The organism is Pseudoalteromonas sp. AS71 (assembly GCF_038900275.1).
Lineage (GTDB): Bacteria > Pseudomonadota > Gammaproteobacteria > Enterobacterales > Alteromonadaceae > Pseudoalteromonas.
Genome location: NZ_JBBMQZ010000001.1, coordinates 228811 through 286481 on the forward strand (window position 1 = coordinate 228811; position 57671 = coordinate 286481).

At 39.5% G+C, this 57671-nt stretch carries 49 protein-coding genes and 1 tRNA gene (1 of these 50 running past the window's edge); 34 read left to right on the forward strand and 16 right to left on the reverse strand.

Annotated elements, in window-relative coordinates:
• Positions 1–5 precede the first annotated feature (5 nt).
• The gene (locus WNY98_RS01175) at positions 6–1256 is read left to right on the forward strand and encodes a multifunctional CCA addition/repair protein (protein WP_342876900.1); all 1251 of its coding nucleotides are present in this window, start codon (positions 6–8) and stop codon (positions 1254–1256) included.
• Between the two features lie 5 nt (positions 1257–1261).
• On the opposite strand, the gene WNY98_RS01180 is transcribed toward WNY98_RS01175, so the two are convergent.
• The 3 genes from WNY98_RS01180 to pdsR all read right to left on the reverse strand — a co-directional run bounded on the left by WNY98_RS01180 (position 1262) and on the right by pdsR (position 4535).
• Positions 1262–1426, reverse strand: a complete 165-nt coding sequence (locus WNY98_RS01180; RefSeq protein ID WP_164487638.1) for a hypothetical protein — start codon at positions 1424–1426, stop codon at positions 1262–1264.
• 281 nt (positions 1427–1707) lie between these two features.
• Positions 1708–3846 carry a proteobacterial dedicated sortase system histidine kinase gene (gene pdsS, locus WNY98_RS01185; RefSeq protein ID WP_342876901.1) on the reverse strand — a complete coding sequence of 713 codons (2139 nt, stop codon included), beginning with the start codon at positions 3844–3846 and terminating at the stop codon, positions 1708–1710.
• Positions 3846–4535, reverse strand: coding sequence for a proteobacterial dedicated sortase system response regulator (pdsR, locus tag WNY98_RS01190; protein WP_342876902.1), 690 nt, complete (start codon positions 4533–4535; stop codon positions 3846–3848). The genes pdsS and pdsR overlap by 1 nt, the downstream gene beginning before the upstream one ends.
• 204 nt (positions 4536–4739) lie before the next feature.
• On the opposite strand from pdsR, the gene pdsO reads away from it, so the two are divergent.
• The 3 genes from pdsO to WNY98_RS01205 are packed head-to-tail and all read left to right on the forward strand — an operon-like array spanning position 4740 to position 8138.
• Positions 4740–5471, forward strand: a complete 732-nt coding sequence (gene pdsO / locus WNY98_RS01195; protein WP_024597605.1) for a sortase-associated OmpA-like protein PdsO — start codon at positions 4740–4742, stop codon at positions 5469–5471.
• A gap of 46 nt (positions 5472–5517) precedes the next feature.
• Positions 5518–7536 carry a marine proteobacterial sortase target protein gene (locus WNY98_RS01200; protein WP_342876903.1) on the forward strand — a complete coding sequence of 673 codons (2019 nt, stop codon included), beginning with the start codon at positions 5518–5520 and terminating at the stop codon, positions 7534–7536.
• Complete coding sequence (locus WNY98_RS01205) at positions 7533–8138, forward strand: class GN sortase (RefSeq protein WP_342876904.1); 606 nt, start codon at positions 7533–7535, stop codon at positions 8136–8138. Before WNY98_RS01200 ends, WNY98_RS01205 begins: the two co-directional genes overlap by 4 nt.
• Here the strand turns inward: WNY98_RS01205 and WNY98_RS01210 are convergent.
• The gene (locus WNY98_RS01210; protein WP_342876977.1) at positions 8033–8992 is read right to left on the reverse strand and encodes a DMT family transporter; all 960 of its coding nucleotides are present in this window, start codon (positions 8990–8992) and stop codon (positions 8033–8035) included. The genes WNY98_RS01205 and WNY98_RS01210 overlap by 106 nt on opposite strands.
• A 119-nt stretch (positions 8993–9111) precedes the next feature.
• Here WNY98_RS01210 and proB point away from each other — a divergent pair, with 119 nt between their 5' ends.
• From proB to WNY98_RS01230, 4 genes are all read left to right on the forward strand, one after another.
• On the forward strand, positions 9112–10215 hold the full coding sequence (gene proB, locus WNY98_RS01215) for a glutamate 5-kinase (RefSeq protein ID WP_076923776.1): 1104 nt from the start codon (positions 9112–9114) through the stop codon (positions 10213–10215).
• Positions 10216–10331: 116 nt separating this feature from the next.
• On the forward strand, positions 10332–10691 hold the full coding sequence (locus WNY98_RS01220) for a glutaredoxin domain-containing protein (RefSeq protein WP_007581591.1): 360 nt from the start codon (positions 10332–10334) through the stop codon (positions 10689–10691).
• A gap of 39 nt (positions 10692–10730) precedes the next feature.
• Positions 10731–12215: a glutamate--tRNA ligase gene (gene gltX, locus WNY98_RS01225; protein WP_007581594.1), complete on the forward strand. Its 1485-nt coding sequence runs from the start codon at positions 10731–10733 to the stop codon at positions 12213–12215.
• Between the two features lie 181 nt (positions 12216–12396).
• Positions 12397–12696, forward strand: coding sequence for a 2OG-Fe(II) oxygenase (locus tag WNY98_RS01230; RefSeq protein ID WP_197110864.1), 300 nt, complete (start codon positions 12397–12399; stop codon positions 12694–12696).
• Positions 12697–12700: 4 nt separating this feature from the next.
• Here WNY98_RS01230 and WNY98_RS01235 read toward each other — a convergent pair whose 3' ends face one another.
• Together WNY98_RS01235 and WNY98_RS01240 are read right to left on the reverse strand one after the other, a co-directional pair.
• On the reverse strand, positions 12701–13093 hold the full coding sequence (locus tag WNY98_RS01235) for a hypothetical protein (RefSeq protein WP_170071765.1): 393 nt from the start codon (positions 13091–13093) through the stop codon (positions 12701–12703).
• Positions 13094–13194: 101 nt separating this feature from the next.
• A complete protein-coding gene (locus WNY98_RS01240; RefSeq protein WP_342876905.1) occupies positions 13195–13974 on the reverse strand; it encodes a CPBP family intramembrane glutamic endopeptidase in 780 nt (259 codons plus the stop codon).
• Positions 13975–14176: 202 nt separating this feature from the next.
• Between WNY98_RS01240 and WNY98_RS01245 the strand changes: the two genes are divergently transcribed.
• From WNY98_RS01245 to WNY98_RS01255, 3 genes are all read left to right on the forward strand, one after another.
• The gene (locus WNY98_RS01245; RefSeq protein ID WP_024598641.1) at positions 14177–14878 is read left to right on the forward strand and encodes a DUF3581 domain-containing protein; all 702 of its coding nucleotides are present in this window, start codon (positions 14177–14179) and stop codon (positions 14876–14878) included.
• A gap of 188 nt (positions 14879–15066) precedes the next feature.
• Complete coding sequence (locus WNY98_RS01250; protein WP_007581604.1) at positions 15067–16314, forward strand: DEAD/DEAH box helicase; 1248 nt, start codon at positions 15067–15069, stop codon at positions 16312–16314.
• A 58-nt stretch (positions 16315–16372) separates the two neighbouring features.
• Entirely contained in the window at positions 16373–17353 is a 981-nt protein-coding gene (locus WNY98_RS01255; RefSeq protein WP_342875744.1) for a sensor domain-containing diguanylate cyclase, read from the forward strand.
• A gap of 330 nt (positions 17354–17683) precedes the next feature.
• Here WNY98_RS01255 and WNY98_RS01260 read toward each other — a convergent pair whose 3' ends face one another.
• The gene (locus WNY98_RS01260) at positions 17684–18640 is read right to left on the reverse strand and encodes a methylenetetrahydrofolate reductase (RefSeq protein ID WP_182737246.1); all 957 of its coding nucleotides are present in this window, start codon (positions 18638–18640) and stop codon (positions 17684–17686) included.
• Positions 18641–18891: 251 nt separating this feature from the next.
• On the opposite strand from WNY98_RS01260, the gene WNY98_RS01265 reads away from it, so the two are divergent.
• The gene (locus tag WNY98_RS01265; protein WP_342876906.1) at positions 18892–21774 is read left to right on the forward strand and encodes an insulinase family protein; all 2883 of its coding nucleotides are present in this window, start codon (positions 18892–18894) and stop codon (positions 21772–21774) included.
• 191 nt (positions 21775–21965) lie between these two features.
• Here the strand turns inward: WNY98_RS01265 and WNY98_RS01270 are convergent, their stop codons facing one another.
• Positions 21966–22286 carry a helix-turn-helix transcriptional regulator gene (locus WNY98_RS01270; protein ID WP_024598636.1) on the reverse strand — a complete coding sequence of 107 codons (321 nt, stop codon included), beginning with the start codon at positions 22284–22286 and terminating at the stop codon, positions 21966–21968.
• A 1-nt stretch (position 22287) separates the two neighbouring features.
• Positions 22288–22692, reverse strand: coding sequence for a hypothetical protein (locus WNY98_RS01275; protein ID WP_304183431.1), 405 nt, complete (start codon positions 22690–22692; stop codon positions 22288–22290).
• A 610-nt stretch (positions 22693–23302) separates the two neighbouring features.
• Between WNY98_RS01275 and cysE the strand changes: the two genes are divergently transcribed.
• Both cysE and WNY98_RS01285 read left to right on the forward strand, forming a co-directional pair.
• Positions 23303–24121 (forward strand): serine O-acetyltransferase, encoded by an 819-nt coding sequence (cysE, locus tag WNY98_RS01280; protein WP_002958786.1) that lies wholly within the window; start codon positions 23303–23305, stop codon positions 24119–24121.
• Between the two features lie 35 nt (positions 24122–24156).
• Complete coding sequence (locus WNY98_RS01285; RefSeq protein WP_076923612.1) at positions 24157–24837, forward strand: hypothetical protein; 681 nt, start codon at positions 24157–24159, stop codon at positions 24835–24837.
• On the opposite strand, the gene xseA is transcribed toward WNY98_RS01285, so the two are convergent.
• Positions 24834–26165 carry an exodeoxyribonuclease VII large subunit gene (gene xseA / locus WNY98_RS01290; protein WP_342876907.1) on the reverse strand — a complete coding sequence of 444 codons (1332 nt, stop codon included), beginning with the start codon at positions 26163–26165 and terminating at the stop codon, positions 24834–24836. The genes WNY98_RS01285 and xseA overlap by 4 nt on opposite strands.
• Positions 26166–26300: 135 nt before the next feature.
• Here xseA and guaB point away from each other — a divergent pair, with 135 nt between their 5' ends.
• Entirely contained in the window at positions 26301–27770 is a 1470-nt protein-coding gene (gene guaB, locus WNY98_RS01295) for an IMP dehydrogenase (protein ID WP_342876908.1), read from the forward strand.
• A gap of 265 nt (positions 27771–28035) precedes the next feature.
• Complete coding sequence (gene guaA, locus WNY98_RS01300) at positions 28036–29613, forward strand: glutamine-hydrolyzing GMP synthase (protein WP_024598632.1); 1578 nt, start codon at positions 28036–28038, stop codon at positions 29611–29613.
• A gap of 119 nt (positions 29614–29732) precedes the next feature.
• Here guaA and WNY98_RS01305 read toward each other — a convergent pair whose 3' ends face one another.
• Positions 29733–31316 carry a BCCT family transporter gene (locus tag WNY98_RS01305; protein ID WP_076923610.1) on the reverse strand — a complete coding sequence of 528 codons (1584 nt, stop codon included), beginning with the start codon at positions 31314–31316 and terminating at the stop codon, positions 29733–29735.
• A gap of 476 nt (positions 31317–31792) precedes the next feature.
• Between WNY98_RS01305 and WNY98_RS01310 the strand changes: the two genes are divergently transcribed.
• From WNY98_RS01310 to rimI, 3 genes are all read left to right on the forward strand, one after another.
• Positions 31793–31869 (forward strand) — tRNA-Trp (locus tag WNY98_RS01310).
• 64 nt (positions 31870–31933) lie between these two features.
• On the forward strand, positions 31934–32239 hold the full coding sequence (locus tag WNY98_RS01315) for a hypothetical protein (RefSeq protein WP_342876909.1): 306 nt from the start codon (positions 31934–31936) through the stop codon (positions 32237–32239).
• Positions 32226–32693 (forward strand): ribosomal protein S18-alanine N-acetyltransferase, encoded by a 468-nt coding sequence (gene rimI, locus WNY98_RS01320; RefSeq protein ID WP_024598630.1) that lies wholly within the window; start codon positions 32226–32228, stop codon positions 32691–32693. Before WNY98_RS01315 ends, rimI begins: the two co-directional genes overlap by 14 nt.
• A 65-nt stretch (positions 32694–32758) precedes the next feature.
• Here the strand turns inward: rimI and WNY98_RS01325 are convergent, their stop codons facing one another.
• Together WNY98_RS01325 and WNY98_RS01330 are read right to left on the reverse strand one after the other, a co-directional pair.
• Positions 32759–35425, reverse strand: a complete 2667-nt coding sequence (locus WNY98_RS01325) for a sensor histidine kinase (protein WP_170071775.1) — start codon at positions 35423–35425, stop codon at positions 32759–32761.
• 280 nt (positions 35426–35705) lie between these two features.
• Positions 35706–36593: a LysR family transcriptional regulator gene (locus WNY98_RS01330; RefSeq protein ID WP_024598628.1), complete on the reverse strand. Its 888-nt coding sequence runs from the start codon at positions 36591–36593 to the stop codon at positions 35706–35708.
• A gap of 102 nt (positions 36594–36695) precedes the next feature.
• Between WNY98_RS01330 and WNY98_RS01335 the strand changes: the two genes are divergently transcribed.
• From WNY98_RS01335 to WNY98_RS01355, 5 genes are all read left to right on the forward strand, one after another.
• On the forward strand, positions 36696–37070 hold the full coding sequence (locus WNY98_RS01335) for an isochorismatase (protein ID WP_170071777.1): 375 nt from the start codon (positions 36696–36698) through the stop codon (positions 37068–37070).
• A 415-nt stretch (positions 37071–37485) separates the two neighbouring features.
• Complete coding sequence (gene prfC / locus WNY98_RS01340; RefSeq protein WP_024598626.1) at positions 37486–39075, forward strand: peptide chain release factor 3; 1590 nt, start codon at positions 37486–37488, stop codon at positions 39073–39075.
• A gap of 62 nt (positions 39076–39137) precedes the next feature.
• A complete protein-coding gene (gene argS / locus WNY98_RS01345) occupies positions 39138–40880 on the forward strand; it encodes an arginine--tRNA ligase (RefSeq protein ID WP_342876910.1) in 1743 nt (580 codons plus the stop codon).
• Positions 40881–41260: 380 nt separating this feature from the next.
• On the forward strand, positions 41261–41899 hold the full coding sequence (pdxH, locus tag WNY98_RS01350; RefSeq protein WP_342876911.1) for a pyridoxamine 5'-phosphate oxidase: 639 nt from the start codon (positions 41261–41263) through the stop codon (positions 41897–41899).
• A gap of 21 nt (positions 41900–41920) precedes the next feature.
• Positions 41921–42688, forward strand: a complete 768-nt coding sequence (locus WNY98_RS01355; RefSeq protein ID WP_342876912.1) for a TatD family hydrolase — start codon at positions 41921–41923, stop codon at positions 42686–42688.
• Here WNY98_RS01355 and WNY98_RS01360 read toward each other — a convergent pair.
• Complete coding sequence (locus WNY98_RS01360; protein WP_007581635.1) at positions 42655–43275, reverse strand: AhpA/YtjB family protein; 621 nt, start codon at positions 43273–43275, stop codon at positions 42655–42657. The genes WNY98_RS01355 and WNY98_RS01360 overlap by 34 nt on opposite strands.
• 152 nt (positions 43276–43427) lie before the next feature.
• Here WNY98_RS01360 and serB point away from each other — a divergent pair, with 152 nt between their 5' ends.
• Positions 43428–44456 carry a phosphoserine phosphatase SerB gene (gene serB / locus WNY98_RS01365; protein ID WP_342876913.1) on the forward strand — a complete coding sequence of 343 codons (1029 nt, stop codon included), beginning with the start codon at positions 43428–43430 and terminating at the stop codon, positions 44454–44456.
• A gap of 20 nt (positions 44457–44476) precedes the next feature.
• On the opposite strand, the gene WNY98_RS01370 is transcribed toward serB, so the two are convergent.
• Positions 44477–46954, reverse strand: a complete 2478-nt coding sequence (locus WNY98_RS01370; protein WP_342876914.1) for a PilZ domain-containing protein — start codon at positions 46952–46954, stop codon at positions 44477–44479.
• Between the two features lie 363 nt (positions 46955–47317).
• Between WNY98_RS01370 and radA the strand changes: the two genes are divergently transcribed.
• On the forward strand, positions 47318–48703 hold the full coding sequence (radA, locus tag WNY98_RS01375; protein ID WP_197184675.1) for a DNA repair protein RadA: 1386 nt from the start codon (positions 47318–47320) through the stop codon (positions 48701–48703).
• Between the two features lie 75 nt (positions 48704–48778).
• A complete protein-coding gene (locus WNY98_RS01380; RefSeq protein WP_024598619.1) occupies positions 48779–49711 on the forward strand; it encodes a hypothetical protein in 933 nt (310 codons plus the stop codon).
• Positions 49712–49942: 231 nt separating this feature from the next.
• Here the strand turns inward: WNY98_RS01380 and argE are convergent, their stop codons facing one another.
• Positions 49943–51103 carry an acetylornithine deacetylase gene (argE, locus tag WNY98_RS01385; protein WP_342876915.1) on the reverse strand — a complete coding sequence of 387 codons (1161 nt, stop codon included), beginning with the start codon at positions 51101–51103 and terminating at the stop codon, positions 49943–49945.
• Positions 51104–51327: 224 nt separating this feature from the next.
• On the opposite strand from argE, the gene argC reads away from it, so the two are divergent.
• The 7 genes from argC to WNY98_RS01420 form a co-directional block, all read left to right on the forward strand.
• A complete protein-coding gene (gene argC, locus WNY98_RS01390; RefSeq protein WP_024598617.1) occupies positions 51328–52338 on the forward strand; it encodes an N-acetyl-gamma-glutamyl-phosphate reductase in 1011 nt (336 codons plus the stop codon).
• Positions 52339–53106 (forward strand): acetylglutamate kinase, encoded by a 768-nt coding sequence (gene argB / locus WNY98_RS01395; RefSeq protein WP_024598616.1) that lies wholly within the window; start codon positions 52339–52341, stop codon positions 53104–53106. It abuts the gene before it with no gap.
• Between the two features lie 7 nt (positions 53107–53113).
• Positions 53114–54046, forward strand: coding sequence for an ornithine carbamoyltransferase (locus tag WNY98_RS01400; protein WP_024598615.1), 933 nt, complete (start codon positions 53114–53116; stop codon positions 54044–54046).
• Positions 54043–55245, forward strand: a complete 1203-nt coding sequence (locus WNY98_RS01405) for an argininosuccinate synthase (RefSeq protein WP_007581653.1) — start codon at positions 54043–54045, stop codon at positions 55243–55245. The genes WNY98_RS01400 and WNY98_RS01405 overlap by 4 nt, the downstream gene beginning before the upstream one ends.
• A gap of 51 nt (positions 55246–55296) precedes the next feature.
• The gene (argH, locus tag WNY98_RS01410) at positions 55297–57162 is read left to right on the forward strand and encodes an argininosuccinate lyase (RefSeq protein ID WP_342876916.1); all 1866 of its coding nucleotides are present in this window, start codon (positions 55297–55299) and stop codon (positions 57160–57162) included.
• A 265-nt stretch (positions 57163–57427) separates the two neighbouring features.
• A complete protein-coding gene (locus tag WNY98_RS01415) occupies positions 57428–57637 on the forward strand; it encodes a hypothetical protein (protein ID WP_342876917.1) in 210 nt (69 codons plus the stop codon).
• A 16-nt stretch (positions 57638–57653) separates the two neighbouring features.
• Positions 57654–57671: the 5' portion of a hypothetical protein gene (locus tag WNY98_RS01420; protein WP_342876918.1), read on the forward strand. 516 nt of this gene lie beyond the right edge of the window; only the first 18 of its 534 coding nucleotides appear in the window; its start codon is at positions 57654–57656; its stop codon lies beyond the right edge, outside the window.

The following is a 57671-nucleotide window of genomic DNA, read 5'->3' on the forward strand; positions in this document are numbered from 1 at the left end:
ATAAAGTGAAAAGTAACTTAAAACAAGTTTACCTCGTTGGCGGTGCAGTGCGCGACAAACTGCTAAATATAAAATCAAAAGATAACGACTATGTAGTGATTGGGGAAACACCAAAAACGATGGAATCGCTTGGTTTTGTGCCAATAGGTAGTGACTTTCCGGTTTACTTACACCCAAAAACAAAAGAAGAATATGCACTAGGGCGCACAGAGCGTAAAAGTGGCAAAGGCTATACTGGCTTTGTGGTTGATGCCAGCCCAACCGTAACGCTCGAAGAAGATTTAGCAAGGCGTGATTTAACCATAAATTCAATGGCGCTTGATGAACACGGTAATATTATTGACCCGTTTAATGGCCAAACTGACTTACAAAATAAAACACTGCGCCACACCACTGAGGCATTTGTAGAAGACCCTGTTCGAGTACTGCGTATTGCCCGTTTTTTAGCGCGCTATGGCAGCGATTGGCGTATTCACCCAAGTACGTATGCGTTAATGCGCGAGCTTAAAAATAAAGGTGAGCTAAATCATTTAGTACCTGAGCGCGTGTGGCTTGAAACTGAAAAAGCACTGGGTGAAAAGCACCCTGAGCTTTATTTTGAAGCATTGCAAGACTTGGGTATTTTCCCAGAACTTGAGCGCATGGTTAATGTACCGCAGCCAGCAAACCATCATCCTGAAGGGGATGTATTTGTGCATACTATGTTGGTACTTAGACGCGCCGCAGATTTAAATTTTAACTTAGAAACTCGTTTTGCAGCGCTGACTCATGACTTTGGTAAGGCGCTTAGTTTTAAAAAGTATGGAAATTTACGTGGGCACGAACGCGAAGGTGTTGCAATTATTGAGGCGTTTTGTGAGCGCTTAAAAGTGCCTAATCGCTTTCGCGATGTTGGTGTACTCACCAGTGATAATCACACCCTTTGCCATACAATTGATCAGTTAAGGCCGCAAACCATTCACAAGCTAATAGTGACTAACTTAAATGCTTTGGTACACCCAGAACGTTTTATAGCGTTTACCCAAGCATGCCAATGTGATGCACAAGGGCGTGGTGAAACACTGGTAGATAAGCCATACCCGCAAGCAGCTAAACTGCGAGCAATTCATACTGAACTGCAAAAAATGGATAAGAAACAAGTAGTGCAAGATGCACTTAAAAATGGCAAAAAAGGCCCTGAAATAGGCGAAGAAGTAAAACTTGCAGAAATAAACTGCATTAAAGCATTTTTAGAACATGAGAAGTCCCAAGCGTAATAAAATCAGACTAAGTAGTGCGATACGCCTTGGTTTTTAGTCGCGTCGTGCTTTCTTAGCTCTTTGTAATTGGTGCTTTTTGGTTTTATCTCTTCAGGCTCAGGTTTTTTAGAGGGTCTGTATAAGTCAAAAATAAAGTCTAGTTCTTCACGCTCTAGTGATGGTTTCATGAGTATTCCTTCAATTTAATACTTTAATATGATGTAGGGTATGGTCATTCGACTGAATAAAAAGTGAATAGTTACATTTGAAGTTGTACTAAATTGTAACCGGCGGGTTTTAAGGGATGAGAGGGGTTTATTTGTTAATTTATATGGAGTTAAGGTGAATTTTGATAACTCTTTTTAACTAAAAATATACAGCTGAATTTAATTTATTGCGTACTTACTATTTGCATATAATGCTGTGGCTATAAATATAACGGTACAAATATAACGGTATAAATACAGCCCTAACCATTAACTAACGGCAGTGTTACGGTAAATACTACACCATCACCTTGTTCGTTGTTTTGCGCGGTTACACTGCCTTTATGGTAGTCGCACACCAGCCTTACAATATAAAGCCCTAATCCCAAATGTGGCTGTTGCTGCATTTGCTGGCTACGTACCGACACCATTGAATCAAAAATATGCTCAGTTAACCCTTCAGGTAAAGCGGGACCAGTATTACTCACAGTTAATGTTGCTTTATTTTCGCTCTGCTTAAGGCCTACATTAATAGCCGTATTGGCTTCACTGAACTCCAGCGCGTTATTAATAAGTTTATCAAGCAGCTGAGCTATAAACTCCGGAGCACCTTGCATAGGTAATTTGTTTTGGCATACATCAAGCGTAAATAACTGGTTTGGGTAAGTAAGCTGATAGCCTTGCATGCAGCCATTTATTACTTTTTGTAAATCAAAAGGTTCAGGTTCGTTGCTTTGAATGCTTTGCTCAAGGCGAGTGGCTTCGCTCATGGTGGTTATTATTTTACCTAAGCGTTCAACGCCTTCACTGGCGCGGTCAAGGTATTTTTGACTCAGCTCGTTTTGTGGCAAGCTTTGTAAGTTCTCGAGTGACGAGCGCACTACGGCAACCGGCGTGCGCAGCTCATGCGATAACCGCGACGACATATTTTCTAAGTAATCGGTATAGCCACCAAGTCGGCTCACAATGTTTGAAAAACTACGAGACAGATCCCCAATTTCATCGTTAGCATCGCTGTAATTAATACTGCCGGTAACACGCCCTTGTGCATCAATTGCTTGTTCAGCTGTATCGCGCAGTCGCCTAATTCGGTTCGATATACGTGAGGCAAAAAAGAACAAGGTGACAGTACCAATTAGCATCACAGCTAAAATAACGTTAAAGAGTTTTTCGAGCGATTTGTTACGCAGCGTACGTACGCCGTTTGTGGTTTCCTCTGCTATTACCGCGCCAATTACTTGGTCTTGAATCCAAATAGGGTAAGCGGCCGATAAAATAACGGCTTTACTGTCGGGTGTTAATCGCCAAGACGATGCAGGTTGTCCTTTTAATGCTTTCGCTAAATGTGTGCCCTGCATAGAAGCTACATCGTGCAGGGTATCTAAAAACTCATTTTCGGGGCGCGTTAATATTTTATAGTAAATTGGGTGTAAGTAATTTTGCTCAAAGCGCTGCCACCAAGTTTCAGGTGCTTTGTTAGCAAGTCCATCAGCCCATACGCCATCTGCATTTTGAATAGTACCCGATTGCGCAAGTACACGATGATGGTTATCAACCACCCAAATGCGGCTACCACTGTGGCCCATACCTTTTAAAATACGGCTAATTTCTGGGGAAGGGACTAATACCGAGCCCAAATCGTTTGGGTTATTTAAGTTTGAGGTTGACATTATTTTAGGCTCTAGCAATGCCTCTTTACTATCAATGTCAACAATAGCAAAGCCAAGTTTGTTGCCCAGCATGCTAATAGGAAAGCGCAGCTCTACGTTATAACCTGATTCGGTACTTTCAAAATAGCCCTGAATTTTAGTAAAAGGGGCTTTGGTATTTGCATCAAACGCATTAATCCAGCCGTCTTGGCGCGGCGCAATAATGTAAGTATTAAACTGGCCGTCAGGCGTTTTTAAACCAATTTGTAAATAATCGTTATTGGTAATACTTAAGCTATTTTTAGCGCGATAAATAAGAGTATTGTCGGTGACTTTAAATACAGCGTATAAGTAGTTATCAAACTTGCCAACCATATGATCAAACGATAAGTCACTGGCTTGATGTTTGTTATCTGTTTTTTGTAAGTAGCGCTTGTCGTAATGCCAAAATAGCGGTTGATAGCTGTCCCAATCGTTAAGTTTACCGTCGAGCTGAATAGGGTTTTTAAGATTATAAGCGTATAAATCACGACCTTTTACAACTTGGTCTAAAAAGTTGGTTTGCTCGTCAAATAATGCAGGGCGCTCATGTAATGCGGTAGCAAGTGCGCGAGTGGTGCCTACGAGGGTTTTTTCTTGGCCTTGGCGTAAAAACTTTTCCATTTCCCATACGTACTCGTAGCCAAGCCACGGTAGCAAAAACAAAAAACATGAAAGTAATATAAATTTACTGCGTAGACCAAATCGTAGCATTAGTATTGTTCCCACCTGTAGCCCATGCCATACACGGTATCTATGCAATCAAAGGTGCTGTCGAGTGCTATAAACTTTTTACGAATACGTTTTACGTGTGAAGTAATAGTGCTGTCGTCTACATAAATTTTTGCATCGCTCATTAAATCGTTACGGCTTTTAACATGGCCTGGTCGCTGGGCGAGTGAATGCAGCATCCAAAATTCGGTTACGGTTAAATCAACTAATTGTTGCTGCCAAAATACCTGCATACGTTGCGTGTCGAGCGTTAACTGCCCGCGTGTTATGAGTGCATTTGCATCAGCGGGTTGTTCAAGTGCTTCCATTCGGCGAAATAGCGCACCAATACGTGCAGCCAAGTGAGCCAAGCTTATGTCTTTTGTTAGGTAGTCGTCGGCGCCCATGCGTAGGCCGCATACGGTATCTATTTCGCTATCGCGGGCGGTTAAAAAAATAATAGGCAGTGTTTTAGAAAGCGAACGCAATGTTTGGCACAGTAAAAAACCACCATCTATTTCATGGCCTAGGCCAATATCAACAATGGCTAAATCGGGCAGGGCATTTTTAAATTCAGCTTCAGCGCTAGCGCGATCGGCAAAGCCACTTACTTGGTAGCCCTGTGCACTCAACATTTCTATGTAGTTTTCGCGGATTGCGGGTTCATCTTCAACGATGGCTATTTTTTTCATCTTAATCATTATCCTATCGGCTCTGTTGTGCACTATATCGAAGTTTTTAAGCTAAGTACGCTTAAAAAGGCAATTGCCATTTTTTTGCCACAATTGCTCAGCAGTTTGCCATTTTTGATCCCCTTTGTTGCCACTTGAGCTTGTTTTAATAGGTCCATCAAAACAAAACATCACAAATTAAAAAGTAAGTTTAAGGATCAAATCATGAAGAAGACATTAATTGCGTTAACACTCGTTGCTATTTTTTGTACTCCAGCAATTGCCTCAACATCTAACACGCCATCAAAAGAAGCCCATAAAGAAACGGCTATTGGTTTAGGTGCAGGCGCTATTATTGGCGGCGTAGTAGGCGGGCCAATAGGTGCGTTTATTGGGGCATTTGCCGGTGGTTTAATAGGTGATTCAAAAGTAGCTGATAACAAAATTGCAGAGCAAGAGCGTGCAATTACGGTTATGAAAGAAAAAACCAGCGATTACCAACACGTGCTTAACCACAATAATATGTTAGAGCAACAGCTAGAAGTGCTTGCCAATCAAAATGAGCAGTTAACTCAAGTTCAAATTAATAACTTATTGGCGATGACGGTGCAATTTAAAACAGGTTCAAGTGTTATTGCCCCGCATTTTGCGCTGCAGTTAGACCAACTGGTTACCTTGTTAAACAACCAACCACAGCTTGCGCTTGATTTAAGTGGCTTTGCCGATCAACGCGGCGATGAGCAAGCCAACCTTTTACTTTCCAAAGCACGTGTAAATGCCGTGCAAAGCTATTTAATAAAACACGGCGTGAGCCATAAACGCTTAAGCACGCAGGCATTTGGCGAGCAGCAAACATTGGCTAACAGTAACACGGTGGAAGATAACTTTTTTGATAGACGCGTAACGCTTACCACTCGCTCAATGAACTCAGTAAATGGCCAAACGGCGAGTAACTAAATCTAACTGAATCTAAGTAAAACAAAGCGTTCGATGGAGTGATTTTATGTTGAGTAAACCAACCAAAATGCTTACTAAAGTAAGCATTTTTATATTCATAGCGATTGTGCTGTTAGCGAGCTTCAAAAGCCATGCGCAATCACCCAAGTTAGAGCTTTTTGATAGCAATGGTGCGCCAGCAGGCCCTGCAATAATATTAAAAAGCGACGCCAATATGACCTTAACTGGCCTGATTAATCATGTTGTAGTCACGCAAACCTATCAAAACGAAAACCCGTTTGCGGTTAATGCGCGCTACGTTTTTCCATTGCCTGATGAAAGCGCCGTACATGCCATGACTATGCGTATAGGTGAGCGAGTCATTAAAGGCCAAATTGATAAAAAGGTAGAGGCCGAAAAAAAATACGAGGAGGCTAAAAAAGCAGGTAAGCAAGCGGCCCTTGTACGCCAGCAACGCGCCAATATGTTTATTACGAATGTGGCAAATATTGGCCCTGGTGAGCAAGTAATTATTGAGCTTGAGTATCAAGAAATAATTGATTACAGCAGCGGCACATTTGCTATTAGGTTTCCTACTACCATTACACCGCGTTATCACGCGATTAGTGGTGAAGTTGAGGTTAATACTCAGAACCAAACGCACGTTAACTCACTCCCAACGGGATGGTTAAGCCCTGTTTACAGTATTAAAAGCAGTAATCAAAATGATAACGTACCAAGCAGCCAATTTAGCTTAAACATAGATATAGACGTAGGTTTAGAGCTGGTGGATATCAGTTCTAAATTTCACAATGTTGATGTGCAAAACACTGCGTTTGGACAATATAAAATAGCGTTAAATGAGACAAATACAGTTAATCGCGACTTTGTACTTGAGTTTAAACCGCTGCAAAAAGAGCAAGCTCAAGCTGCATTTTTTACTCAGCAGTTTGAAAATGGTGACCGATACGGGCTTGCTATGCTAATGCCACCAGGGGATCATTTCACACAAACACAGCGCTTACCTCGTGAAATGGTATTTGTAGTTGATACGTCAGGCTCTATGCATGGGCAATCTATGGAGCAAGCTAAAAAAGCCTTGTTTTATGCACTTTCATTACTTGATAGCGACGACAGCTTTAACATTATTGGTTTTGACAACATAGTAACTCCAATGAGCGATAAACCACTTATAGCCAGTGACTTTAATTTACGCCGTGCAGAGCGATTTATTTATAGCCTAGAGGCCGACGGTGGCACTGAAATACAAGGTGCGCTTAATGCCGTACTTGATGGTAGCGAGTTTGATGGTTTTGTGCGCCAAGTTGTATTTTTAACTGATGGCAGCGTAAGTAATGAAGATGCATTATTTAAAAATATTCAAAGTAAGTTAGGTGATAGCCGCTTATTTACAGTGGGTATTGGCAGCGCACCGAATAGCTTTTTTATGCGCCGAGCGGCAGATATAGGTAAAGGCTCATTTACGTTTATAGGCAGCACAAGCGAGGTGCAACCTAAAATGCAGCAGTTGTTTGATAAGCTTGCACATCCGGCTATTACTAATTTGGCGCTAAGCGATGAAAGCGGTAACAGCTTAGATTTTTGGCCGTCACCACTACCTGATTTATATTTTGGTGAGCCTATCATGGTCGCCATAAAACTTAATAATGCTAAAAATGTGGTACTTGCTGGGCAAACAGCACAAGGTCCTTTAAGTATTAAATTAAGTACACAAAATAGCTCAAGCGCTCAAGGTATAGCAAAACTGTGGGCGCGCCAAAAAATCAAGTCATTACTTTTATACAACGAGCAAAATACAGTTAAAGATGAAGTACAGGAGCTTGCGCTTACTCATCAATTACTTAGCCCGTTTACTGCTTTTATAGCGATTGAACAAACTCAAATAAAAGAAGTGGCAGAGCAAACGGCGCAAGCTACTAATGCAGTACCACAAGGTATGGCAATGCGTTTACCGCAAACCGATGGGCAAAGCAGGTTACATATATTACTAGGCTGTATTTTATTATTGGGATTTAGCGCCCTTAAAATAAACCGATCATTTAAATTAAGCAGGGCACGTAAATGAAAAAGTGGCTAAGCGCGGGTTTACTAATAGCTGGGCTTGGATTATTTGGTCACGGCGCTTATATGCAGGCAAAAGCGTGGCTTGCTCAAGTATTAATTGAGCAAGCATGGCAAGAGGCGCTTAAATCACCCGGCATTAAAGTAAAACCGTGGTATTACGCCGACAGCTACGTGACTGCAAAGCTTGATTGGCCAAGCCATAATAAAACATTAAGTGTATTAGCTGGAGCGAGTGGTCGCAATTTAGCGTTTGCGCCTAGCCAATTTTTACCCGCAGGGGAGCTGGGCGGAAAAGAGTTTGGAAACGAAAAAGGCGCGCTAATAGCAGGGCATAACGACACCCACTTTGCATTTTTACAACACGCCAAAGTGGGAGAGGCGTTTACTTTGCAACTGCAAAGTGGGGTGATTCAAAATTATAAGGTAACGGGGATTGAGGTTATTCATCAATCCCAAAACTCATTTTTACAAACACCTGGGCTGTATTTGCTTACCTGTTACCCTTTTGATTCGCTTGTCTCAGGTACTGATTTGAGATTGCTTGTATCTGCGCAAATATCTTCACCCGATTCACTAAGAGGTATATCAACTACAAGTTCTTGATGGCGCTGGCTTACCATTACACCAATAAATACCACAAATATGCTCAGCCATTGCCACACGTTGAGCACTTCGCCCAAAATAATAGCTGACAAAATAAGTGTAAAAATAGGAATTAAATTAGAGTACGCAGCCGCGGTTAATACCGATACTTTGCTAATAGCATAATTGTACATGCCGTAGCCGCCAAGGGTTACACACGAACCTAAGTATAAAATACTCATAAGTGCGGTTAAGTCGTGTTGGTTTTCGCTTGGTAGGTCGATAAAAAATAAAAACGGCGCAAAAAACAAGCTGCCGCTAATACCTTGAAGTGCAATTAAAGTCAGGGGCGAGTAGCGATTAGCCAAATGTTTAATACTTACAGTATAAAATGCAGCGCACACCATCGCCATAAGCTCTAAAAAGTTACCCAGTAATGGATTAGGTGCTTGATCGGTACTTGGTGAAAGAAGCGTAAGTAAAATACTGCCGCCAATACACAGCGTAAAGCCAACAACAATGGCTTTGCTTATGTATTCTTTAAGTAATAAAAAGGCAAGCAGCGCAATAATTATAGGCAAGCACGACACAATAACACCCGCCTGCGAGGCTGATGTATATTCCATTGCGTGACCTTCAAATAAAAAGTACAAGCAAGGCTCAGCAAGCGACATACCCACTAAATACTTCCAATCACCTTTTAAATACTCAAATCGAATAACGTAGCGCCATAAGCAAAGCGATAAAACTAACGTGGTGAGCATGCGTAAAAATATTACCAAGGCAGGGTCGTAAATGGCAATGGCATATTTAAGCGCTATAAAAGAGCTGCCCCATAAAAAGGTGGCAATAATTAAACACAAACTGGCAGGCATAGAGAGTAATTTATATAATTTAATAAAATCAGATCCTAGCATGAATATTTTTAACTTGTTCAAAAATACCGAGCTGGTATAAATTAATTCATCTTTAATTAATGATTAGTAAAAAGCACATGCAAAGGGAACAGGTAATAGTTGTAAAGCTTGGTACAAGCGTACTTACTGGCGGCACCGATAAACTAGATAAAGCGCACATGGTTGAATTAGTACGCCAATGCTGCGAGCTTAAAAAGCTGGGGCATCACGTTATTTTAGTATCGAGCGGCGCGGTAGCTGCTGGGCGTGAACAGCTATTAAAACCCTGTGGCAGAAGCTTAATTGATAAACAAATGCTTGCTGCAATTGGACAAGGTCAACTTATTCATATTTGGCAGAGCTTGTTTGGTTTATATGGGATAAATGTAGGACAAATGCTACTTACTCGCGCTGATGTAGACGACAGAGAGCGTTACCTTAATGCACGCGATACGCTCAATGCGTTATTAAATTACGACGTTGTACCCATCATTAACGAAAATGACGCAGTCGCTACCAGTGAAATAAAAGTAGGCGACAACGATAATTTATCGGCGCTTGTCGCTATTTTGGCTAATGCTAATAAATTATTGCTACTTACCGATCAAGAAGGCTTATTTACCAGCGATCCGCGCACAAACGCCGATGCCACCCTCATTGGCGAGGTAACACATATAAACGATGAACTGCGCCAACTTGCTGGTGGCAGTGGCACAAATTTAGGCACCGGCGGTATGGCAACTAAACTGCAAGCCGCCGATATTGCAAGGCGCGCAGGCGTTGAAGTTATTATTGCTAAAGGTGCAGGTAAAAACGTTATTTTAAAATGTATGAGTGACGAGTTACCAGGCACGCGTTTTTTAAAACTCACCGCCCCAAAAGATGGCCGTAAAAAATGGTTACTAGCCGGGCCTAAAAGTACCGGTCAAATTGTTATTGATACAGGTGCTATTGGCGCCCTTCAAAATAAAGGCGCAAGTTTACTCGCTAAAGGCGTTACTAATGCATTTGGACGTTTTGAACGCGGTGATTTAATTGATTTAATAGATGCAAAAAATCAAGTGATTGCACGGGGCTTAACGCGATTTAGTAGCGTTGAGGTAAATAAAATAAAGGGTGCGCACTCTAGTCAAATAGGCCAATTACTCGATTACGATAGTGGCGCAGAAGTACTTCATAGGGATGATATGGTATTGCTATAGAAGCACTTTTAGTAAATTAAATTACTTGAGTGTAATTCTCGGAGTATTACACTTTTTTGATTGCAAATTTGTGCTAAAATCTGGCTCCTTAAATTGTTGTAAGCAGAGCACAGAACATGAAATTAGTTCGTTGGTTTTTAGGTTGTATAATCTTATTCTTTAATTTTGTATTTACTCCTCGCAGTAAAAAGCGTGCAAGCGACGAGCAAGCACAGCTTGATCAGCAAACCTCACAATTTAAACTGTATCAATTTAAAGCATGCCCGTTTTGTGTAAAAGTACGTCGCGCCATTAAACGTGAAGGCTTAAACATAGAAACACGCGATGCAAAAGACAATGAGCAATATCGTCAAGAGCTACTAGAGCAAGGTGGCAAAGTTAAAGTACCTTGCCTACGTATAGAGCAAAATGGCCAAGTACAATGGCTGTATGAATCAAACGATATTATTGCTTACTTAAACAAAGTAGCTGCATAAACCACTTTTATTATCTCACTTATTTAAAGAGAATATACCATGACAATTCGCACCCGTGTTGCCCCGTCGCCAACTGGTGACCCGCATCTTGGCACCGCTTATATCGCCTTATTTAACTACTGTTTTGCTAAACAACAAGGCGGTGAATTTGTACTTCGTATAGAAGATACAGACCAAGTACGTAGCACGCCAGAGTCTGAACTTGCGATTATGGATAGCCTACGTTGGTTAGGGCTTGAGTGGGATCATGGTCCTGATGTGGGTGGCGAATTTGGTCCTTACCGTCAATCTGAGCGTAGCGATTTATATAAAAAGTACGCGCATCAGTTAGTTGACGATGGTAAAGCGTTTTACTGCTTTGCAACAAGCGAAGAGCTTGATCAAATGCGTGAAGAGCAAATGGCAGAAGGCTTACGCCCTAAATACGACGGCCGTGGTTTAAACCATACAGATGAAGAAATTAAAGCAAACTTAGCTGAAGGCAAACCTTACGTTATACGTATGAAAATCCCAAGCGAAGGCACATTTAAGTTTAACGACTACCTACGTGATGAAATTGAGATCCCGTGGGAAAACGTAGACATGCAAGTACTTTTAAAAGCTGATGGTTTCCCAACGTACTTTTTAGCGAACGTAGTTGACGACCACCACATGGAAATTAGTCATATTTTCCGTGGTGAAGAGTGGATTAACTCAGCACCTAAGTTATTAAAATTGTATGAAGATTTTGGTTGGGAAGCACCAGTACTTGGTCACTTACCATTACTACGTAACCCAGATAAATCAAAGCTGTCTAAGCGTAAAAACCCAACGTCTATTAATTACTATAAAGAAATGGGTTACCTGCCAGAAGCCGTACTTAACTACTTAGGTCGTATGGGTTGGTCAATGCCAGATGAGCGTGAAAAATTCACACTTAATGAAATGATTGAAAACTTTGACATGAAGCGTGTATCGCTTGGTGGTCCGGTATTTGACGTAGATAAACTAAGCTGGTTAAACGGCATGTGGATCCGCGAAAACCTAACCGACGAACAGTTAATTCAGCGCTTTGTTGATTGGAAGTTTAACGGCGAAATGCTCGCTAAAATATTACCAGAAGTTAAAACACGTATTAATACACTGTCGGATATGGTTGAACTAGCAGGGCACTTTGTAGGCGGAATTCCAACTTACGATCCTGCGTTATTAACAGCCGGCAAAGCAGACGAAAACGTAATTCGCCAAGCGCTACAATTTTTTGTATGGCAGCTTGAAGGTTTGCGTAGCTTTGAAAAACCCGCTATTTTTGCAATCGCAAAAGAAGTTGCAACATTCCATGAGTTAAAAATTAAAGACTTTTTAGAGCCAATATTTGTCGCAATTACTGGCAAAACATCAAGTACGTCAGTGCTTGATGCAATGGAAATTTTAGGCTCTGACCTATCACGCGCCCGTTTACGTGTAGCACTTGCTCATTTAGGTATTTCTAAAAAGCAGGCTAAAAATATAGAACGTGCGTACCGCGAATACCCAAGCGCATAGTATTTAATAATAACGGCTCAATAGTTAGTTGTTAGAAGTATTAAAAGCCGAGCTTTATTAAGCTCGGCTTTTTTGTTTCAGGCTGTTTAGCTATATGACATCGTATTTTGATATTGTTTAGCCTAAGCATTCATAATTTACTAAATGCTACAATGCGGCATATAAACTCATAGGAGGCAGTATGATTGCAACCGTTAAAAACAAAGCTATTTTTAGCAGTAATACATTTTCGATAAACCTTGTTACTTACCCAACTAATCACAGCGTAATGAACCATATTGACCCTGTGCAGCAAGGGCGCTATTACAAGCTCAACTTTGTATTAGAAAAACCTAAAACTGGTGGGGTATTTAAATGTTCAAAATGCATTATAAATTTATTTAATCGCGTGTATTTATTCAGACCCGATAAGTACGAACACAGCGTATCTAAAATCGAGTCTGGAAAGCGTGTGCTACTGAGCTTTGCGCTTAATATATAAGTTATTAATAATCGTAGGCCTGTCCGGTGCATAAAACAGATAGGTCGCAGTACGATACAGAGGTTTCACTACAAGAATTGATAGTAAAAGCATTCCCACCTCTGCGCATGGCATCAGCTTTAAGTAAATCAATCGCGTTTGATTTAGAGCGATTGTAGCTTACATTATTTTTACCTCTACCGTCGCCATCACAGCTTTCAGCTTCTATTCGGCCTAAAAGTGTTGCGCCACTTTCGTGAGCTTCTTGATCGCTATAAAATTGCTGTAAATCTCTTTTATTAACGTAGGTGCCAATTTCTTGAGATAAAACGCCGTTGTCTATATCTGTATGATAAGTCATGCTTGAACAACCAGTTATTGTGGCGAGCACAGTTATTGTTGCTATAAAACGTAGCATATTCATTAATCCTTTAATTTATTTAAAGTAGTAAATTACTAACAAAATCAAATGCTGGCAATGTTTACTGCTGAGTAAATTGTTAGCATTTGTAAATGTATTTAGATTTTACTGAGCATAGGGTAAGTAAACAAAAAGAAGTGACAAACATTAACCAACCAATGGCATAAAATAGCCCACTCTAAGCGCCGCGTTTTATAAAAAGCATAGCCATATCCTAAGCCTGCAATAAACGAAACCAATACATAGTTAAACCCTCCTGCAAAATGTGCCAAAGCAAAAATGCCTGCAGTAATTACAGGGGCAAGTATTGCTAAACGGGTCGGTGTAATTATTTTGCTAAGCTTAGTTTGTAGTAAACCTCGAAATAAAGCTTCTTCGGCTACACAGGTAAATAAAAGATTAATAGCAATAAAGGCTAACCAAAAGTTGGGTACTTTTGGGTTAAAGCTTACAAGTCCAAGCATTAAAGCCGCAGTGAGCGAAGCTAAAACAGTAGCAATAATTATAAAAATGGGTTGTTTAACGTTTAATGGGCCCGCTTTATTAGAGTCTGCTTTTAAAGCTTGTTTATTCGAATAAAAGTAAGCACAAAGAAATAACCCAGCCATAGCTTTATCAAAATTAGCATAAAGGGTAAAAGTAATCGCATCGCTTGTAATACGCTCGTCTATAACAATAGGGAGGTTACTAAAACCAGGCACCCAATGAAGCGCTAATGCCAATGAGGAAACTATAAAAACAGTACTTAAAGTAGCGCGTATTATTACCCGCTTTGTATTTAGCACACAGTAGTATAAAACAACGTAAAGCCCAGTACTGAGCAGTGCATATAAATTTATATAACCTTGAAAATACGCACTTGTAACACTTAAAGCCATTAAGTAGTGCCAAAGGGGTTGTCGCATTATTGATATTTTGCAGTACGGAAAAACACATATAATTGATAGTGCTAATAAATAAAAGGTCATTGTTTTTTATTGCTCTGTTTTATTTAGCAACTAATCTAACAGATTCGACCTCTCAATATTTTTTTTCTGGTAATATAGATAGGTTATAAGCAGTTTAAGCAGTGAACAAACTATGTTAAGTCCTTTTTTTCAGCAGCACGCTGATTATGTTTCTATCTCTCGTGAGCAAGGTTGTCGATTCGCTAAATGCGTTGCTGACGATTACAATCCACTTCACGACAAAGATGCCAAAAAGTTTTGCGCGCCAGGAGACTTACTTTTTTCATTGGTACTAGACCGCTACGGTATTAGTGAACAAATGGAATTTACTTTTGCTGGTATGGTTGATGAAAACACCAAACTTAATTTCCCTGAAGGAGCCGATGAGTTTGATGTTACCAATGGCGAAAAAGTAATTTTAAAGGTAAAGCGCAGCGGTAAAACCAGCCAATGCCCAGCATTAACTAATAGTCTTATAAAAAATTATGTTGAGTTTTCTGGTACTACTTTTCCGCATGTAATTATTCCATTAATGGGCAAGCAAGAGGTAATGATAAACCCTGCTCGTCCGATGGTGATTTACGAATCAATGCTTATCAATCTTGATAATCTTGATATTACAGAACCAGAACTTGAGTTTGCAGAGCCTAGTTTTGAGTATGCCGGTAAGCGCGGAAAAATCACACTACGTTTTAACCTGTTGGAAAACGGCGTTAAAGTGGGTAGTGGTGAAAAGCATATGGTGGTTTCGGGTATTCGCGAATACTGCCAAGCAACAGTTGATGATTTAATAGCGTTTTACAACGAACGTAAAGCGACACTAAAGCCAGCTTAAAGCTACAGAAAATTATAAAAGGCGCTAAATACAACTGTTATTTAGCGCCTTTTTTATTGGTTTTTTTATTGTTTTAGCGCTAAAGCGAAAGTGAGTAACTACGATTAAATACTTTTCTGAACTGGTTAATTTACGCAGTACAGTAATATGCGTACAATAGCGCTCTTTGTTATTTTAAAGCTAAGCCTATGTCTGCCACTACGTTCTCATCACTTAATCTCGACCCGTTATTATTAACTGCGATTGAGCAAAATAATTACACTCAGCCTACCGCAATTCAGATTAAAACTATTCCGCCTATTTTAGCCGGAAGTGATGTAATGGGCAGCGCGCAAACAGGTACGGGTAAAACCGCTGCCTTTGTTTTACCTTTATTACATAAGCTTTTAAATACCCCTAAAAAAGATGAGCAAGGTCTTGCCCGCGTTGTAATTTTAACGCCAACACGAGAGCTTGCTCAGCAAGTATTTGCCAGCTTTGAAAAGTACGCACAAGGCACTAATATCAATGGTGCTTTAGCGTATGGCGGCGTAAGTATTGGTCCACAAATAAAAGCACTTAAAACAGCCCAAGTTATAGTGGCAACACCTGGGCGTTTACTTGATCATATAGTTAAAGGCAGTGTGGTACTTTCAAGCGTAGACTCTTTAGTGTTTGACGAAGCTGACCGCATGCTTGATATGGGGTTTATTGATGAAATTAGACGTATATTGCGTCATATCCCAGGCGATCGCCAAACTTTACTATTTTCAGCTACGTTTGATGACAGCGTGTTTGAACTCAGTAAAAAGTTACTTAAAAACCCAGAGCTAATTGAAGTTGATAAACGTAACTCAGCCGCAGTTGAAGTAGAGCAAGTTATTTACGCTGTAGATGAGGATCGTAAGCGCGAACTTGTATCGCACATGATTGGCATGAAAAACTGGCGACAAGTGCTTATTTTTACTCGCACAAAACAAATGGCTGATCAGCTCGCTAAGGAAATGTGTAAAGACGGTCTAAAAACCGAATCAATCCATGGCGATAAATCTCAAGGCGCACGCGACCGTGCATTGCAAAACTTTAAAGAAGGTATTACACGTGTACTTGTTGCAACCGATGTAGCCGCGCGTGGTTTAGATATTTCAACACTTAGATACGTAATTAACTTTGAGCTACCATACATTGCAGAGGATTACGTACACCGTATTGGTCGTACAGGTCGTGCTGGTGAACAAGGACTTGCTATGTCGCTGGTAAGTCTTGATGAGCAATGGCTGCTAGAAGAAATTGAAGTATTACTCGATACGCGTCTAACGCCGCAGTGGTTAGAAGGTTACGAGCCAGATCCTAATAAAAAGCCAAAAGACAATCGTAAAAACACCAATAAGTCGCGAAAAGATCGCGATAAAAAACGCATCACCGGTAAAAGAGAGCCAAGTAGGCGTCGTAAATAATAGCTTTTACTTTGCTTTTTTGCCTATACTGGAGCTACTAAGCAGCCGAGGTAAAGCAATGTTTGAAATTGATCAATGGGCATTTTCTGGTATTGATGGCCAAATATCTTTGCATAAATGGCAAAAAACAATTGATCTTATAACGGGGCTTTTTTCAGCCCCGTCTGGTTATATAGTTCAGGCAACAAGCAAAGGCTATCGCGTTGTTATTAGAAGTAACGAGGGTGGATCTAACTTTGAGACCAACCCTATACTCCCTCCTCAAACTCCTCTGTTTTGTCGCCACGTAGCTGAAACTAACAATACATTATATGTTAATGATGCAAGTAATAACGATACATGGAATACCCTGTCAGAAGTAGTTGAAGACGGTGTTGAATCCTACCTAGGTTTACCCATTCATTGGCCTGAAGGCGAAGTGTTTGGCACGTTATGTTTAAAAGACACTAAAATAACAAGCTATACCGATGAATACTTTGAACTCATAGAACAGCTACGCGATTTGATTGAAGACGACTTAGCCCTTGTTTATAGCTATGAGCAAATGCGTGAAATAGCCATGTTAGACTCATTAACTAATATTTATAATCGCCGAGCACTTAACTTACTAGCTCAGCAAAAGCTTAACTTAGCACTGCGTTTAGGCTTTGACGTGTGTTGTTTGTTTATTGATATAAACGACTTTAAAAAATTAAACGACACCTGCGGACATGAAGTGGGTGACAAAGCATTGATTATATTGGCAGATACGCTAAAAACGCATTTAAGAGATGCCGATATAGTAGGGCGTTTAGGTGGCGATGAGTTTGTTGCAGTAATGCAAGTAAGCGATAAAAGTAAAATTAACTATATTATGAATAAAATTTCGACCGAGTATTCAAAAGCCTTACTTAAAGTAAACGTGTGCGATTTATCACTCAGTATTGGTTATAGTTTTACTGATAAACAAAAGCAGCCCTTTGAAGCGCTATTAAATGATGCGGACCACGCAATGTATAAAAATAAACAAGCGTATAAGCTAGCTAAAAAAGCACAATAATAAAAGGAAGTTCGTCATGACTAATACCACAAAACTTAGTTGGTTTTTTCTGCGATAGGTTTTATTTTTTCATTAGCAATAATAAGCTGATTTGAAACGTTCCCTAACATTAGATTTATATCTAATGAGGGAATTATTTTTGGTGTTATGTGCTCCTCTATGGGGTTTGCTTTAAAAAAGCTTGAGAGTAATAACCAAAAATAGCTTTAATAAATAGCTTAAGCTGCAAATCTTTACTTGTATTTATTAATTCATTTTTCAAAGAACGGACATAAAAAAGCAAGCCACTAGGCTTGCCAAGAAGGGTGTGAATTAGTTTAGGCTCAAGCTCTAAGCAATTAGCTTTTCCGCAAGGTTCAATTCCATAATGGCTTTTAATAAACGGTATAAGTTTATAGATGCATCAATTTCTTCTTTACGGTTTGTTAAGCTTTCAATATTTAAGCCCAGCGGCACGTCTAAATGTGCACAGCTTTTAAGTATTAAGTCGAGGTTCTCGCGGCAAATACGAACTGATTCGCTTAATGTATTGTCTGCATCAAGCATGCGCCATTTTGTAGCCTCTGGCACTGAGATGCCCAACCATTGCATAAACTCTAAGGTTTTTTCGCCGCCGCACGGGGTAAACGTTAATATAATACGTTGAGGTGTAATACCCTGTGCTTTACATGTACGTGCGTAGCTAGTAATTAGCTCTATAGTCGCTTGTGCGTCGTAAACAGCTTGCGATATAAAAAACTGACAACCTTGTGCTGTTTTTTCTATTAATCGTTCGTGCTCATTTCGTTTACTTGAATGGCGCTCGGCAATTGTAACGCCACCTAAAAAGAAATCATCTGATTGCTCAGCCAATGCTTTATACGCATCTGGCAGGCTTAGCTTTATATCGCCTACCGATGACGGGCTACCTACTAAAACTACATTTTGTAAATCGTAGTCGTTTTTAGTTTCACTTAGCCAATCTTTAAATTCGCCTACGCCACGCTGCGCCACACTTTTATAAGTAATTACATCTTGTGCAGATAAATTACGCAGTAAATGGCTGTATTCACGCGGATCAACGGTTTGTTTAAACGCAAACGGGCGCGCTTGATTAGTTCGACTGCTTTCGTCTTGAATGTCGTAAATTATTACGCCGTCGTATTCAATTTCGTGTAAGCGACCTAATAGCTTTTCTGCAATAGTTTTTAATTGCGCTTTATCGGTGCCTATTTTAGGCGGGGTAGTACCAATAAGATAAACACCTTGGTTGGTGTCCTCTATTTTCTCTTTTAATGATAAAGCCATAATCCTCATTCCAGCCAAGTGCGTTTTGATAGATTTAATATAGCAGCCATTTAGACGTCTAGATAGATTTATTTAATGAAAGTTTTTCAACTAACATGACTTTTATTCATACACAATTGTTCCCATTATTTATAAATGACACAGTTGTTTACATAATAAATTCCCTTGGGGCTCTTATATTTATTGGCTTTGGGGCATAATTAAAGAGTTAAATCTAACAACAAATTTGCTCAATTTAAAAAGGGACAACAATGAAATTTAAATTATTAGCAACTAGCTTAGCGGTATCGCTGGCGTTAACGGGTTGCGCCATGCAACAAAACCAAAGCACGCAAACAACAGCACAACAAGAACAAGTAAATAAAGCTGATGATCGTGTTTTTTCGCAAGATTATTTAATTGAAGAGCTAGAAAACGGCTTACGTGTCATGGTTGTTAAAACCGATTACCCTGATGTAGTGTCGCTGCAAATTCCGGTATCGGTTGGATCGCGTAACGAAGTTGAAGAGGGCAAAACAGGTTTTGCTCACTTTTTTGAACACATGATGTTTAAAGGCTCACAAAAATACCCTGAAGACGTATATTCAGACATATTAAAAAATTCAGGTGTTGATAACCGCGCGTATACAACAAACGATTACACAAATTACCATTTAAACTTTTCAAAGCAGCATCTTGATAAAGTACTTGAGCTTGAAGCTGATATTTTTCAAAACTTAACCTACACCGAAGAGCAATTTAGAACCGAAGCACAAACGGTAAAAGGTGAGTACTTAAAAAACAACGCGAGCCCAATTCGTAAATTATTAAGTGCTGTACGCGAAGAAGCCTTTGATAAGCACACGTATAAACACACCACTATGGGCTTTTTTAAAGACATAGAAGCCATGCCTGATCAAATGGCGTACGGGAAAGAATTTTTTGCTAAGTTTTATAAGCCTGAATATGTGTCACTTGTCATCGTGGGCGATGTAGACCCACAAGCAACAATGGCAATGGTTAAAAAGCATTGGGGAAGCTGGAAAAAAGGTAACTATGTTGCTGACATTAAAGCAGAGCCTGTTCAACAAGCACCAAAATATTTGCACCAGCAAGATGAAGCGCTACCAGGGCATTGGTTACTTGTATCGTACAAAGGCGCTGCGTGGGAGCCTGCTAAAAAGGACAGAGCGGCACTTGATTTAATTTCACAGCTTTATTTTTCAAATAATTCAGATCTATATCAAGAGCTAGTGGTCGACAAACAAATTGCCAGCCAAATGTTTACCTATAACCCAGAGACCAAAGATCCGGGTTTATTACACGTATTTGTTAAAGTAGAAAACGCAGACGATTTAGCCACTGCACGCGATGCGATTAACCGCACTTATGCAAAAGCACGCACTGAGCTTGTTGATGAGCAAAAGTTGAGTGATTTAAAATCGAACCTTAAATACAGCTTTATTAATGGCTTAGATTCGTCGCAAGCGATTGCATCAACCCTTGCCAGCTACATGCATTTTGAGCGCGATCCTGAGGTTATAAACCAGCTTTATAAATCATCAGATAACATTACCAGCGCAGATATTAAAGCCGTTGCTAATAAATACTTTACTGATAACGCACGTACCACATTAACGATGTCGGCACTTGATAAAGCCCCAGGTTTTGAGCAAGAAGTTGATTTAAATGTGCTTACTGCAAAGCTTGAACAAGCACCTGCGGCACCTGCATTTAAAGTACTTGATAAAACCAATAGCTCGCCATTAATTGATGTTAACTTTTTATTCAATACTGGTGCGGCTGCCGACCCACAAGGTAAAAAAGGTGTTGCTGGGTTAACTGCGGCTATGCTTGCACAAGGTGGCTCGCAGGCGACAAGCTATAAAGATATTCAAAAAGCACTTTATCCGCTTGCGGGTAGCTTTGGCTACCAAATAGATAAAGAAATGCTGTCGTTTCAAGGGCGTATTCATAAAGATAATGCGGCGCAGTGGTATACACTTGTGAGCGAACAATTACTAAATCCAGGTTTTAGAGATGACGATTTTAAGCGCCTTAAAAAAGAAATGATCGACGGCATTAAGTCAGGCTTAAAAGCATCTAACGATGAAGAGCTAGGCAAAGAAGTGCTATACAGTGCGCTTTACAAAAATCATCCTTATGAAAGTTACAACTACGGTGATATTTCGGATTTAGAAGCGTTGACGCTGGATGATGTTAAAGCGTTTTATAACAGCGAGCTTACGCAATCAAAACTCACGGTTGGCTTAATTGGGGCTGTGCCTGTAAAACTTAAAGCTAAAATGATGAGCGATTTTGCAACGCTACCAAAAGGTGAGCAAAGCCGTTTAAGTATTCCTGATGCGCCAGTGCTTAAAGGTCATCATGCAACGATTGTAGAAAAATCGGCACAATCGACAGCGGTATCGTTTGGTTTTCCTATTGATACAATAAGAAGTAGCGAAGACTGGACAGCCCTGTGGCTTGTGCGTTCGTACTTTGGTGAGCACCGTAGTTCTAACAGCTTTTTATATGAGCGCATTCGTGAAACTCGCGGCATGAACTACGGCGATTACGCATACATTGAATATTTTCCACGTGGTATGTTTCAAACCAAGCCTGATGCAAACCTAGGGCGCTCTGAGCAAATTTTTCAAGTGTGGTTACGCCCACTTCGCTCTAATAACGATGCGCACTTTGCAACACGTACAGCCTTGTTTGAGCTAGATAAGCTAATTAAAAATGGTATGAGCGAAGATGACTTTGAAGCTACGCGTAACTTTTTAATTAACTTTGTGCCGCAAATGGTCGCAAGTCAAAATCGCCAATTAGGTTACGCACTTGATAGCGAATTTTACAACACAGATAGCTTTGTAAGTTACGTTACTAATAAACTTAAAACGCTAAGCGTTGCTGATGTAAACCGCGTTATTAAAGAAAACTTACAAACAGACAATGTTCAATATGTGTTTATAACCGCAGACGGTGCTGATATGCAAAAACGTTTAGCGTCTGAGCAAACATCACCAATGGTTTACAACACTAATAAACCTGCTGAGCTGGTTGCTGAGGATAAAGTAATTGCTGATTACAAATTAGCCATTCCTGCAAAAAATATTGAAGTGATGAAAGTCGATAAAGTCTTTCAATGAAGGTTTAAATAGTTATATAAGTTAAGATAATTAAAATGCCCCATATATTGGGGCATTTTTTATGGTGTTGGATATAGTATTGAACCAATTTTTACACCTAACCCAAAAAGTATCATTGCACTTATTATTACAACTAAAGTGATGTGGCCACGTAGCTCTTTCGACTTATATTTTGATATTGCTGTAGCTCTTTATTTCATAATAAAAAAAACAGTTATCATGCCTAATATGAAGCTGACTACTGATGACAATGCTAACACCGTGGTTATAGTGTGCTTGTTTAAAGTTGTTGCACCACCGAGAGGTGTTGTATCTTCATCAAGCTTAATTAATTTACCCTGGCGTACTTCTAAAACCGCGCATAAAGCCATTGTGGTTTCTTTTGATGCCGCGCCTTCTTTTTCTACCCGTTGGATTGTTCTCAAGCTTACATCGCAGGCATCGGCAAGTTGCTGTTGCGTCCAATTAAATTGCTGCCTAAGTTCTTTTATTGTTTTAGGATTAAGTTGCATTTTAAAGCTTCCCAATCAAGAATTCTAAAATTATAATTAGCAAGTAGCCACCAACTAGGCCTCCAAAAAAGCAGCCAAAAAGCACTTTTAACGAAGTTTTTGGGTTATTTAATAATGATGATTGTTCATAACTTTTTATAAATTGGCCATTTTTATAAAGTGAGCACTCTAACTTTCCAGTTAAAATATTACGCATTTCAAACATTACTTTAAAATCATTGTCACCAATATTAAATTGATGGCCACTGTGAATCCTTTGGTTACGCTTATTACTTATAAGTTCATCATTTACGTATACTTCTTCTTTCCCTGTAAAGTAGCTACCAAAACACGCTATTTGATCATCGCCATCTTGAAAGTAAAATTTGTAACCTAATTTTCTTGTATTTAATACATCGTTTTTCATCATCGTTATCCTTGTTGAGTTGATGATGCTAATTTAGCGTTTGTTTTTGTTATTTACGCCGTCAGCTATACGCCAGTATGTATTTTGGCATATGACAGGTGAGCTGTCATATGTTGTTAGCTTTTGATTTTTATTAATTTATTATATTTTAAGTATGTATTGGAAATTTTAGCAACTGTCGTATAACTTAATCTAAAAAGTGGGTATGTATTTAAAATATCATTTCTGGGTGCTAGGGCGTGTTGAACTCTGTGGATTGAAATTTGTTCAATCTAGGGTCGATTTAATCGCGGCGCGAGGTTTGTAACCTAGTGGGCTAAGTAAAAACCGAGCAACAAAGAGTTAATCGTCCCTAGAAAGAACCCAAAGGGCAGCGCATGTTTGGTCTTTATGCTGCGTTATCGCCTATTTATGGGGAGTAACCACGCTACATAGGCTCTGCCTTGCCTAAAAACCAAATATACTGCTGCAAATCCAATCACCAAAGATCAACACGCCCTAGTTATATCTAATAACCAGAACAAATAACTAAGGGATTAACACCTTAGTGGCTAAATCCGTTAGACTTGGGAAAAGGCTATTTTATATCAACTTAAGGCAGTGCAGTATTATGCGTCATGCAATTTGGCAACAGCTTCGCGATGAAGCTAACGATGTAGTAAAACGTGAACCATTATTAGCAAGTCATGTTTATTCATGTGTTTTGAATCATGATTGTTTAGGTTCGGCATTGAGCTTTATTGTTGCTAATAAGTTGGCTGATGCGGTTGTATCTGCATTCACTATCCGAGAGCTGTTCGACCAAGCATTTGTAAAATGTGACCGTATGCTCTCATTTGTTGCTGAGGACATTAAAGCGGTAAAAGACCGCGATCCTGCATCAGAAACCTATCTTACGGTTATATTAAATCTAAAAGGTTTTCATGCTATTCAGGCGCACCGTTTGGCTAATTGTTTGTGGCAACAAAATCGCAAAGAGTTAGCACGCTTTATTCAAAGCCGTAACTCTGAAGTGTTTGGGGTCGATATTCACCCAGCATGTAAAGTGGGTAAAGGCATTATGTTTGACCACGCAACCGGTATTGTTATTGGTGAAACCGCGGTAATTGAAGATAACGTATCAATTTTGCAATCTGTAACGCTTGGCGGTACAGGCAATGAGCAGGGCGATCGTCATCCTAAAATTAGAGCGGGCGTATTAATTGGCGCGGGTGCTAAAGTACTGGGTAATATTGAAGTAGGTGAGGGCGCACGAATTGGCGCGGGCTCAGTTGTACTTAGCAATGTTCCACCACACACAACCGCTGTTGGCGTACCCGCTAAAATTATTGGTCGACCGGATTGTGAGTGTCCGGCGCAAAGTATGAACCAAAACTTTTTAGCAAATCCTGAGCCTGAAAACGAATCGCACACGAGTGCAATGCTATAGGTAATGAAAAATAATAAAACTTAAAAGGAATTAACATGAACAAAAATAGTTTATTGGCTCTAGGGATTGGGTTTATTGCGGGTGTAGGTTTAACTTGGAGCTACTTTAATGCAGCTTCAAGTCATCCAGAATCTGTTAAGTCGCAGCCAAGTTATGAAAAACAGCAAAAGCTTCATACTGAACAACAAAGTAATGAGGTATTAAGTAATGCAGACTCTGTAGTACCTGAGCAAGTCGCTAATACAGAGCCCGCTGAAGACACGTCTCCAACCGATTTAGAACCCCAAATGCTTGATGAGCTACCTTTAGAAGAGCAAGTCACTCAGCTTAAGCAGCAACTCGCCGAACAGAAAGCGACGCTTAAAAGCGTTTTAAAGCAAATGAGAGGTCCTTCAGATTTTGAGAAGGTCTTACGTGATAAATTTGAAAAGCAAACGCGTGACGAAGAATGGGCTTATCGTACTGAAATGGCATTACAAGATTTTTTATTAACAGCTGATTTGGCAATTATGCCTGATATTGTTAGCGCAAAATGTAAAACAACGGTATGTGAATTTGAACTAGCCGCGCCCGCTGATAACGATACATTTGGCAGTGCTCAATGGCGAGAGCTAAACGACAAGTTGATGAAGCAGGAATTTTGGCAGCAATTTAAAAGCACTACCTCTACATCTAGCGATAGCGAGCTTAAATTGTTGCTAAGTACCGAGCTTTAAGTAACTAGTGATTCTATAGAGCCATCAACGAGCTCTGTAATTAAAATATCGCCTGTTTTAATTTTATCCACAGATTTAACTACTTTCCCTTGCTGTGTTTTAGTGATGCTATAACCGCGCGCTAAAACATTAAGCGGACTTACCGAATCTAACCTACTTGCTTGCAATGCTAAGCTATTATTAGCTTGCTGTAATTGATGCTGTATAGCTTGGTTTAGCCTAGCTTGTAATTGCGAGAGTTGATGGCTTGCTGTAGCGAGTTTTTTATCAGGCGATTGGCGCATTAAACGCGGCGTTAAGTTATTGAGTGTGCGTTCTTGCTGGTATAAACGATTACGCATAGCTTGTTGCAGTGCAATGCTTAGCTCATCCAAATGTTGTGATTTTTGATTAAGCTGATTACGCGGATGGCATAAGTTAAGGCGATGTTGTAGCTGCGTTGCAAGTGCGCGTTTGTCAGCAATATCGTGCTTAAACGCGTTAGATAAACGATTAACTAATTGCGTTACCTTGTTATGTAACTCTTGTGTATTTGGGCTTACAAGCTCAGCTGCGGCTGATGGAGTCGCTGCACGAACATCAGCAACGTAATCGCTAATAGTTGTATCTATTTCGTGGCCTACCGCACTTACTATCGGTAATTCACTTTTGAAAATAGCGCGGGCGAGCTGTTCGTGATTAAAACACCATAAATCTTCAAGTGAACCACCGCCGCGTCCTAAAATAAGTACGTCTACTTCGTCACGTGTGTTGGCTAAGTCAATTTGGTTAATTAAATGCAGGTGCGCTTCTTTGCCTTGTACCATAGCAGGGTAAATGATGACCTCTAGCTGCGGCGCTCGGCGTTTGAGTACCGTTAAAATATCTTTTATAGCAGCGCCGGTTGCTGAGGTAATAACACCAATACGATTAATATTTTGCGGTAATGGTTGTTTGTGAACTGAGCTAAATAATCCCTCGGCGGCTAAGCGCATTTTAAGCGCATCAAATTCTTGCTTTAGCTGACCTTCGCCTGCGGGTTCCATATGCTCAACAATAAGCTGGTAATCACCGCGAGGTTCATAAAGCGATACACGCGCTTTTACTGTAACTTGTGCGCCATTGGCAGGGCGGTAGCTTTGGTTGCGATTGTTGCCGCGCCACATAGCGGCTTTAATTTGTGCTTTATCGTCTTTTAACGAAAAATACCAATGCCCAGATGCTGGTGTAATAAAGTTCGAAATTTCGCCGGTTAATATAAGCGATGCAAACCCTTGTTCAAGAAGCGTGCGAATTTCTCTATTAAGGCGTGACACGGTGTAAACTGCTTTTGAGGACGGTGAAAACATAAAAAACAACCTAAATCTATTTATAGGGCTACTTTATCATAAATATTTGCGAAATATTATTTACTCATGCCAACAACGCTGTTAAAATTTGGCCGCAATTCCTTATCTTAGATCCACATGTGAGAAGTTGCCAAAATGCTTAGAATCGCTAAAGAAGCTCTTACCTTTGATGACGTACTTTTAGTACCTGGTCATTCTACTGTTTTGCCACACACGGCAAATATTTCAACTCGCTTAACGCGTGGTATCAAACTTAACTTGCCGCTTATTTCAGCATCTATGGATACTGTTACAGAAGCTCGTTTAGCTATTGCCCTTGCGCAAGAAGGTGGTCTTGGTTTTATTCATAAAAACATGACTATTGAAGAACAAGCGAAAAACGTACGTAAAGTTAAAACCTACGAAGCAGGTATTGTTTCATACCCTGTAACGGTTACTGCCGATTTAACAATTGCAGATGCAATTGAGCTTTCGCACGAAAAAGGTTTTTCAGGCTTTCCGGTTACCGATAGCAACAATGTGCTTGTAGGCATTGTTACTAGTCGTGATATGCGTTTTGAAACTAAGCTTGAACAGCCTGTTTCTACCGTTATGACTAAAAAAGAAAAGCTTGTTACCGTTAAAGAAGGCGCAGCACGCGAAGAAATTTTAGGCTTAATGCACGAACACCGCATTGAAAAAATCCTTGTTGTTGATGACGCTTTTAAACTTAAAGGCATGATCACAGTAAAAGATTACCAAAAAGCCCAAGACAAACCAGACGCATGTAAAGATGACCAAGGTCGATTACGTGTAGGTGCTGCTGTAAGTGTTGGCGCAGGTACTGATGAGCGTATTGCAGCATTAGTAGAGGCGGGTATTGATGTTTTACTTATTGATACGTCGCATGGTCACTCTCAAGGTGTTATTGACCGTGTTACTAAAACTCGCAAAGAATACCCAGACCTACAAATTATCGCAGGCAACATCGCAACAGCTGAAGGTGCGATTGCACTTGCTGATGCGGGAGCGGATGCAGTTAAAGTAGGTATCGGCCCAGGTTCTATCTGTACTACACGTATAGTTACCGGTTGTGGCGTTCCACAAATTACAGCTATTTCAGATGCTGTTGAAGGCTTAAAGGGTCGCGACATTCCTGTTATTGCTGATGGTGGCATTCGTTTTTCTGGTGATATTGTTAAAGCACTTGTTGCTGGTGCATCGTGTGTAATGGTGGGTTCACTTCTTGCTGGTACTGAAGAAGCACCAGGTGAAGTTGAATTATACCAAGGCCGTTATTATAAATCTTACCGTGGTATGGGCTCATTGGGCGCGATGGATCAAAAAGAAGGTTCATCAGATCGTTACTTCCAAAAATCAAATGAAGCCGACAAGTTAGTACCTGAAGGTATTGAAGGTCGCGTAGCTTACAAAGGTCCTATTGCAACGATTATTCATCAGCAAGTAGGTGGCTTACGTAGTGCTATGGGCTTAACGGGTTGTGCAACAATTGAAGAGCTAAATACAAAACCACAATTTGTACGTGTTACTTCAGCGGGTATGGGTGAGTCGCACGTTCATGATGTGCAAATCACTAAAGAAGCACCAAATTACCGCTTAGGTTAAGCAGCGTAATTAATTTAATATACTGGGCTTGCTTTGCAAGCCCTCTTTTTAGTCGTTTATATAAATACCAATTGCATTAATAAAGTGGTCAATTATTGCGACAGATAAATGGCTCAATAACGAGGCAAAAATTTCGATTTTTAGTTTCTTCTAAATAAGAAGTTTTTAACGTGGTTAGAGAGTTATTTGGCCTGCAAAAATTAGTAATGTTTAATAAAATTGGTATTCAAAGCGGCATTTAGCATCAGACTTTACGAGATACTCCATGAGCAAAGATATTCACGATTCACGAATTCTCATTTTAGACTTTGGTTCACAATACACGCAATTAATCGCGCGCCGTATCCGCGAAATTGGTGTTTACTGTGAGCTATGGGCATGGGATGTGACTGAAGAGCAAATTCGCGAGTTCAACCCACAAGGTATTATTCTTTCTGGTGGCCCAGAATCAACAACGCTTGAAAACAGCCCGCGCGCTCCTGAGTATGTATTTAATGCAGGCGTGCCTGTACTAGGTATTTGCTACGGTATGCAAACAATGGCGGCTCAACTAGGCGGAAACGTACACAGCTCAGATAAAAAAGAGTTTGGTTACGCACAAGTAGAAAAAGTGGGCAATTGTGCATTATTTGATGCAATTGAAGACCATATTACAGATGGCGGCAACGGCATACTTGACGTTTGGATGAGCCATGGCGATAAAGTAATGGATATTCCAGCTGATTTTACTACAACAGCTAAAACATCTACTTGTCCACATGCTGCAATGTCTAATGAAGAAAAACGTTTTTACGGCGTACAGTTTCATCCAGAAGTGACGCACACGCATCAAGGTCAGCGCTTATTAGAGCGTTTTGCTATTGATATTTGTGGCTGTGAAAAGTTGTGGACTGCTGCAAAAATTATCGATGATGCTATCGAGCGTATTAAAGAAACCGTTGGTGATGACGAAGTTATTTTAGGCCTTTCTGGTGGTGTTGATTCATCGGTTGTGGCTATGCTAATTCACCGTGCAATTGGCGAAAAGCTAACATGTGTATTTGTTGATAATGGTTTACTTCGTTTAAACGAAGGCCAACAAGTAATGGACATGTTTGGTAATAAATTTGGTTTAAACATTGTTAAAGTTGAAGCCGAAGAGCAGTTTTTAAATGATCTTGCTGGTAAGTCAGACCCAGAAGATAAGCGTAAAGCCATTGGTCACACGTTTATTAATGTATTTGATGAGCAAGCCAAAAAGCTTAAAAATGCAAAATGGTTAGCGCAAGGTACAATTTACCCAGACGTTATTGAATCTGCGGCATCTGCCACAGGCAAAGCACATGTTATTAAATCTCACCACAATGTGGGCGGATTACCAGATGACATGAAAATGGGACTTGTTGAGCCATTACGTGAATTATTCAAAGATGAAGTACGTAAAATTGGCCTAGAGCTAGGTTTACCGTACGACATGCTTTACCGTCACCCTTTCCCTGGACCAGGTTTAGGTGTGCGTGTACTTGGCGAAATCAAAAAAGAATACTGTGATTTATTACGCCGCGCTGATGCGATTTTCATCGAAGAGCTTCACAAAGCTGAGCTTTACCATAAAGTAAGCCAAGCATTTACTGTATTCTTACCTGTTAAATCGGTAGGGGTTATGGGCGATGCACGTAAGTACGATTGGGTTGTATCACTTCGTTGTGTTGAAACAATCGACTTCATGACTGCGCGCTGGTCACATTTACCATATGAGTTTTTAGGTGTGGTATCAAACCGTATCATTAACGAAATAGATGGTATTTCACGTGTAGTTTACGATATTTCTGGTAAGCCACCGGCAACTATTGAGTGGGAATAACGCTAAGCGTATAAGCGTATAAGCGTATAAGCTTATTTTAGTCAGTTTATAGTCGCTCATTAAAAAGCCCGTTTATAAAACGGGCTTTTTTACGACTACAGCTTCGTGCTGATAGGTTTTTACTTGTGTGTTTCTAGCTCTGTCATTAGTCCTTTTACAAGGCTAATACTGCCAAGTAATAAAATAAGCGTAAAAGGGAGCGCCGCAATGATCGTTATATATTGTAGTGCTTGAATAGACTCAGTACCGCCAATCCAGAGCATTAGCATTGCAATAATACCTGCAATATTAGCCCATACTAGCTTTTGTTTTATTGGTACTTCAAGTTTACCGCCTGATGTAAGGCTATCTATCACAATAGAGCCCGAATCTAGAGTCGTTACAAAAAAGATGATAATCAACGCGATAGCTAAAAGCGAAAGCACTGTACTAAAAGAGTATGCATCCAACATATAAAATAAGCTAAGTGATACATCAGTAATACCTTTATCGGCGCCTAGCACTCCAATTTCATTTATAACCTGATCGATAGCTATCCCACCAAAAACCGACATCCAGGCTGTAGTAACAAGCGTTGGGATAAGTAATACGTATACTAAAAACTCTCGTATGGTGCGGCCTTTAGAGATACGTGCCACAAACATGCCAAAGCAAGGTGCGTAAGCCACCCACCAAGCCCAGTAAAATACAGTCCAGCTATGTAGCCACTCAGTGTCTTCTCGGCCTGTGCTTGAGCTCAAAGGTATAATATTTTTTACATAGCCGACGACTGCGGTGTAGCCAGAATCAAGTACGGTAGTAAAATTTAAAATAGCAATTAGAGCAAGAAACACAAAAGCAATGCCCATATTAATGTTGCTAAGCAGTTTAACGCCGCCATCCATACCACGTATAATCGACAAAATGGCTAAGCCCATAATCAGTAAAATGATGCCTTGTTGCAATAGTAGCGAATTTTCAAACCCTAAAACATGGCTTATCCCACTTGCTGCTTGCGAACCACCGAGACCAAGTGATGTAGCCAAACCAAATAGAGTTACTAAAACAGCCATTACATCTATAACATCGCCTAGTTTCCCCCATACTAGATCCCCAAAAAGTGGATAAAATATAGAGCGCATTGAAAGTGGTAAGCCTTTATTATAAACAAAATAAGCTAGGCATAATGCGGTCATCCCATAAATCGCCCACGCATGAAGACCCCAATGGAATACCGTTGCACCTAAGGCAATTTCTCGACCTTGCTCGGTAAATGGTTCAGCATTGAGAGGAGTACCTGCCCAGTCTGTATAAAATGCGGTTGGTTCGGCAACACCCCAAAAAATAAGCCCTATGCCCATGCCAGCAGCGAATAACATTGAAACCCAAGAAAGGGTAGAGTAGTCGGTTGTTGCTTTATCGCCGCCTAAGCGAATTTTTCCAAGCGGAGATACTGCAATGCCGATAGCAAAAAGCAGGAGTATATTTGCCCCCCACATAAATACGAAATCAAAATTTACGAGTGCAGCATTTTTTATCGTGTTAATAGCGTCTTTTGTTTCGCTAGGTGGCAAGGCGAGTAAAGTTATTATGAAAAGTAAAGATAAGCCAATTGAAATAGAAAACACATTACTATGAATATCCATCCCCCATTTACTGACGTTATCTTGACCTACTTGATAATCGGTTGAATCGATACTATATTTTTTTGATTTAAACTTCATATAACATGGTGTAAACCATCCGCAAAAGCGAATAGTAAAACTCCTCCATATTGGTATTGTGTATAACCCGCGTGAATAAGATACATGATGAAATATGCAATTTAGAGATAGAGCGCGGATCTTCTGGAGGAAAAACTGTATCATAAATGCTATCAATGTTATTGATTTGTTTGTATGTTTACTCATCCGCTAAGTTTTATTTAGTTAAGAAAACAGTAATGACAGTTACTTTAGGTGTTTTTTTTCACCAACTTTTTGAATGGAACTGATGCTCTTTATGTTTCTATGATGTCTATTCTTAATAACCCTCGCTGGGCAGAGCGCTAAATAAAAGTATTTATTGTGTTACTACAGTAGATAAAACAGCGAATTAGCATGCTAATCCACCGTTTTGTTTATTTTAAAAGCAGTTGAGCTAAAAGAGTGATTTTTCTCTTTACCTTTGGCGAAACTTCTCTATAATTCGTCGTCATTGCAGGGGCGTAGTTCCAATTGGTAGAACAGCGGTCTCCAAAACCGATGGTTGGGAGTTCGAATCTCTCCGCCCCTGCCATTTCTTCTTTACATCGTTTTTATTACTTCTTATATTGTTCAAATGTCTAATCTACTGAGTTGTTATGCATCCACGTTACGCAGCTATTTTTGATATAGAAAATCTTGAACTCAATCAATATTATTGTCCTCAAGCAAATGATCAAGCTAATACTTTATTACAAAGTGCGATAGCCAGTCCTTTAACGCTCAATGAGCAATTACTTGCAGACATTAAACTCAGTGCCGAGCCTATTATTATAAATAGTGTTGTACAGGGCCGTGAGATGCAATTAAACGATAATGAGCTTACATTGCCAACCCCACAGCTCAACGCTTCTGAAAAGCGTGCTTTATGGGCTTTAATGAGTGAACACCTTGATAAACTTTAAACCAGTAGATGAAACTGCAATATCTCAATTAATGGCCGTCGAAACAGCGTGTCATAGCCATCCGTGGACTTTAAATACAATGAGTTCATGCATAGGCGGGCGGTATTTTAATGTTGCCGCATTTGATGAGAGTAGCATGATTGGTTTTTATATTGGTGAAAAGGCGGGGCCTGATTTTACACTTATGGATATTTGTGTAACACCAAGTCACCAGGGTAAGGGTATTGCAAGGCAGTTGTTAGCGCAGTTTATTGAATATGGTGAGCAGCAAAATGCTGAAAACCTCTTTTTAGAAGTACGCGAATCAAATACACGTGCTATTGCGCTGTACGAGCGCGCAGGCTTTGCTGAGATGTCAGTTCGTAAAAACTACTACCCAAGTGATAACCCTGCTAAAAATGGCTTTGAAGACGCTATTTTAATGGGTATGGCGCTAGGTTTAAACTTTTCATAATTAAAGTCGGTAATTAGCATTTAAAATACTGCGCTGCTAAAGTACTGCATTTTGTAAGTTTGCTTTTAGGTTACTTTGTCGCTAATTGCTTGCTCAATGGCTGCTATTAAATCATTTACCAGCTCGTCTCTTGGCACTTTATTGTTACTTTTTAAGTTCTCTTCAAGTGCCGCAGCACTATGGTAAATTTCATCAAAGTTAAAGCATCCAGAACTACCTTTAATACTGTGCGCTACACCTCTTAATGCTTCCCAATCATCACAATGTTGCAGAGCTTTAACTTCTTTTAAATATGTAGGTAAGTTAGCTAAATAATTATCAGCAATTTGCTGGAATTTTTCGCTTTTTAATAGGCTATCCCATTTATTTTGATTATCTTTTTCAAGATGCAGGTAGCTCACGAGTACATTTTCCAAAGCATCTTTATCAATGGGTTTAGCAAGTGCTTTATCGCAACCAGCCTCTAGGTAAGTCCCTATATCGTGGTTCATTACATTGGCAGTAAGGGCAATAATAGGGCCATCATACGCGGCATGGCGAAGCATTTTAGTCGCTTCTAACCCGCCCATTACAGGCATTTGCATATCCATAATAATAAGTTGGTAGTCGTTTACGAGTGCCATTTCTACGGCTTGTGCACCATTATTGGCAATATCGGGTTCAAGACCCCAGGTTTGCAGTAGTAATTTAATTAATAATTGGTTATCTGGGTTATCCTCAGCAACTAATATATTGGCGTCGAAGCTGTTGCTGGCAAATGATAATAGAGGGTCTTTCTCTGGTATTAACTGGCTGTCTTGCGTTAAAAATTCAAGCATGGGTTGATCATCAGATAACTGACACGCCACCCTAATTGTAACGCGACTACCAACACCCACTTCACTTTCAAGATTTACATCGCCACCAAGTAGCAGTGCTAAATTTTTAGAAATACACAATCCAAGACCTGTACCACCAAAACGACGTGTAGTTGTTGCATCAGCTTGTTCAAACGGTTTAAATACACGCTCTATTTGATGCTCAGACATACCAATACCGGTATCTTTAATTACAAACTCAAGCTTTTGACTCGATTCTAAATAGTGCACACAAATAGACACACTGCCATTTTCGGTAAATTTAACGGCGTTATTGGCAATGTTTATAAGTATTTGTTTTAAGCGAGTCACATCACTATAAATAGTGCGAGGTAGCGGTAGTTGATAGTCAATATTAAGGGTTAATTGTTTTTCTTGTGCCAGTGGTTGAATAATTGATTCAATGTCGTGCACAAGCTGCACTACGTTTAATGCTGACAAATCAACAGCTAGCTTTTCGGCTTCAATTTTAGATAAATCTAAAATATTATTTATTAGCTCTAATAAGTGTTTTGAGTTACGTAAAATAGTACTGAGATGTTGCTTATCGTTCTCAACCTTGCCATTGTGTAGCAACTGTTCTGTAAAGCCCATAATAGCAGTAAGCGGCGTACGTATTTCATGGCTCATGTTAGCTAAAAATCGGCTCTTAAGTTGATTGGCTTGCTCAGCTTGGCCAATAGCCAACTCAAGTTGGCTGTTCATAGCTTCAAGTGCTTGGGTGCGACTTTCTACTTTATCCTCAAGATGATGCTTATATTCTTCAAGCTGCTGCTGGTAATGCCTTATTTGATTAACCATGTGGTTAAAGTCGTTAAATAAAACACCCACTTCATCATTAGTGTGCGCAGGTAAGTGCACCGACAAATCACCATCACCCACACGGTGACTCGCTGCACCTAGTAACTCAATTGGATTAAGTAATAAATTACGCACCACTACAAAAATTAATATTGGTAGAGTGATCACTGAAATAATAACAATTAAGCCCGTTATTAAACTTATAGCTTTGCCTGATTGGTAAAGCACACCTTTTGGAATGGTAGATACGTAATAATATCCGCCAGGCATTTGTACTGCAAAAATCATACGCTCAATTTTATCTATACTTGAGAGCTCAATGGTCGAAAGCATGCCTATATCGGCCAGGTCGTGGATTTGGTTGAGTTCGTATTCGCTTATATATTGGCCGCGCATGTTGTAGTCAGAGCTAAATAAAATCTTACCGTCTTTGGTTAACATCAAATTAAGCGTGTTGTTATACGGTGCTTCTAAAATACTGGAGTTAAGTATCGAAGGCTCTATATGTATTACAATAAAACCAAGTTGCTGTGGGCGTTTTAAATAGTAATCAACACTATAAATTCGTTGAATAAAATACAAACTAGTGGTGCCGTCATCCTTTTGAATCATAAATTGCTGTTTACTTAAATTACTTTGCAAGACTTGATTAAAAAATGGATAGCTTTTAGGTGCAGTAGTTAGGTTGTTAGAGTAGTAAGCATCACTTTTCCCACTGGCAGAGACTAAATTAATACTAATAATATCTGGATAAGCTTCACTGTAGCTGGCAAATACATCCATAAGCGCGCCAAGTTTTCGGGTGTGGTTACCGTTGGCACGAATGTCGTTTGCTAAAAAGTCGCTAAGTACTGGCGAAGTTGAAAGTAGTTTTGCTGTAGAGTGAAAAGAGTCGATATAGTTAAATATTTTTTGCTGTTGTTGCTCAACAAAACGGCTCATTATTAAATCAGCTTGTTTTTGTGTTGAATTAGTTACATTGGTGAGCGTAAAGCCACCTAAAAATAGCAGCGGTAGAATAACAAGGGGTGTTATATACCATAATAATCGAATACTTAACTTACTGGTTTTCATGACCAAGCGACTTATCCTCCATGCAATCTACCAATAATATGCGTTACGGCTTTATTAAACAAGCTTATAGCGGTCTTGATGGCTGAAATGTAACCATTAATTGCGCGGTATTTAGCTAAGGTTAGCTACTTATTTGTATAATTAAGTTATTTTAATTTAATAAGTTACGTATTATTGAAATGGTATTTTAGTGATTGAATAAATTTTACAATATTTATGCATGTAAAAGTGACTTTTTATGCTTAATATATTTAAAAAAGTGGAGTAACGCTTATTAAACTTAAGTTGTAAGTTTGTTTAAGTGTTTTGTTATTTCATCAATGCATATTTTTACAGAGATTGGCATGTTGTGCGTGTAGGGCGTTAATGCATAAATACTTTTACTACTAAGTGAGTAATCGGGGTTAATTACCTCAAGTGATGGCTTTACTAAGTTTAAGTAAAAATCCGGTACCAGCCCCATTCCAGCTCCTGCTTTTATAAGCGATAAACAACTATGGAAAGAGTTTGCAAGGCAACGAGCTTGGGTACTGAAGTGAAGTAGTTCTCCATGTTTATTTTTAAAGGTGTGATCTATATTTAACCCTTGCCAAGTATTAGCGATGTAAGGCGTTGCATTCAATATTTTAGACTCTAGCTGTTTAGGGCTTTTAATTACTCCCGTTTTTATACACAGCCTGTCAGTAAAGCTACCTATGCGCTTTTGTTTTAGGGCGCTGTCTTTTGAGGGACCCACTCGAATAGCGAGATCAATATTATGATCTAAAAAATCTATATGCTGATCGGCACTTACAAGCTCTGGCGTTAATTTGGGGTATTGATTCATTAAGTTAGCAATAACAGGGGTAATAAGCGTTTCCATTAATGCATTTGGGGCGGTTATCTTTATATTGCCAGTAGGCTCTGCTTGTTGAGTTTTTACGGTATCCCATGCCGTAGTCGCGATATTATTTAACTCTTTACATTGTATGTAAAACAGCTCGCCGGTTGCCGTTAATGCTTGTCTACGCGTTGTGCGTTTTAAAAGGGTTACCCCAAGCTCTAGCTCTAGCGCTTTTAAATGCTGGCTTACTACCGATTTAGAAACATTAAGCTTATCAGCTGCGGCAGATATAGAACCTGCCTCAATAATATTTGCAAACACCGACATTTGTTTAAATTTACTCATATTTATTGTTCTGTTTTTCTAAACTGTATTTTTTATTATCTTTGTTTTTAGTGTTAAAAGATATGGCTAATATAAGCGTAATTTATTAACTACAGGTGATCTATGAATAGCGAATTAGTACTTCAAAAATGCAAACAAGGGATAGCGGATTGGCAGGATGCATTTAATAACCAAGATGCAAAAGGCTGCGCGCAACAGTATTTTTCTGATTGTGAAATGCATGCTCGCCCATTTGGTATGTTTAAAGGAGAGGTTGCTATAGAAAGCTTTTGGCAAGGGATCATGGATCAAGGCTTTAAAAATGTGCAATACACTGATGTAACATGGGAAATGCTTGGTGATGATGGTTATGTTTTATCAGCTAAATGGACAATGAACCAAGCGTATGGTGTTGTTCATCGCGAACATTGGGTTGTTGCAGCAGATGGAAAAGCAAAGTTAAAAAGTGACGATTTTGAAGTATTAGGTGAGCGCTAAGTAATTATTAATTTAGAGTTGAGTACGTGCTAACTAGTGAGTCTAATTTATCTAAGGTTGTGAAATAAAATACTTATATAAATTCCTCGGTGAAAATAAGCTTAAAAAGCAACGAATCATCGCTTAAACAATTATAAAATGGTCTGTAATTTAATTGCTGACCATATTTCAAATATTTCTAGTCACATCTCTTCATTATAAAGCCAAGAAATTTTTAAGTTAGATAGCACACTTTTATACCGACTCCTGTTACAATTGTCATTATTAAAAAATTAGCTATTGGCGTTTTATTATCAGCTGTTTATAACGTTAAAATCAGCGGAAATAGTAGTTAATTACGATCAACATTACGGGTTTACTCGCAAGCGCTTATTTAAATGCATTCAACCCCGCATCAAACTAAAAGAATTTATTAATGGCAGACCAAACTATTATCAATGAAATCAGCAAGCGAAGGACTTTTGCTATCATCTCTCACCCGGATGCTGGTAAAACAACTATCACCGAAAAAGTATTGTTGTTCGGACAAGCTATTCAAAGAGCCGGTACTGTAAAAGGGCGTGGTTCTAATCAGCATGCTAAATCTGACTGGATGGAAATGGAAAAAGAGCGTGGTATATCGGTTACTACCTCTGTAATGCAGTTCCCGTATAACAATGCGCTTGTTAACTTACTTGATACGCCAGGACACGAAGATTTCTCGGAAGATACTTACCGAACGCTAACAGCGGTAGATTCGTGCTTAATGGTTATTGATGCGGCAAAAGGTGTAGAAGACCGTACCCGTAAGCTCATGGAAGTTACGCGCCTGCGTACAACGCCAATTGTTACGTTTATGAATAAGTGTGACCGTGATATTCGTGACCCAATGGAAGTATTGGACGAAGTTGAAACAGAGCTAAATATAGCCTGTGCTCCAATTACGTGGCCAATTGGTTGTGGTAAAGAGTTTAAAGGTGTTTATCATATTCATAATGACGAAGCTGTTTTATACAAAACAGGTCAAGGTCATAAAATTCAAGAAGTTCGCACTATTAAAGGACTTGATAACCCAGAGTTAGATATTGCGATTGGCGAAGATTTAGCTGCGCAATTACGCGATGAGCTTGAGCTTGTTATTGGTGCATCAAACGAATTTGATTTAGATCTGTTTTTAGCCGGTGAACTTTCGCCAGTTTATTACGGTACTGCACTTGGTAACTTTGGTGTTGACCATGTTTTAGATGGTTTAACTAAATGGGCGCCAACGCCATTACCACGCGAAACCGAAGACAGACTTATTGTTGCAACAGAAGAGAATTTTACCGGTTTTGTATTTAAAATTCAGGCCAACATGGACCCTAAACACCGTGACCGTATTGCATTTATGCGTATTGTATCGGGTAAATACAGCCAGGGCATGAAAATGAACCACGTGCGTATTGGTAAGCAGGTGAGTATTTCTGATGCGGTAACCTTTATGGCGGGTGATCGTGAGCGAGCAGAAGATGCTTACGCTGGCGATATTATTGGTTTGCATAACCACGGTACAATTCAAATTGGTGATACGTTTACGCAAGGCGAAAAACTTAAATTTAGTGGTATTCCTAACTTCGCGCCTGAACTATTTCGTCGTATTCGTCTTCGCGATCCGCTTAAGCAAAAGCAATTATTAAAAGGCTTAGTACAGCTTTCTGAAGAAGGTGCTGTACAGGTATTTAGACCGCTTATAAACAACGATTTAATTGTGGGCGCGGTAGGTGTACTTCAGTTTGATGTGGTTGTAGCGCGTTTAAAAGCTGAATATAACGTAGATGCTATTTACGAAGGTGTAAACGTAAATACAGCACGCTGGGTTGAGTGTAGTGACGTTAAAAAGTTTGAAGACTTTAAACGCAAATGCGAAAGCAATTTAGCACTCGATGGTGGCGATAACTTAACTTACATAGCGCCGAGCCGTGTAAACCTTAATTTATCGGTAGAGCGTTATCCAGAAGTAACGTTTAACCACACGCGCGAAAACTAGAATTGACCGACTACAGTTAACTGAAAGCCTGCTTAGGCGGGCTTACAAAGGTAAATAATATAATGAACATTCGTACTATTTTAATCGAAAAAGCTATTGCCGCTATGGCTGGCGCAGGCTTACCTGAAGGCACAAACCCAGCAGTAACGCAAAGCACACGTCCACAATTTGGTGATTACCAAATTAATGCAGCAATGGGCGCGGCTAAAAAAATGAAAAGCAACCCACGAGAGCTTGCACAAAAAATTATAGATAACCTTGATGTAAGCGATATCGCAGAGAAAACTGAAATTGCGGGTCCAGGTTTTATTAACATTCATTTAAAGCCAGAGTTTTTAGCGCAAAGTGTTAAAGCAGCTAATAGCGATGCAAAGCTTGCAGTAAACGAGCACGCTAACCCACAAAAAGTGGTAGTGGATTACTCATCACCAAACCTTGCTAAAGAAATGCACGTAGGCCATTTACGTTCAACCATTATTGGTGACTCAATTGTACGTGCGCTTGAATTTAGAGGCGATACGGTTGTACGTCAAAATCACATGGGTGATTGGGGCACGCAATTTGGTATGTTAATCGCGCATTTAGAAGATCAAATTAGCCAAGGTGTAGATTTAGATACTGTTGCACTTGCCGATTTAGAAACCTTTTACCGCGATGCTAAAAAACGTTTTGACGACGAAGAAGGCTTTGCAGATAAAGCCCGTAATTACGTTGTTAAATTACAAGGTGGCGACGCGCACTGTGAAAAGCTTTGGAAACTATTTATAGCAACCTCAGTTAAGCACTCTGAAGAAGTATACAAACGTTTAAATGTAACGCTTACGCAAGCCGATATTATGGCTGAAAGCGCGTACAACGCAGAGCTTAACGATATTATTAGCCTACTTAAAGATAAAAACATTGCTGTAGAGTCGCAAGGCGCGCAAGTTGTGTTTTTAGATGAGCTAGCCAACAAAGATGGCGAACCATCTGCGTTTATCGTACAAAAATCTGGCGGTGGTTTTTTATATGCAACAACAGATTTAGCGGCATGTGATTATCGTTCAAATAAATTAGGTGCCGATCGCATCTTAATTTTTGTAGATGCACGTCAAAACCTACACTTTAATCAAGTAGAGCTAACAGCGCGTAAAGCAGGTTTATTACGAGACGAAACAAGTTACGAGTTTTGCCCGTTTGGCACGATGATGGGCGCCGATAACAAACCATTTAAAACACGTACTGGCGGCACAGTAAAACTTGCTGACTTATTAGAAGAGTCAATCAACCGTGCAGCTGCAAAACTAGCTGAACGTGAATCGGATTTAAGTGATAGCGATCGCAGCGAAATTGCCCGTAAAGTAGGTATTGGCGCAGTTAAATACGCAGACCTTTCTAAGCACCGTACCAGCGATTACATATTCAACTGGGACAGCATGCTAAGCTTTGAAGGCGCAACAGCCCCTTACTTACAATATGCTTATACACGTATCCGCAGTATTTTCCGTAAATCAGGCGTTGATGCAGCTACATTAAATTCAGACGTAGCAATTGTTGAGCCTCAAGAAAAAGCACTAGCACTTAAGCTACTACAGCTTGAAGAAGTACTTGATTTAATGATCAGTGAAGCAACACCGCACGTACTATGTGGTTACTTATATGAGTTAGCAAGCTTATACATGACATTTTACGAAGCCTGCCCAGTACTTAAAGAAGGCGTAGAGCCAAGCGTGCGCGATAGCCGTTTAGTGCTGTGTAATTTGGTTTCTAAAACATTAGAGACGGGATTAGACTTACTTGGCATTGAAGTTATGGAGCAAATGTAATCACCTTCTGCTGCGTGTAGTTCGCTTTGACTGCGTTGTCGTGCTTTTTTAGCCTAAGTCACATACTAAATGTATGCTCCTTGGCATAAAAAAGCACTCCGTCTTGTCAGCACTTCTACACTTGCAGATATCTGAGTTGTGTAGTTTACGTTATAGGTTGGGTTGAGTGAAACGAAACCCAACGATCCACCTGAGACTCTATGTTTACTGCTATCGAATGCATCTGAGGCTCTGTGTTTATTGCTATCGAATGCACCTGAGACTCTATGTTTATTGCTATCGCATGCACCTGAATCTTAATATTTGTTATTACTCAACATCTATTGTTTTAAGCTCGCTACTATAAGCTCTTTTCTAAGGCTTTATTTAAAGGACTTGTTATGAAACTCGAAGATATCCGCCGTGAATACCTGCAAGACGCGTTAAGCGAAGATAATTTGCAAGATGATCCGTTTAAGCAGTTTGAAACGTGGCTTGAGCATGCGGTAGCAAGCAAACTACCCGATCCAACAGCAATGGTTGTAGCAACCGTTGATGAAACCGGTCAGCCTTCACAGCGTATTGTGCTTTTAAAACATTTAGATGATAACGGGTTTGTGTTTTTTACTAATACCGGCTCGCGTAAAGCGCAAGAGCTTAAAGGTAATAATAAAATTTCCTTGCACTTTCCGTGGCATCACATGGAGCGCCAAGTTATTGTGTATGGCGAGACTAAACCCTTACCGACTTCTGCTGTGGCAAAGTACTTTTTATCCCGTCCTAAAGAAAGCCAATTAGCCGCGTGGGCATCAGCGCAAAGTCGTCCGGTGTCATCACGTAAAGTACTCATGGAAACCTTTGCCAATATGAAAAACAAGTTTGCTAAAGGTGAAATACCACTTCCTGATTTTTGGGGCGGATATTGTGTAGTACCCACTAAAATTGAGTTTTGGCAAGGCGGAGCGCATCGTTTGCACGACCGTTTTATGTATCAGCGTCAAGCCGATAACAGCTGGCAAATTACACGCTTAAACCCTTAATAAAAAGATGAGTAAGTAACCGTGCAATTTATTGACTCTCATTGCCATCTCGACTTTAGCGAGTTTGATTCAAATCGTGAATCGCTCATAAACGAGTGTGTAGCAAAGGGAGTTAATCAGTTTGTTGTGCCAGGTATTACGCTTGCTCAATCGCATACCCTCATAAAGCTCAAAGCAACTTACCCAAGTATAAAAATAGCCGCTGGGCTACATCCTTATTTTTTAGAACAACATAAAGAATCGCACATAGAAGCGTTATTTGATTTTGCGACTGAAAATAAGCGCCAACTGTTAGCTATTGGGGAGTGCGGGCTTGATCGAAGTATTGAAAACCTCTCTAAACAAACTTATTTATTTGAACAGCAAATAAGGCTTTCTAACGAGCTAAGCTTACCGCTTATTGTACATCACAGACAAAGTCACGATTTAATTGCGCAATCATTTAAACGGTGTAAGCCAAAAAATGGCGGGGTGATTCATGCATTTTCGGGATCAATCCAACAAGCGCAGTATTATATAAAACACGGCTTTAAACTTGGTGTAGGCGGTGTTATTACCTATGATCGCGCAGTAAAAACACGGGCTGTTATTGCTGCTATTGAGCCAGATAACTTAGTGCTTGAAACCGACTCACCTTCAATGCCGTTAAGTGGTTACCAAGGTGAAATAAACACACCGCTGCATATACCTGATGTATTTAACGCGTTATGTGATTTAAAACCACACAGCGATAGAGAAGCGCTTGCAAAGCAGCTTTACGATTCTTGCTCAGATGTTTTTTGCATATAGCGATTTACCTGCCAACGTTTTAATCCACGTCCTAGCTGCCACGTAAAAATACACGCAATCACTAGCATTAATAGTACCTGCCGACCTAAGTCATGAAAATGATTATGGCTGTCGGATATTGCAGCGCGAGTTAAATAAGTAACAGACACAAAGCCTATAGGGCGGTCATCATCGCTTATCACTGGTTCCATAAAAGGTGTTTTTAGTTTACTAATACCCGGTGTTGAGTCGGGAAGCTGTCCATAAATATGGTGTGATTGCCAATTGTCACTACTGGCAATTAAAATGCCTTGTTGATCATAAATAGTGGCAGAAAGCACAAACTCATCTTTACTTATATCGTTACAAATGGCGTTGAGTTGTGGTTTATTCTTTTCTATGAGCGGCGTTTTAACATTTAAAGCCATAAATTGAGTGAGGCTTTTTGCAGTGCTATCGGCGCTATCGTATAACAATTGATGACTTTGAAAACTACTATTAACGCCTACCCAGCTTAATAATACAAAACAGCCAGCCGCAAGTATTAAGCGAACAAGTCTCTTTCTTTGTGAAGCGGTAATAGGGTTTTTAATATGGTTATTTTTCATAGTCACCGTTTATGCTGCTGACAGCATTTTGATTTGATGTTACAACTACACTAACTATAACCTTAAACCCCACCTGATGGCGAATTTAGTGTTGAGAATACCAGTTTTGATATGCCAACTATCAGGAAAATAAAAATAAACACGGAGATCCCATGTCGCAAATCAACATGGCACAGCCAACTGCTGAGCAGCCATTACAACACTTAACTTTAAATAAATGGTTTGGCTTTAGTGATGGTGTATTTACATTTCTTGATTATATTCCCAATAAAGCATTAGGGTTATTCAGCATCGCGTTTGCAGGTGATTTTGAAGAAAAACACATTGTTAGCATTATTGATTTTTTAGCTACGCATAACCAAACCGTCACTGCTATATGCCAATATCAACCAGATTTAGGGCTTGCACCTGCATTGTGTTTTTACGCGCAAAATGCAGAGCAAGCTATAAACCCGTTAGTGCTTCAAGAGTTTTCAAACACGATTGATTGTCAATTAGTGCAAGTTGCTACTCCACCTAATTTATATGAGCCTGGTTTATTGGTTATGGATATGGATTCAACTGCAATAACTATTGAGTGCATAGACGAAATAGCACGCCTTGCAGATGTATACGATGAAGTTGCCTCTGTAACCGCACTTGCTATGGCCGGTAAGATTGATTTTAGCGAGAGCTTAAATCAGCGTGTAGCGAAGCTTACAGGTATTGAAAAAGGCTTAATTGAAGAGCTAAAAAATGCATTGCCTTTAATGCCTGGTATTAAAGCATTATGCCAAATTTTAAAGCAGCATAATTGGTATTTAGCAATAGCTTCTGGAGGTTTTGTACCGTTTGCTGAGCGCGTTCAAGAGCTTATTAATTTAGATGAAGTACACGCTAATGTGCTTGAATTTAAAGATGATAAATTAACAGGTAAGGTACTGGGTACAATTATAGATGCGCAGCAAAAAGCAGTTATTTTAGAGGCGCTTCAGCAAAAACTAGGGCTTGAAAAAACACAAACTGTAGCTATTGGGGATGGCGCAAACGATTTAGTAATGATGGCAAAGGCGGGTTTAGGTGTAGCTGTACATGGTAAACCTAAAGTAGTTGAGCAAGCGCAAGCGGCTATTTGTGAAGGGTCATTATTGCAATTGCTGTATATGTTGGCTATTCCGTTAGAAAAACAACCAACACTTTAAAATAAATTAAGTTAAACCGCTTAGCGTAAGCGGTTTAACCAAATTAGCTTACGACGGCCCATTTGTTCAACTTGCTCTTTTTTAAGTTCTAAATGGCTTAAAGCTTCTTCAGTTATATCTACTACGTCACCCACACCCGCAACAGCCCATAAGGCTTCTTCTAAATCTTTTGCTTTGTGCATTGCGTATTGGCTTACGTATTTTAGCTCATTAGAGAGGTAGTCAGTGTCAGGGCGACCTGTGCGCGAAATATATAAACGCATTACAAATATAAGTTGCGATGTAATGTCTTTACTAATTTGTTTATAAAAGCTTGAGTAGTCTTCGCCTAAAGTGCATTGGCTAACAATGGCCTCTTCAATGTTACCCTTACGAGGGTCGAAGTTAATCGCGATTGTGAAAGCAAGCGGTGCATCTTGGCGACTGCGATCTTTTATATTAGGCGTTATAACATTAATAATTTGCTCTTCGGTAAGAATACTCGAAAAGTCAGTTTTGTTACTTAATAAACCAAAGTTTTGTAAAATAACATGCAGAGGGCTTGCGTATAAACCATAACCAATTGCACCCGTTTTAAAGTGTGCAGCTTCCTTGTGTAAATACAGTGGAAATTGGCATACACTTTTCGTCACCATATTTCTAAGCGCGGTAGATAAGCCTTCTACTTTAGGTGCTTCTTCAGATACTTTAAGTTTGTCTTTATTACCTTCTATTAACTGAGTGAAAAAGGTTACGCCAGCATGGGGTAACTCAGCAATGCGATTCGCTTTTAGGTTAATAGTAGTGAATGACTTACTAATAGCCATTACTTCGTACTTTAGTTCGCTAAGTTTATGCTTTTTAGTTATTTTTTGAAGCTCAGGAAATGTTAAAAGTACTATATCGCCTTTTTTGAATGTAGCAGGTTGCTCGCACTCTAACTGTAAACCCATCACTGAAAAATCACGTGTATAACCGTTAAATACTTCACCATTAATTGTGATGCTAACTGGTGTCTTATAAAGGTAGCGCTTATGTGAGCGTAAATTTACGTATTCAAGTGGCACAATGTCTAAATAAGGTGGCGTTTTGTGTTTGGCGTGGCCAAAATGCTTAAGCTGATTTACTAACGCTTTGTCAAAAGTAAGTTGTTTATAACTCGCTTGCTCTGTTTTATTGCCGATACTTGTTAGTACTACAATATATTTAACGTCTTTTATAAGGCCCTTTACGCGAGGTGATGGCGGCTTATTGAGTTTTTCTATATTTTCACCAGCACTATTAGGTAGTGAAAGGGGTATAAAAGAGTCGTCAGGATGGCTTGGCATTATTTGTATTTTAAAACACTTCCAGCTCTCTTTTTGGCTACCAAAACCTAAAAATAGATCACGTAACTTGGGGCTGTTAGTTAGTTCGGTACGTGTCGCTGAGTAGTAATAAATTTTACCTGATGATACATGAGTAAATGTATAAAGATAATCTTCTTTGACCGCAGTAATTTGGGTTAGTAATTGTGTAATACGTTGATGATTAAGTACATTGTACAAACACGGTATTTTTCTTTCATCGGTAAAATAGCGTTGGATAAAAATATTATTTTCAGTAGTAAGGCTAAGACTTGAGTAATATTGATCATCTTTTTTGCTTAAAAATACATATAAAGACGTTACGCGAGGAATGTAGTATTGTTCATACCCTTTTGATACTACAGCATCGAGTGTGTTATCTAAATTCACTTTATAACGACGTTTATTACCGTGAATAAAGCTTTCTAAAAAGTCATTAAAGGCATCGTTATTTTCGATATAAGTGCGTTTTAAGCGAATATGATTAAACTCACGAGAAATATTTTCAACGGCAACAACTTCGTATTGAATACCGTTTTTTAAGCCAAGCTCAAAGTCTTGTTCAAGGCCAACTAAGCGCATTGCAATTAGCTCGCCTTTTTTTATAGAGTAGCGTGTTGCAAGCTTAACTTTACAGCCGCTCAAAGATATATCTGAGGTGCTAGCTGCAATGTTCTTTTTATCTTTGTAATCAATAGTTACTTTTATTGAGTAATTCATCCGCTCTTCACGGCGGCTCTCGTAAGAGGCAAACTTAATGACTTCAGTGCTTAAGTTATTTTCTAATTCTTGTAATTCTGATTTTTCGGCGGCTTGTTTTTGTAATACGCGGTGATTATTTTCTGTATTCATAACAGCTTCGTAAACAGCTAAGGTGTATTCACCATGCTGTTTAAGTGCTTTTTCAAACACTTCAATGGCAGTGTCATCCATAAAGTGTTGTTTGCCGTTATGCTCATACGGTTTTACTTGGCCTGTTACTAATCCACGAAGATCAACAAAACGTGCCACTGGCTGAGATAAGCGTGACATTTCCATTTTCATCAAAAATTGCTCAGGTTTGGTTAACCCCGCAGTTTTTGATTTGAAAATCAGGTCAAATTTAGCATTGCCTAAATATGTTTTTAACTCATTCACGAGGTCTTCGTGTTTGAGCATTATGTCATCAGCCATTTATAAAACCATCACCGTCTAATTGAAAAAGTAGGTATACTGTTAAGTCCATTTATTAGAAATTCAATAAACGTTAAATCGCGCTATGTTATTAATATAGGTACGATTATTTGAGTAACTACCGTTTAGCTCTTGTTATTAATGTGTTATTTGCCATTTTATTGGCAAATTACTTTAAACTATTTCAAAGCAAAAAGTATGCCCTAAATTATAGCTAAAAAGAAACACCATGTGTATTTAATGATTGTGACGGTAGATTTTTACGCAGGCAAGAGTTTGTTGCTAAGTAAATGCTTGAAATGGCAAAATATGCGCTTAATGGTAAGTATTTTCAAAATTAAAGAATAGTAGGTAAGGTTATAAATGACTAAAGCGGCAAAAATAGAGTTTGTGTGTACAGAATGTGGCATGAACTACCCTCGTTGGCAAGGTCAGTGCCGCTGCGGTGCATGGAACACATTAGCAGAATTTAAACCTTCAGCAGGACAAAGTAAAAAGGCGTCAGTTCGAGCAAATGTAGGCGGTTATGCTGGCGGTGCTGGTGGCGGCTCTAAAAAAATTAATGATATTGCTACGTCAGAGGCAGAAAAACAGCTGACAGAAATTGGCGAGCTCGATCGTGTGCTAAGCGGTGGTGTAACTACCGGCTCTGTTAATATAATTTCAGGTGATCCAGGTGCTGGTAAAACAACATTGCTATCTGACCTAGTGGCGAGAATGTCACAACGTATGCCATCACTTTACTGTACGGCAGAAGAGTCTTTATCTCAGTTTAAAAACAGGGTAAATCGTTTAAAGTTAAACTATAACCCTGACGAGCTTTATTTACTTTCAGAAACCAGTGTTGAAACTATTATTGAAGAGCTTGAAAAAAATAAAATTAAGTTTGCTGTCATTGACTCTATTCAAGCTGTTGTAACCGATACGGCAAATGGCAGCCCAGGTTCGCCATCGCAAGTAAAAAGTGCAGCCCAAGCGTTAACTCAATACTGTAAGCAAAATGATGTAACCATGTTCATTATTGCTCACGTAAATAAAAATAACGAAATAGCAGGCCCTCAAACACTCGTACATATTGTCGATGCGCTTTTACACATAGATACCAATGATGGGCAAATTCGAACCCTTAGGGCAAATAAAAACCGCTTTGGTGATATTGATACTGTGGGCATTTTTAAAATGTGTGAACGTGGGATGTTGAGCGTGGATAATCCAAGTGAAATATTTTTATCGGGTTCTACAACCGATTCACCAGGGTCTACAATTACCTGTATTCGTAAAGGCAATCGTAATTTATTGCTCGAAATTCAGTGTTTAACGACCGAAACCGAGGCAGAATTTCCGCAGCGTGTTTGTGTTGGTTTAAATATGAACCGTATAAAAATGCTGACTGGTATATTACGCAAACACACTAAAACTAAAATATTTCACGATACTTTTTTTAATATTGTTGGCGGCTTAAGAATTGATGAAACAGAAACGTGTATTGATTTAGCATTGGTTACCGCATTACTTAGTAGCTTAAACGAATTTGTTGTACCTCGTACCACGTGTATTATGGGTGAGCTTAGCTTAAACGGCGATGTACGCCCAATCGACAGTGGTGTACCACGTGTTAAAGAAGCTGCACAACATGGTTTTACTGAAATATATATTCCATTTCGTAATTATCATAAATCGATGGAAGGGCTTGGTGCTAAAATTACGCCAGTTAAAACAGTACATGAGTTGCTTAGTTTAATTAATTAACACTTACGGGTGTTAATGTGTAATGTTACTCTTAAGAAAACTCGGTTTACACAAAGAATAGAATAAGGAAATAACATGAAAAAGTTAGTAATAGTTGCAGCAATTGTAGCTGCGGGCGTTGGTGGCGTGAGCTATGCAAATTATGTAGCTACACAAGAAGTGCGTGCAGAAGTAGATAAGCAACTTGCTTTAGTAAGCGAGCAAACTGGCGCTACATTTAAATACGCTGGTTTATCGGCAAGTGTTATTTCAAAAAGCGTAGAAATAACAAACATGGAAGTAATAAGCCCTGAGGGTGACAATGTTGCTAATATTCAAAGCATTGAAATAACTGGTTACGAGCCAGATAAAATATCACCGCATACATCATTTGATGTAAAAAGCTTTCAGTTTGATAAAGATTTTGTTTCAAAATTACCTGCAGATACAAACGAAATGCTAGCGTCGGCAAGTTACGATTTACATTCATCACTTGATTACGATGAAGAGTCTGGCAACAGTGATGTAGTAGTTAAGCTTGATGCAAAAGATATTGTTAGTTTTAATATGGATATGGGCTTGGCTAATTCAAAAGCATTAATGGATGCTTCATTGGCGATTAGTAAAGCACAGCAAGAAGCGGGTAACCAGCCACTTACTTACGAGCAAGAGTTACAGCAGCAAACACTTGTTATGCAAGCAATGAGTAAGTTAGAACCACGTAATGTTAGCTTTGTTTTAAATAATCAAGGTAAGCTAAAAGATTTATTATCAAGCGAGCTTGAAAAGCAAGGTATGACGCTTGAGCAGATGGAAATGACGCTAGAGCAACAGTTGCAACAAGCGCCTGTTACTGAAGACATAGCCGCAGCTTTAACTAGCTTTGCTAAAGGTTTAAATTCATTTAGCGTATCTGCAAAGCTACCTGAAGGTAAAACCATGATGGAAATTAATCAACAAGTTATGATGCTAGTAGGGCAACCTGAAGAGCTAGTTAAGTTTATTAATTTAGAAGTTAAAGGTGATTAAATATTAGTATTTAATTATACCAACTCCAATAAATAGCTGATCTATTTTACTTGCTAAAACAACCCATTTCTTTGTTGTAAATTTCGCAAAGGGAACAACCATTTACATCAATTTACGCCTAGGACTGAATTGTTTTTTCGGCGTAAAATTTAGATCACATACTTAATGGAATTGGTATTATCTAATAAAGGCGCCAATTGGCGCCTTTATTATTTGTGTTGTTATAAGTAGCTAGTGACCCTGATAGCTAAAGCAATTAGCTTTAATAATATCGGTGATTATTTGTTGTGATGGTTTTATTTTTTCCATCGCTAAAAACTCATCAGGTTGATGCGCTTGGTTAATTGAGCCTGGACCCATTACAATTGTTTCACAGCCAAGTTGTTGTATAAAAGGAGCTTCAGTACAGTAATTTACCGCGACCGCTTTTTGCCCCGCTATTTTTTCAGCCATTTTTACTAAAGCACTGTCGGTGCTGCCACTAAATGCCGGAATGGGTTCGTGTAAATCAATAACACTCACAGCGTTAGGGTATTGATCATTAATTTCTTTCGTTGCATCGTGTACTAATGCTTGTAGTTCTTTAATGCTTAAACCCGGTAATGGGCGCATATCTATATGCATTTCACAGCAACCACAAATTCTATTCGCGTTATCGCCACCATGAATATTACCTAAATTTAATGTTGGATAAGGAATTTCAAAGTGATTTATTGAATACTTATGCTTTAGTTGCTCTTTTAAGAACATCAATTTTGTAATCACTTTATGCATTACTTCAATGGCGTTAAGGCCACGTTCGGGATCTGAGCTATGCCCAGAGCGACCAACTACTCTTATTGCTGTACTCATATGGCCCTTGTGCATAAATACTGGAGTCATATTAGTAGGTTCGCCAATTATACAGCGCGCAGGTTTTAAATTAGGGTGCTTACATATTTGCTGTGCACCTGCCATAGTTGTTTCTTCATCGGCAGTGGCGAGTATTAAAATAGGTTGAGTTTGCTGCTTTTCATCAAGCTCACTAATCGCATGTAATACAAAAGCAAAAAAGCCTTTCATATCAATGCTTCCTAGCCCGTACAATTTATTGTCGAGTTCGGTAAGTTTAAACGGATTGTGGTTCCAGCGGCTGTCATCAAAAGGCACTGTATCAGTGTGGCCCGCAAGCATTAATCCGCCATCGCCTTTCCCGCGTTTTGCTAATAAATTAAAGCGGCCCTTACCGCCTTCTAGTTCAATAATTTCACACGTAAAACCAAGTGTTTCACACCAGTTTGCAAGGAGTTCGATTACGTTTTTATTGCTCATACACAGGTTGTCTTCAATTGCGCTAATAGAAGGGGCTGCAATCAATTGTTGATACATAGAAATAAACGAAGGCAAAGGCATAAAAAAATCCAAAATTATTATTCAATTTAATTGCATAACAATATAAAAGTATTTATGATGAATATCAATTCACTTTTTAAGCATAAATATATTAAAGTAAAGCTATGAAAATAATGCGACGATAATCTACAAATTCATTAAATTAAGTCTTAATTTAGCGTTTTAGCTAGTTTAAGCGAACAACATATATATTTAGCAGTAAATTTAAAAATAACGAGTAATCAATGAATGTAGTTATTATTGGCGCAAGCGGTTACAGCGGCGCAGAGTTAGCAAGCTTAGTTGCTAATCATCCAAACCTTACCTTAACAGGCTGTTATGTATCTGAGGGTAGCTTAGATAAAAATAAATTACTAAGTGATTTATATCCAGAGCACCTTGGCTTACTTGATTGTCCTTTACTTCCTCTTAGTGCATCAGCTTTTGATGACATTCAAAATGATGCTGACTATGTATGTTTATGTACCGATCACAAAGTAAGTGTTGATTTAGCGCCTCAATTTTTAGCTATGGGTAAAAAAGTATTTGATTTGTCTGGTGGTTATCGCCTAGCAAGTAATGATGATTACGTTACTTACTATGGTTTTGAGCATCAACACCCAGAGCTTTTAAATGAAGCGGCTTACGGTTTAGCAGAGTGGAACAGTGATGCTATAGCTAACGCAAAGCTAATTGCTGTTGCAGGCTGTTACCCAACTGCCGCACTTAATGCACTTAAACCGCTTAAAAAAGCAGGCTTATTGAGCAGTGAAAGTATTATTATTAATGCAGTATCGGGTGTTACGGGTGCCGGGCGTAAAGCGAGTGTAGGAACACATTTTTGTGAGGTATCGCTTGCACCCTATGGTTTGTTTAACCACCGCCACGGTCCTGAAATTGAACAACACCTTGGTCACAAAGTGTTATTTACACCGCATTTAGGTAATTTCCCGCGCGGTATTTTAGAAACTATTTATGTACAACTTAAGCCAGGCGTTACCAAGGAAAACGTTGCATCGGCTTATCAAGTACTTGCTAACGAGCCATTAATTCGTTTGTTAGGCAATAAAATACCTTCAATTAAAGGTGTAGCTAAGCAGCCATTTGTTGATATTGGTTGGCAACAACAAGGCACGCAGTTAATTGTAATGTCTGCGATTGATAACTTATTAAAAGGTGCTGCTGGTCAAGCTTTGCAATGTATTAATATTTCTATGAATTTAGAGCACACGACCGGCTTAAAAGGGGCCTTTTAAATGAGTAAAAAAACGTGGGTTATTAAACTCGGTGGTGCAGTACTTAATACAGAAAATGCAGCAAAAGCGTTATTTGATGTACTCAATGAGCAAAAAAATAATGAGTTTGTCATTGTGCACGGTGGTGGCTCTTTAGTTGATACATGGCTTAAGCAAGCCGGTTTTGCCAGTGCTAAACACCAAGGCTTACGTATTAGTCCAGCAGAGCAAATGCCCTATATAGTTGGGGCACTTGCAGGTTGTGCTAATAAACAATTAATGACTCAAGCGATTAATGCAGGGCATAAACCTGTTGGCTTAAGCCTTTTTGAGGCGGGTGTGACTGCTACTCAAAAGCTAAAAGCGCTTTGCTTAGTAGGTAAGTGCAAAAGCAACGACGATTCTATAATTAGTGATTTACTTAAAATAGGTCGTTTACCTATTGTTAGCTCTATCGGCTTTGATGAACAAGGGCTTTGGTATAACGTAAATGCAGATGAAGCTGCAGCGGCTATTGCTAGTAATTTAAATGCAGAACTTATTTTTATGACAGATGTAGAAGCGGTACTTGATGCAAATAAACAGCCGTTACATCAACTTGACACAAAACACATTGATACTTTAATTACAGATGGAGTAATTGTGGGCGGGATGGAGGTCAAAGTTAAGACCAGTCTTCACGCTGCCCAACACTTACGACGCGGTGTGTATATTTCCAGCTGGCAAAAGCCAGAAAACTTAACTGCTCTGTTACAAGGTGAGCATGTCGGAACAAAGATTACACCATAGGTTTATTATGTTTGAGAATTTTTTAACGGGTTTAGAGTTAGACAAAGAAGGCGCACTTAATTTATTAAAGTTAGCGCGCGATATTAAAGCAAAACCAGAAAAATACAGCCAAGTATTATCAGGAAAATCAATCGTAACATTGTTTGAAAAGCAAAGTTTACGTACACGTTTATCATTTGATATAGGCATTAATCGCCTTGGCGGCCATGCTGTTTATTTAGATCAGCAAAATGGTGCTATGGGTGCACGCGAATCAATTAAAGATTTTGCACTTAATATTTCTACTTGGGCCGACGGTATTGTAGCGCGTGTTAATCAACACAGTACATTAACTACGTTAGGTGAATATGCATCAGTACCTGTAGTTAATAGCTTATGTGACTTGTACCACCCTTGCCAAGCTCTTGCTGATTTTTTAACACTTCAAGAAGTACATGGTGATGTAAGTGAGCTTAAAGTAGCTTACTTGGGAGAGGGCAATAACGTGACCCATTCATTGATGTTACTTGCTGCAACGCTAGGTACTGACTTTGTTGCTGTAACCCCAAAAGGATGTTCACCAGATTCGCAAATACTTAAGAAAGCTGAACAAATTGCAGCAATGAATGGCGCATCAGTTATGGTGAGCGATAGAGTTGAAGCTGCGGTTGGTGCAAATGTTGTATACGCAGATACATGGGTATCAATGGGTGATACAACGCCGCTTGAGCAAGTAAAAGAAAAATACATGCCTTATCAATTAAATCAGGCATTGCTAGATCAAACTGGTGCGACTACGGTATTACATTGCCAACCGGCACACCGTGAATTTGAAATTACCTCTGAGGTAATGGATGGTCCAGCATCTAAAATTATTCAACAAGCAGAGAATCGCATGCATGCGCAAAATGCTCTGCTAGTTACATTACTAAATCCAAATTTTGTTAAGGAACACCTATGAGTTCAATTAAAAAAGTCGTTTTAGCCTATTCTGGTGGTCTTGATACGTCGGCTATCGTTCCATGGTTAAAAGAAAACTATGGCTGTGAAGTAATCGCGTTTGTTGCTGATGTAGGTCAAGGCGCTGAAGAACTTGAAGGCGTAGAAGCTAAAGCAATTGCCTCTGGTGCATCTGAATGTTACGTAGTTGACTTAAAAGATGAAATGGTAAGTGATTACATTTACCCAACGCTTAAAACAGGCTCAATTTACGAAGGCACTTATTTATTAGGTACGTCTATGGCGCGCCCAATTATTGCTAAAGCACAAGTTGAAATTGCGCGTAAAGTAGGTGCTGATGCACTTTCTCATGGTTGTACTGGTAAAGGTAATGACCAAGTTCGTTTTGAATCATGTTTTGCGGCCCTTGCCCCTGATTTAAAAGTAATTGCGCCATGGCGTGAGTGGGACTTATCGAGCCGTGAATCATTACTTGATTACTTAGCAGAGCGTGACATTCCGTGTTCAGCATCTGCTACAAAAATTTATAGCCGTGATGCTAACGCATGGCATATTTCGCACGAAGGTGGTGAGCTTGAAGACCCATGGTGTCAACCAACTGAACAAGTATGGACTTGGACTAACTCTCCAGAGCAAGCACCAGATAAATCAGAACTAGTAACATTAAAAGTTGTTGAAGGCGAAGTGGTTGCTGTAAATGGCGTAGAACTTAAACCTTACGATTGTTTAGTTAAATTAAACGATATTGCATCGCCTCATGGTGTTGGACGTGTTGATATTGTAGAAAACCGTTTAGTTGGCATGAAGTCACGCGGTTGTTACGAAACCCCAGGCGGCACAGTCATTATGGCAGCGCTTCAAGCCATTGACGAGCTAGTGCTTGATAAAGCAAGCCGTAAGTGGAAAGAAGTACTCGGTGGTGAGTTTTCGCATTTAGTATACGACGGCCGTTGGTTTACACCTCTTAAAGATTCTATTTTAGCCGGTGCAGAAGCACTTTCTAAAGTGGCAACAGGTGAAGTGGTACTTAAGCTATACAAAGGCCAAGTAACTGCAGTTCAAAAGCAGTCACCAAATAGCTTATACAGCGAAGCATTTGCTACATTTGGCGAAGATGATGTGTACGACCAGTCACACGCTGAAGGCTTTATTCGTTTATTCTCGCTTTCAAGCAGAATTTCAGCATTGGCTAAAAAGTAAATTATTTATAGCCCCTTATAAAAGGGGCACTACAGGGTTTGGAGAGATTTCATGGCATTATGGGGCGGACGTTTTTCTACGGGTCCAGATGAGGCGTTTAAGCAATTTAACGACTCTCTTCCCTTTGACTACCAGTTAGCAGAGCAAGATATTATTGGCTCTGTCGCATGGGCTGGCGCACTTGAGCAGGTAAATGTACTTTCAAGTGATGAGCACACAAAATTAGTTGCTGCATTAAATGAGCTGCTTGAAGAAGTTAAAGCAGATCCACAAGCGGTAGCTACTTCAGGTGCAGAGGATATTCATTCACATGTTGAAGCAGCTCTAATTGAAAAAGTAGGTGATTTAGCTAAAAAATTACATACAGGCCGAAGCCGTAATGACCAAGTTGCCACCGACTTTAGATTGTGGTGCCGTGATACGGCTGACCATTTACTAGATGCTATTGCACAGCTTAAAGGCGAATTTGTAGCGCTTGCAGAGCGAGAACTTGGCACAATATTACCAGGTTACACGCACTTGCAACGCGCACAACCAGTACTATTTAGCCACTGGTGTATGGCGTATGTAGAAATGCTAGAGCGTGATGAAAGCCGCCTGCAAGATGCTAAAGCGCGCATGAATTTTTGCCCATTAGGCAGCGGTGCATTAGCCGGTACAGCTTATCCGATTGATCGCCAAGCATTAGCACACGGATTAGGTTTTACAGCGGCTACAAAAAACAGCCTTGATGGCGTATCTGATCGTGACTTTGTTTTAGATCTTTTAAGTTGTGCGTCTATTTCGATGATTCACTTATCTCGTATGTCAGAGGATCTGATTTTTTATAATTCGGGTGAAGCCGGATTTATAGAGCTTGCTGATAACGTAACATCAGGCTCATCGCTCATGCCTCAGAAAAAAAATCCTGATGCACTCGAGCTTATTCGCGGTAAAACCGGACGTGTATTTGGTGCATTTAGCGCTATGATGATGACGTTAAAAGCGCTGCCACTTGCATACAATAAAGATATGCAAGAAGACAAAGAAGGCCTATTCGACGCTATGCCAACATGGCTTGCATGTATTCATATGGCGCAAGCATGTATTAAAGGCGTTAAAGTAAACGGTGATAAGACACTTGCTGCAGCAAAAGGAGGGCATGCAAATGCCACCGAACTTGCTGATTACTTAGTTGCTAAAGGAGTGCCATTTAGAGAAGGGCATCACATTGTAGGTGTACTTGTACAGCTTGCGATTAGCGAAGGTAAAACGCTTGAAGAGCTATCACTTGAACAGTACAAGTCAGTAAACACTGTATTTGAAGACGATGTTTATCCAGTACTTGAAATTGATGCGTGTATAAAAGCACGTAAGGCCCTTGGTGGGACGTCTATTGAACAAGTAACTAATGCTGTTAAAGAAGCCAAAAAAAAACAGCAAATAACGGTACGTGATGCAAATTTAGATGATGTAGAAGCAATTGCCACACTTATACAGCATTGGGCAACGGTAGGTGAAAACCTGCCGCGTGCAAAAAGCGATATGGTGCACTCTATTAACGAGTTTGCAGTAACAGAAATAAATGGAAAAGTGTCGGGCTGTGCGTCGTTATACATTTACGATACCGGCCTTGCTGAAATACGCTCACTCGGCATAAACCCACAAAGTAAAGTGTCGGGACAGGGAAGACTACTTGTAGAGCACTTACTTGCTAAAGCCAAAAAATTGGCACTTAACCGCGTTATTGTATTAACGCGTGTACCAGACTTTTTTGAGCAGCAACGTTTTACTTTTTGTAGCAAAGACTCTTTGCCTGAAAAGGTAATGAAAGATTGTGAACTTTGCCTTCGTAAAGAAAATTGTGACGAAGTAGCAATGGAATATATTTTGAAGCTAAGTACACGTGCGGAGATCCCGTGTAAATACGTAGCTTAAACTCCCTGGATACAAAAAACGTACGGTTATCCCTGTGCGTTTTTTTATGTTTACAGTAAACTGGTCGGAGTTGTTTGGTTTGATTATATAAGTATGTTTTGAGTGAGTTTTAAGGTGTCAAAAAAAGTTGGCACATTGGTTGCTTTGTATAAGGTAGATAGCAAAATAGCTATCACTACTTTAAACAGGTGATGCATTTATCTACATAATAATGTGGTTAAAAGTTGCACCAAATATAATAAAAACTTTTACAAGGATCAATCACATGCAAGTTTCAGCTAATAGCCAAATACAAATGCAAGCATACAATAAAACACAACAATTAAAGCCTGCAATGGAACAAACTGCTAGCCCTAAAACCCTGCAATCTGATACAGTAAGCATCTCTCAAGAGGCGATGAGTGCTGCGAGTGCTGCGAGTGCTAATCTAGAGCGTGGTGGTGTAATACTTTATCCTCCAAATAAGCCAAAATAATTAATGAAGGTAATGAATGTTTTTAACTGAGTTT

What these genes read in the sequence shown, in the direction of transcription:
- WNY98_RS01180 (WP_164487638.1), bottom strand. Translation starts at nt 1,426, where the DNA reads ATGAAACCATCACTAGAGCGTGAAGAACTAGACTTTATTTTTGACTTA.
- pdsS (WP_342876901.1), bottom strand. Translation starts at nt 3,846, where the DNA reads ATGCTACGATTTGGTCTACGCAGTAAATTTATATTACTTTCATGTTTT.
- pdsR (WP_342876902.1), bottom strand. Translation starts at nt 4,535, where the DNA reads ATGAAAAAAATAGCCATCGTTGAAGATGAACCCGCAATCCGCGAAAAC.
- pdsO (WP_024597605.1), top strand. Translation starts at nt 4,740, where the DNA reads ATGAAGAAGACATTAATTGCGTTAACACTCGTTGCTATTTTTTGTACT.
- WNY98_RS01200 (WP_342876903.1), top strand. Translation starts at nt 5,518, where the DNA reads ATGTTGAGTAAACCAACCAAAATGCTTACTAAAGTAAGCATTTTTATA.
- WNY98_RS01205 (WP_342876904.1), top strand. Translation starts at nt 7,533, where the DNA reads ATGAAAAAGTGGCTAAGCGCGGGTTTACTAATAGCTGGGCTTGGATTA.
- WNY98_RS01210 (WP_342876977.1), bottom strand. Translation starts at nt 8,992, where the DNA reads ATGCCTGCCAGTTTGTGTTTAATTATTGCCACCTTTTTATGGGGCAGC.
- proB (WP_076923776.1), top strand. Translation starts at nt 9,112, where the DNA reads ATGCAAAGGGAACAGGTAATAGTTGTAAAGCTTGGTACAAGCGTACTT.
- WNY98_RS01220 (WP_007581591.1), top strand. Translation starts at nt 10,332, where the DNA reads ATGAAATTAGTTCGTTGGTTTTTAGGTTGTATAATCTTATTCTTTAAT.
- gltX (WP_007581594.1), top strand. Translation starts at nt 10,731, where the DNA reads ATGACAATTCGCACCCGTGTTGCCCCGTCGCCAACTGGTGACCCGCAT.
- WNY98_RS01230 (WP_197110864.1), top strand. Translation starts at nt 12,397, where the DNA reads ATGATTGCAACCGTTAAAAACAAAGCTATTTTTAGCAGTAATACATTT.
- WNY98_RS01235 (WP_170071765.1), bottom strand. Translation starts at nt 13,093, where the DNA reads ATGCTACGTTTTATAGCAACAATAACTGTGCTCGCCACAATAACTGGT.
- WNY98_RS01240 (WP_342876905.1), bottom strand. Translation starts at nt 13,974, where the DNA reads ATGGCTTTAAGTGTTACAAGTGCGTATTTTCAAGGTTATATAAATTTA.
- WNY98_RS01245 (WP_024598641.1), top strand. Translation starts at nt 14,177, where the DNA reads ATGTTAAGTCCTTTTTTTCAGCAGCACGCTGATTATGTTTCTATCTCT.
- WNY98_RS01250 (WP_007581604.1), top strand. Translation starts at nt 15,067, where the DNA reads ATGTCTGCCACTACGTTCTCATCACTTAATCTCGACCCGTTATTATTA.
- WNY98_RS01255 (WP_342875744.1), top strand. Translation starts at nt 16,373, where the DNA reads ATGTTTGAAATTGATCAATGGGCATTTTCTGGTATTGATGGCCAAATA.
- WNY98_RS01260 (WP_182737246.1), bottom strand. Translation starts at nt 18,640, where the DNA reads ATGGCTTTATCATTAAAAGAGAAAATAGAGGACACCAACCAAGGTGTT.
- WNY98_RS01265 (WP_342876906.1), top strand. Translation starts at nt 18,892, where the DNA reads ATGAAATTTAAATTATTAGCAACTAGCTTAGCGGTATCGCTGGCGTTA.
- WNY98_RS01270 (WP_024598636.1), bottom strand. Translation starts at nt 22,286, where the DNA reads ATGCAACTTAATCCTAAAACAATAAAAGAACTTAGGCAGCAATTTAAT.
- WNY98_RS01275 (WP_304183431.1), bottom strand. Translation starts at nt 22,692, where the DNA reads ATGAAAAACGATGTATTAAATACAAGAAAATTAGGTTACAAATTTTAC.
- cysE (WP_002958786.1), top strand. Translation starts at nt 23,303, where the DNA reads ATGCGTCATGCAATTTGGCAACAGCTTCGCGATGAAGCTAACGATGTA.
- WNY98_RS01285 (WP_076923612.1), top strand. Translation starts at nt 24,157, where the DNA reads ATGAACAAAAATAGTTTATTGGCTCTAGGGATTGGGTTTATTGCGGGT.
- xseA (WP_342876907.1), bottom strand. Translation starts at nt 26,165, where the DNA reads ATGTTTTCACCGTCCTCAAAAGCAGTTTACACCGTGTCACGCCTTAAT.
- guaB (WP_342876908.1), top strand. Translation starts at nt 26,301, where the DNA reads ATGCTTAGAATCGCTAAAGAAGCTCTTACCTTTGATGACGTACTTTTA.
- guaA (WP_024598632.1), top strand. Translation starts at nt 28,036, where the DNA reads ATGAGCAAAGATATTCACGATTCACGAATTCTCATTTTAGACTTTGGT.
- WNY98_RS01305 (WP_076923610.1), bottom strand. Translation starts at nt 31,316, where the DNA reads ATGAAGTTTAAATCAAAAAAATATAGTATCGATTCAACCGATTATCAA.
- WNY98_RS01315 (WP_342876909.1), top strand. Translation starts at nt 31,934, where the DNA reads ATGCATCCACGTTACGCAGCTATTTTTGATATAGAAAATCTTGAACTC.
- WNY98_RS01325 (WP_170071775.1), bottom strand. Translation starts at nt 35,425, where the DNA reads ATGAAAACCAGTAAGTTAAGTATTCGATTATTATGGTATATAACACCC.
- WNY98_RS01330 (WP_024598628.1), bottom strand. Translation starts at nt 36,593, where the DNA reads ATGAGTAAATTTAAACAAATGTCGGTGTTTGCAAATATTATTGAGGCA.
- WNY98_RS01335 (WP_170071777.1), top strand. Translation starts at nt 36,696, where the DNA reads ATGAATAGCGAATTAGTACTTCAAAAATGCAAACAAGGGATAGCGGAT.
- prfC (WP_024598626.1), top strand. Translation starts at nt 37,486, where the DNA reads ATGGCAGACCAAACTATTATCAATGAAATCAGCAAGCGAAGGACTTTT.
- argS (WP_342876910.1), top strand. Translation starts at nt 39,138, where the DNA reads ATGAACATTCGTACTATTTTAATCGAAAAAGCTATTGCCGCTATGGCT.
- pdxH (WP_342876911.1), top strand. Translation starts at nt 41,261, where the DNA reads ATGAAACTCGAAGATATCCGCCGTGAATACCTGCAAGACGCGTTAAGC.
- WNY98_RS01360 (WP_007581635.1), bottom strand. Translation starts at nt 43,275, where the DNA reads ATGAAAAATAACCATATTAAAAACCCTATTACCGCTTCACAAAGAAAG.
- serB (WP_342876913.1), top strand. Translation starts at nt 43,428, where the DNA reads ATGTCGCAAATCAACATGGCACAGCCAACTGCTGAGCAGCCATTACAA.
- WNY98_RS01370 (WP_342876914.1), bottom strand. Translation starts at nt 46,954, where the DNA reads ATGGCTGATGACATAATGCTCAAACACGAAGACCTCGTGAATGAGTTA.
- radA (WP_197184675.1), top strand. Translation starts at nt 47,318, where the DNA reads ATGACTAAAGCGGCAAAAATAGAGTTTGTGTGTACAGAATGTGGCATG.
- WNY98_RS01380 (WP_024598619.1), top strand. Translation starts at nt 48,779, where the DNA reads ATGAAAAAGTTAGTAATAGTTGCAGCAATTGTAGCTGCGGGCGTTGGT.
- argE (WP_342876915.1), bottom strand. Translation starts at nt 51,103, where the DNA reads ATGCCTTTGCCTTCGTTTATTTCTATGTATCAACAATTGATTGCAGCC.
- argC (WP_024598617.1), top strand. Translation starts at nt 51,328, where the DNA reads ATGAATGTAGTTATTATTGGCGCAAGCGGTTACAGCGGCGCAGAGTTA.
- argB (WP_024598616.1), top strand. Translation starts at nt 52,339, where the DNA reads ATGAGTAAAAAAACGTGGGTTATTAAACTCGGTGGTGCAGTACTTAAT.
- WNY98_RS01400 (WP_024598615.1), top strand. Translation starts at nt 53,114, where the DNA reads ATGTTTGAGAATTTTTTAACGGGTTTAGAGTTAGACAAAGAAGGCGCA.
- WNY98_RS01405 (WP_007581653.1), top strand. Translation starts at nt 54,043, where the DNA reads ATGAGTTCAATTAAAAAAGTCGTTTTAGCCTATTCTGGTGGTCTTGAT.
- argH (WP_342876916.1), top strand. Translation starts at nt 55,297, where the DNA reads ATGGCATTATGGGGCGGACGTTTTTCTACGGGTCCAGATGAGGCGTTT.
- WNY98_RS01415 (WP_342876917.1), top strand. Translation starts at nt 57,428, where the DNA reads ATGCAAGTTTCAGCTAATAGCCAAATACAAATGCAAGCATACAATAAA.